This is a genomic window from Levilactobacillus namurensis DSM 19117 (assembly GCF_001434785.1).
GTDB classification, from domain to species: Bacteria; Bacillota; Bacilli; order Lactobacillales; family Lactobacillaceae; genus Levilactobacillus; species Levilactobacillus namurensis.
On record NZ_AZDT01000066.1, the window covers coordinates 1 to 41,708 of the forward strand.

The 41,708-nt window shown below is 51.3% G+C and carries 36 protein-coding genes and 2 tRNA genes; 12 read left to right on the forward strand and 26 right to left on the reverse strand.

Annotation, left to right across the window (positions count from 1 at the left end; translation table 11 throughout):
* Positions 1-175: 175 nt before the first annotated feature.
* A complete protein-coding gene (locus FD30_RS10475; RefSeq protein WP_056944972.1) occupies positions 176-865 on the reverse strand; it encodes an ogr/Delta-like zinc finger family protein in 690 nt (229 codons plus the stop codon).
* A gap of 253 nt (positions 866-1,118) precedes the next feature.
* Here FD30_RS10475 and FD30_RS10480 point away from each other — a divergent pair, with 253 nt between their 5' ends.
* The gene (locus FD30_RS10480; RefSeq protein ID WP_056944973.1) at positions 1,119-1,928 is read left to right on the forward strand and encodes a hypothetical protein; all 810 of its coding nucleotides are present in this window, start codon (positions 1,119-1,121) and stop codon (positions 1,926-1,928) included.
* A gap of 249 nt (positions 1,929-2,177) precedes the next feature.
* On the opposite strand, the gene FD30_RS10485 is transcribed toward FD30_RS10480, so the two are convergent.
* Positions 2,178-3,059, reverse strand: coding sequence for a LysR family transcriptional regulator (locus FD30_RS10485; protein WP_056944974.1), 882 nt, complete (start codon positions 3,057-3,059; stop codon positions 2,178-2,180).
* Between the two features lie 115 nt (positions 3,060-3,174).
* Here FD30_RS10485 and FD30_RS11600 point away from each other — a divergent pair, with 115 nt between their 5' ends.
* Positions 3,175-3,387, forward strand: coding sequence for a hypothetical protein (locus tag FD30_RS11600; protein ID WP_056944975.1), 213 nt, complete (start codon positions 3,175-3,177; stop codon positions 3,385-3,387).
* A 1-nt stretch (position 3,388) separates the two neighbouring features.
* Complete coding sequence (locus FD30_RS10495; RefSeq protein WP_056944976.1) at positions 3,389-4,396, forward strand: alpha/beta hydrolase; 1,008 nt, start codon at positions 3,389-3,391, stop codon at positions 4,394-4,396.
* Between the two features lie 123 nt (positions 4,397-4,519).
* Here FD30_RS10495 and rlmH read toward each other — a convergent pair whose 3' ends face one another.
* The 7 genes from rlmH to yycF all read right to left on the reverse strand — a co-directional run bounded on the left by rlmH (position 4,520) and on the right by yycF (position 13,649).
* Positions 4,520-4,999, reverse strand: coding sequence for a 23S rRNA (pseudouridine(1915)-N(3))-methyltransferase RlmH (rlmH, locus tag FD30_RS10500; RefSeq protein ID WP_056944977.1), 480 nt, complete (start codon positions 4,997-4,999; stop codon positions 4,520-4,522).
* A 530-nt stretch (positions 5,000-5,529) separates the two neighbouring features.
* Positions 5,530-6,906 (reverse strand): S1C family serine protease, encoded by a 1,377-nt coding sequence (locus tag FD30_RS10505; protein ID WP_082604905.1) that lies wholly within the window; start codon positions 6,904-6,906, stop codon positions 5,530-5,532.
* A 133-nt stretch (positions 6,907-7,039) separates the two neighbouring features.
* Positions 7,040-7,855: an MBL fold metallo-hydrolase gene (locus FD30_RS10510; RefSeq protein ID WP_056944978.1), complete on the reverse strand. Its 816-nt coding sequence runs from the start codon at positions 7,853-7,855 to the stop codon at positions 7,040-7,042.
* A gap of 1,023 nt (positions 7,856-8,878) precedes the next feature.
* Complete coding sequence (locus FD30_RS10515) at positions 8,879-9,730, reverse strand: two-component system regulatory protein YycI (protein WP_056944979.1); 852 nt, start codon at positions 9,728-9,730, stop codon at positions 8,879-8,881.
* Between the two features lie 22 nt (positions 9,731-9,752).
* The gene (locus FD30_RS10520) at positions 9,753-11,045 is read right to left on the reverse strand and encodes a YycH family regulatory protein (protein ID WP_056944980.1); all 1,293 of its coding nucleotides are present in this window, start codon (positions 11,043-11,045) and stop codon (positions 9,753-9,755) included.
* On the reverse strand, positions 11,032-12,888 hold the full coding sequence (gene walK, locus FD30_RS10525; RefSeq protein WP_024747822.1) for a cell wall metabolism sensor histidine kinase WalK: 1,857 nt from the start codon (positions 12,886-12,888) through the stop codon (positions 11,032-11,034). Before walK ends, FD30_RS10520 begins: the two co-directional genes overlap by 14 nt.
* 44 nt (positions 12,889-12,932) lie before the next feature.
* Positions 12,933-13,649, reverse strand: coding sequence for a response regulator YycF (yycF, locus tag FD30_RS10530; RefSeq protein ID WP_024747823.1), 717 nt, complete (start codon positions 13,647-13,649; stop codon positions 12,933-12,935).
* Between the two features lie 638 nt (positions 13,650-14,287).
* On the opposite strand from yycF, the gene FD30_RS10535 reads away from it, so the two are divergent.
* The 3 genes from FD30_RS10535 (at position 14,288) to FD30_RS10545 (ending at position 15,392) form a co-directional block, all read left to right on the forward strand.
* A tRNA-Lys gene (locus tag FD30_RS10535) sits at positions 14,288-14,360 on the forward strand.
* Positions 14,361-14,533: 173 nt separating this feature from the next.
* Positions 14,534-14,606 (forward strand) — tRNA-Lys (locus tag FD30_RS10540).
* 117 nt (positions 14,607-14,723) lie between these two features.
* Complete coding sequence (locus tag FD30_RS10545) at positions 14,724-15,392, forward strand: DUF6198 family protein (protein WP_225426494.1); 669 nt, start codon at positions 14,724-14,726, stop codon at positions 15,390-15,392.
* Positions 15,393-15,462: 70 nt separating this feature from the next.
* Here the strand turns inward: FD30_RS10545 and FD30_RS10550 are convergent, their stop codons facing one another.
* From FD30_RS10550 to FD30_RS10560, 3 genes are all read right to left on the reverse strand, one after another.
* Positions 15,463-17,070 carry a peptide ABC transporter substrate-binding protein gene (locus FD30_RS10550; protein ID WP_056944981.1) on the reverse strand — a complete coding sequence of 536 codons (1,608 nt, stop codon included), beginning with the start codon at positions 17,068-17,070 and terminating at the stop codon, positions 15,463-15,465.
* A 487-nt stretch (positions 17,071-17,557) separates the two neighbouring features.
* Positions 17,558-17,830 carry a hypothetical protein gene (locus FD30_RS10555; protein WP_024747826.1) on the reverse strand — a complete coding sequence of 91 codons (273 nt, stop codon included), beginning with the start codon at positions 17,828-17,830 and terminating at the stop codon, positions 17,558-17,560.
* Positions 17,831-17,901: 71 nt separating this feature from the next.
* Positions 17,902-19,077 (reverse strand): MFS transporter, encoded by a 1,176-nt coding sequence (locus FD30_RS10560; protein ID WP_056944982.1) that lies wholly within the window; start codon positions 19,075-19,077, stop codon positions 17,902-17,904.
* A 137-nt stretch (positions 19,078-19,214) separates the two neighbouring features.
* Here FD30_RS10560 and FD30_RS10565 point away from each other — a divergent pair, with 137 nt between their 5' ends.
* A complete protein-coding gene (locus tag FD30_RS10565) occupies positions 19,215-19,775 on the forward strand; it encodes a flavodoxin family protein (RefSeq protein ID WP_056944983.1) in 561 nt (186 codons plus the stop codon).
* 104 nt (positions 19,776-19,879) lie between these two features.
* Here the strand turns inward: FD30_RS10565 and FD30_RS10570 are convergent, their stop codons facing one another.
* The 4 genes from FD30_RS10570 to FD30_RS10585 form a co-directional block, all read right to left on the reverse strand.
* On the reverse strand, positions 19,880-21,007 hold the full coding sequence (locus FD30_RS10570) for an NAD(P)-dependent alcohol dehydrogenase (RefSeq protein WP_056944984.1): 1,128 nt from the start codon (positions 21,005-21,007) through the stop codon (positions 19,880-19,882).
* Between the two features lie 398 nt (positions 21,008-21,405).
* Positions 21,406-22,806 (reverse strand): replicative DNA helicase, encoded by a 1,401-nt coding sequence (dnaB, locus tag FD30_RS10575; RefSeq protein ID WP_056944985.1) that lies wholly within the window; start codon positions 22,804-22,806, stop codon positions 21,406-21,408.
* A 533-nt stretch (positions 22,807-23,339) separates the two neighbouring features.
* A complete protein-coding gene (gene rplI, locus FD30_RS10580) occupies positions 23,340-23,792 on the reverse strand; it encodes a 50S ribosomal protein L9 (protein ID WP_024747830.1) in 453 nt (150 codons plus the stop codon).
* A 69-nt stretch (positions 23,793-23,861) separates the two neighbouring features.
* Positions 23,862-25,874: a DHH family phosphoesterase gene (locus FD30_RS10585; RefSeq protein WP_082604907.1), complete on the reverse strand. Its 2,013-nt coding sequence runs from the start codon at positions 25,872-25,874 to the stop codon at positions 23,862-23,864.
* 254 nt (positions 25,875-26,128) lie between these two features.
* Between FD30_RS10585 and FD30_RS10590 the strand changes: the two genes are divergently transcribed.
* Positions 26,129-26,893, forward strand: a complete 765-nt coding sequence (locus FD30_RS10590; RefSeq protein WP_056944986.1) for a MerR family transcriptional regulator — start codon at positions 26,129-26,131, stop codon at positions 26,891-26,893.
* A gap of 269 nt (positions 26,894-27,162) precedes the next feature.
* Here FD30_RS10590 and FD30_RS10595 read toward each other — a convergent pair whose 3' ends face one another.
* Positions 27,163-27,624, reverse strand: coding sequence for a flavodoxin (locus FD30_RS10595; RefSeq protein WP_056944987.1), 462 nt, complete (start codon positions 27,622-27,624; stop codon positions 27,163-27,165).
* A gap of 180 nt (positions 27,625-27,804) precedes the next feature.
* Between FD30_RS10595 and FD30_RS10600 the strand changes: the two genes are divergently transcribed.
* Positions 27,805-28,452, forward strand: a complete 648-nt coding sequence (locus FD30_RS10600; protein WP_056944988.1) for a nitroreductase — start codon at positions 27,805-27,807, stop codon at positions 28,450-28,452.
* Between the two features lie 48 nt (positions 28,453-28,500).
* On the opposite strand, the gene rpsR is transcribed toward FD30_RS10600, so the two are convergent.
* The 9 genes from rpsR to dnaA all read right to left on the reverse strand — a co-directional run bounded on the left by rpsR (position 28,501) and on the right by dnaA (position 39,540).
* Positions 28,501-28,737, reverse strand: coding sequence for a 30S ribosomal protein S18 (gene rpsR / locus FD30_RS10605; RefSeq protein WP_024747834.1), 237 nt, complete (start codon positions 28,735-28,737; stop codon positions 28,501-28,503).
* Positions 28,738-28,766: 29 nt separating this feature from the next.
* Positions 28,767-29,342, reverse strand: a complete 576-nt coding sequence (ssb, locus tag FD30_RS10610; protein WP_056944989.1) for a single-stranded DNA-binding protein — start codon at positions 29,340-29,342, stop codon at positions 28,767-28,769.
* A 40-nt stretch (positions 29,343-29,382) separates the two neighbouring features.
* Positions 29,383-29,679: a 30S ribosomal protein S6 gene (rpsF, locus tag FD30_RS10615; RefSeq protein ID WP_056944990.1), complete on the reverse strand. Its 297-nt coding sequence runs from the start codon at positions 29,677-29,679 to the stop codon at positions 29,383-29,385.
* A 621-nt stretch (positions 29,680-30,300) separates the two neighbouring features.
* Positions 30,301-32,862, reverse strand: a complete 2,562-nt coding sequence (gene gyrA / locus FD30_RS10620; RefSeq protein ID WP_056944991.1) for a DNA gyrase subunit A — start codon at positions 32,860-32,862, stop codon at positions 30,301-30,303.
* Positions 32,863-32,936: 74 nt separating this feature from the next.
* On the reverse strand, positions 32,937-34,883 hold the full coding sequence (gene gyrB / locus FD30_RS10625; RefSeq protein WP_056944992.1) for a DNA topoisomerase (ATP-hydrolyzing) subunit B: 1,947 nt from the start codon (positions 34,881-34,883) through the stop codon (positions 32,937-32,939).
* Between the two features lie 20 nt (positions 34,884-34,903).
* Positions 34,904-36,046 carry a DNA replication/repair protein RecF gene (recF, locus tag FD30_RS10630; RefSeq protein ID WP_056944993.1) on the reverse strand — a complete coding sequence of 381 codons (1,143 nt, stop codon included), beginning with the start codon at positions 36,044-36,046 and terminating at the stop codon, positions 34,904-34,906.
* Positions 36,046-36,273, reverse strand: coding sequence for a S4 domain-containing protein YaaA (gene yaaA / locus FD30_RS10635; protein WP_024747840.1), 228 nt, complete (start codon positions 36,271-36,273; stop codon positions 36,046-36,048). Before yaaA ends, recF begins: the two co-directional genes overlap by 1 nt.
* A 493-nt stretch (positions 36,274-36,766) precedes the next feature.
* Positions 36,767-37,906 (reverse strand): DNA polymerase III subunit beta, encoded by a 1,140-nt coding sequence (gene dnaN, locus FD30_RS10640; protein WP_024747841.1) that lies wholly within the window; start codon positions 37,904-37,906, stop codon positions 36,767-36,769.
* A gap of 284 nt (positions 37,907-38,190) precedes the next feature.
* On the reverse strand, positions 38,191-39,540 hold the full coding sequence (gene dnaA / locus FD30_RS10645) for a chromosomal replication initiator protein DnaA (protein ID WP_056944994.1): 1,350 nt from the start codon (positions 39,538-39,540) through the stop codon (positions 38,191-38,193).
* A 536-nt stretch (positions 39,541-40,076) separates the two neighbouring features.
* Here dnaA and rpmH point away from each other — a divergent pair.
* The 3 genes from rpmH to yidC all read left to right on the forward strand — a co-directional run bounded on the left by rpmH (position 40,077) and on the right by yidC (position 41,538).
* Positions 40,077-40,211, forward strand: coding sequence for a 50S ribosomal protein L34 (gene rpmH, locus FD30_RS11465; RefSeq protein WP_081624573.1), 135 nt, complete (start codon positions 40,077-40,079; stop codon positions 40,209-40,211).
* Between the two features lie 134 nt (positions 40,212-40,345).
* A complete protein-coding gene (gene rnpA, locus FD30_RS10650; protein ID WP_024747843.1) occupies positions 40,346-40,702 on the forward strand; it encodes a ribonuclease P protein component in 357 nt (118 codons plus the stop codon).
* Between the two features lie 2 nt (positions 40,703-40,704).
* Complete coding sequence (yidC, locus tag FD30_RS10655) at positions 40,705-41,538, forward strand: membrane protein insertase YidC (protein ID WP_024747844.1); 834 nt, start codon at positions 40,705-40,707, stop codon at positions 41,536-41,538.
* The last annotated feature ends 170 nt before the right edge of the window (positions 41,539-41,708 follow it).

Consider the following 41,708-nt stretch of genomic DNA (forward strand, 5'->3'; position numbering starts at 1 on the left):
CACTTGAATCATGTGTTTGATGGGGATTTTGGAGTTTCTGGTGAATAATTCAGGAAGAAGATAAGCTAACACTATATATAATGATACTAAAAATAATCGGGTAAACGGGTAAAATGCCGCCAACTACCATCACGCCAAACACTCCGCCATCCCGCAACTACCCCGCAATCCCGAATCACAATACAAATGCCACCGTTCGTCCATGCAAAAAGGGAACGCTCGACTTAGACGTTCCCTCCGTATACTCGTTCAAACCCGCAATGACATCAGAATCAAACCTCATATGAACCCAAACTAACTTCTTTTGTCGATCAAAGGTCACCGATTCGATGAATAACTGGTAGATGTGCTTCAATGTCTTCGTGTCATGCCCGCTGATGACTCCCGCAACCAATCGTAAAAGTTGATCCACATTGTCAACCAGAAGCCCCTTTGACTTCCCTCTTGACCGTTCCTGCAACTCATGCAAATCTCTTTCAGCATGAACCTGTTCTACTGTCAGTTGGTGAATCCGCGGCTCAAGGTCTGCCTTCACCGATGGCTCCTCATCAATCGTTGTTTGAAGCCGTTGCTTTTTCTTGGCCAATTCTGTAATGCCGCGTTGCTTGTTGGTCATCAGGTCACCAATCATTCGCTGTTGTCCGGCCCATCTTTTCTCCATTTGTTGAACAACCTTTTGTCCCACATTCGGGTCACTCAACACTTGATTCAACTTCTCGGCCACTAAGGATTCCGCTGTATCATCCCGGATACTGTTGGCGTGACAAACGGTCGAACCCTTGCTGCGAAATGCCTGACAAGAGTAGTAACGGGTTCGTTTCCTAGTGCCATCCTTCAAAGTGTTGGTCGTATTGCTGGCAATCATTGCCCCTCCGCATTCAGGACACCGCAGTAGCCCGGTCAATACATTAGTTCCACATATTTAAAATAAACAGCGATTATCTCATATATCGTACACTATGTATAAAAGGTGAAGGTATCTTAACTATAACAGTTTGTCATCAAGTTCAAATTCGTAATTGAAATGAGTTAATTCTGATTTTCCCGCCCACATTATTAACGACAAGGTATAATAGCAACCGTATTTTTCAGATAATCAGGATTAAGGAGATCTGCAGATGAAACTTTTTAAAATGGCTGCTTTAGTAGCTCTAGTCATGACCCTAGGTGGTTTGACATACTCGACTAAGGCACAGGCAAAAAGCTACATGATTAGTGGTCATGAAGTACACGATTACATTTTGAACGATTTTCAATACTATAAAGTTAAACGCGCAACGCCCCTAATGTTCCTTTACTCTAACAACACGACCAAAAAAAGAATTGTACCTAAGGGAACCATTATCATAGGTCGTAAATATAAGGGATCCTCCGTGGAAAAACCGGCAATCTCGATTTACTTAAGCCAACTTGACTACAGCTTTTTAAATAAGGATCGTCCTAAACATCTAGCATTGTTATCAATCAGTGGCACGATTAGTTTATCTCGACCACAAGATTACCAACGAATCTCAAGACCAGCTTATCTACCGGCTCTAAGTCTGGGCGATTTTAAGCAAGCCAAGTTCAGCACTGATTCAACTTCTGAAATGAAGATTTACTCACAACTTAGAATCACTAGTAACGGGTTCGCTGAATTTTCTCGTTTTAAAAATCCTAACGCAATCAACGGCTCGCAACGTCCACAGTTCCGACAAAAAATTCAGAAATCTACGAATAAGGGTAATACTCGACAACTGTATTTTGCTAAGAAGATTCCTGGTTTGGGGATGAAGAAGGTTAAGCAAACTGGCAAACTGAAATACCGACTAACGATTGTCAATCGACATCAACCGTTCCGGTATAATGACCATTCAGAAGATTCTAATCCACTCTTTTATAGTCGTTATACGGTCGGGGGCAAAAAGTTCATTACCCAGATTGGGTAGTCTCCGTTCATTAATTGCAATTAATGTTCATTTTAACAGCCCGTTAAAGAACGAGATACCCGATTACTTATCGTATGGACCTAGCGTTTATTAAATAAAGAAAGCGTCATTATCAGTCATATAAAATTAAGGGCCGTCCAGCAGAAGTTGGGCGGCTCTTAATTTGTAAACTTTCAAAAAAACGCATCATTTATGATACAGAGATCCATAACACCCTACACAGCGGTTCCTAATTGTACACAATGAACTTTAATCAACACCCATAGATTGCTTCACCAGTGTCAATAAAGCTTGAACAGTTTCCGAAAAAATCTGATACTTCTTCCAAATCAAACTAACCGGAATCGCGATTTCTGGAGCAATAGGTCGACAGACTAAGTCTGAGTCCTGATAATCAACTAAATCATCGAAGACTAATGCAATCCCCAGACCACTCTCTACCATTTTCTTAGCGCTCAAGTACATATCAAATGTCCCTGTAATCTTTAAGTCAGCAATATCCCGTTGAAACCATTCAGCTAGCGAACCATCATCCAACGCACCCTGATAAAGAATTAGCGACTCTGGCACTAAATCATCGGGAGTTATCACCCCTTTGGTAGCCAAGGGGTTCTGCTTTGGTAACAATGCACCAAATCGATTCAGACGTGGTAAGGCAAAACTATTAAACACCGTTTGATCTACTTGACCAAAGTACAATCCCAAATCCACAACACCACTATTTACCCTACTCAGAATTGATTCATTATTGCCATTACGCAATTTAAGTGTCACTTTAGGATACTGACTGATTAACCGTGAAGCGGCGCGACCAATTACCTGAATTGCATCCGTCTCGCTAACTCCCAGGAGAATATCGCCATCCAATTCATGATGGTCCGCTCGCATCTCATCATTGGTTTTGGTCACCAAGTTCGTAATCTCCGCTGCACGTTTGCGTAATAGGACCCCGTCCTTGGTTAAGCTGACCTTCTTAGCCTCACGAATCAATAGTGGTTTACCAAATTCCTTTTCTAACGCTTGAATTTGTCGTGAAAGTGCTGGTTGTGAAATGTGAAGGTACTCTGCCGCATGTGTAATGTTTTCTTCTTGCGCAATCACTAAAAAGTTCTGTAACTGCTGTAAATCCACCAATAACACATCCTCTCGAGGCATGTTTTTAAGTTATGTCATATCATTCATAATTAGTATTTAACATTATAATCCCTCTCCCGTATGATAGGCAACATAGAAGGGAGCAAGTCAGATGTTAACTTCCAGTGAAATTCGTGCCGCATTAAAAGAGGCTGGTCTTTCAGAAACTTGGATTACTAAGTTTTTAAAACTACCCCAAAATCAACAATCCCAGCTTCTGAACAAAGAACGGCCGCTGCTTCTTGATCGACTACACGTTGCTAAAAATCAGTTAGACTGTCTCGACTACCTCCGTTATCAATTTATCTCTGAAAGGACTGACTAATATGTCAAAATTAGCTAATGATACTCGTGTCTTTAAAATCAATCCTACAATCGACGTTCAAAACGTCCGTTTCAACAATCGATATGGCTTTACCCTTGCCGGTCACCTCTACTTACCCTACAACTTTGACGACAAACAGGCCTACCAAGCCATCGTAATTTCCGGACCATTTGGGGCCGTCAAAGAACAATCAAGTGGTCTCTACGCCCAAACACTTGCCGAACGTGGCTTTGTAGCTCTAGCCTTCGATCAATCGACCACTGGCGAAAGCTCTGGTAAAGTTCGTAATGTGGCTTCCCCAGATCTCTTCGTAGAAGACTTTTCAGCAGCTGTCGATTTCATTGGTATTCAGTCATTCGTTGACCGAGATAAAATTGGCGCGATTGGGATTTGCGGACTTGGCTCCCACGTTCTGACCGCTGCCTCTATCGATAAGCGCATCAAAGCGGTTGCCACCTCCGTTATGTACGACATGTCGGACTCAATGTGGAAGGGTGTGGGGAATACTAAGACCGCTGAGCAACGTGACTTAGAACGTGACTACTTAGCCAATCAGCGCTGGCAGGACGCCGAAAATGGCACCACTGGTTACGGTCCTCATGAATTGATGTTTGATGAATCAAATCAACCAATGCTTTTCCCTAGCATCTTACCCGACCAACTCCCCGAACAAGCAGATCCCGTCACAACGGCCTTCTACAAATACTATAAGCAACGAGCATTCCATCCCCGGTCCATCAATTCAACGAGTAGTTGGACTGCTACAACACCTTGGAGTTACTATAATTTCCACTTACAAGCTCACATCGACGAAATTTCTCCCCGACCAGTCCTCATTGTTACTGGAGAAAATGCCCACTCCCGTTACATGGCGGAAGAATCCTATAACCGACTAAAGGATCACAAGGAATTAGTAATCGTCCCGGACGCAGACCACGTGGACCTTTATGATCAGATGGATAAAATTCCGTTTGATAAGTTTACCAGTTTCTTTAAAGAGAACCTGTAATTCAATAACGTCAAAAACCACAATAAAATAGTTTTTGCTACCAGTAAAAGTGGTAAGTATGCTACCACATACTACAGACGCTAATAAAAAGATATCAGCCTTTTGACTGATATCTTTTTTGCATCACTTATGATACGGTGACCCCTCATTAATCATAAACGCCCGGTACACCTGCTCCGTCAACACTAGCCGCATCAACTGGTGAGGCAAGGTGAAGCGGCCGAAGGAAATCTGGGTGTTCGCGCGCTTCAGAACCTCTGGCGCTAGCCCTAGGGAGCCCCCAATGACGAACGTGATGTCTGAATGGCCGTAGGTGGTCAAGTCCTTCAGCTCCTCGGCAAACTCCTCTGACGAGCGTTCCTTCCCCAAAATCGCTAACGCAAAGACGTACTCCCGGTCCTTGATCTTATCCAGGATTCGGTCACCTTCCGCCTGCATCACCTGATCCATCTGCGCCTGAGATAAACTCTCCGGCGCTTTTTCGTCAGGAACTTCCACGATACTGAACTTACAGAACCGCGACAGCCGCTTAGCGTATTCCGCGATTCCTTGTTTGAAGTACTTTTCCTTTAACTTCCCTACCACCACAAATTTGATGTTCATAACTAGACTCCTATCCACAAGTTGTCCACAAAGTTATCCACAGGTGCACAATCTTTTTTCCTAGATATTGGGGGTCGGTAACTCCGCCCTACCACATCTATTTTTTCGTAAAATGTCAATGCCTTTTTAGTTATCCACAATTATACCCCGAAACACCCGTTCGTGACAAGTCAGCCCAATCCCTGATATGACGCCTTTTCACGGTACCCTCTGGGGTATCAAATTATTTTATCCACCGGTACCACCTCAGCCTGTGGATAACTTTTGCACCCGCTTTAGTTGCCGGTACCACCCCGTTTATCAAATTCCCTTGCGGACAACTCATCGGTTATCCCCAAGTTATCCACAGCCCATTTTGCCAATTACTTTTGGGCCTGAATCACCACCCGTCCCCGCCAACATTTCGTTCGGCTGGCCGACCACTGGCGCCGTTTTCATCCCCCGCACCACCGCGCAATTCTTCGGCTTTTCATCACACCACGCGAAAAAAGCGCCGGGACCGCCGTCCCGACGCTTTTTCGCTACCCAGCCTAACTGGCCGAGTTTTCATTCGTTGTAGTCTTCAATTGTGAAGAGCTCTCCGTCAACTTCACGTTAGTAGTCTTCTTCTTACCGTTATGGTAGTAAGTCATGGAGACCGTATCGTTTAACTTGTACTTGTACAGAATGTCTCGCAGCGTGGACTGGTCGCTGATCTTATGACCGCCCATCTCGGTGATGACATCGTACTTACTCAAGCCGGCCTTCTTCGCCGGAGAGCCCGAGTTAGCACTCATCACCACGACCCCGTTGGTCACACTAGTTGGCAACTTCAGGATTGACTTCCGCTGGTCTGACGATACGTTGGCTAAGTCAACGTAGGTAATCCCCAACGCTGGCCGAACCACTTTCCCGTTCTTAACCAGCTGGTTAATGATGTTGACCACTTCGTTCGACGGAATAGCAAAGCCCATCCCTTCAACACTGGTTCCTGAAGTATCACTGGCGATCTTCGAGGACGTAATCCCGATGACCTGGCCACCGACGTTGATCAGCGCCCCACCAGAGTTCCCGGGGTTGATCGCCGCATCCGTTTGGATAACCGTGGCGTTCCCAGTCTGGGTCCCCGCGGAGTTCGTGGTTTCAATGGTCCGCTTCTTCGCGGAAATAATCCCTTCCGTCAAGGACGTTGCGTACTGGCTACCCAGTGGTGACCCGATTGCCAAGGCGGTCTCGCCGACCTTGATCTTATCGGAGTTCCCGAAGGACGCCACCGTCTTCAGCGACGTGCCGTTGACCTTCAACACGGCCAAGTCGGTGACGGCATCCTTCCCCACTAACTTAGCTTGGAGTTGCTTCCCACTACTGGTCACGACCCGCAATGCGGAGGACCCGGAAACCACGTGATTGTTGGTCACGATGTAGGCCGTATTGCCGTCCTTCTTGTACACGACCCCGGAACCTTCCGACGCCTCTTCCAATTCTGACTTAGAACTGGACGACGAGGACGAGGAACTCTGGCCGAACAGTTCACCTAAGGTCCCACTACTACTACTTTGGTTCTGCAAGTTGATCACGGAGACCATGGCCCCCTTGACCGAATTGAACGCCTTAGTGGACTGGCTATTCACGTTGACCGTCACGTTCGAGGTCTTAGTGTTGCCAGTCTTGTTCGTCCCGGCCGGAACCGCCGTATCGTTGATGCCGCTATTACTTAAATAGTTGATGCCGCCGTACGCGACACCCCCACCTAAGAGCCCGGCAACCGCCGCTGTGACGGCCACCTTGGTCAGGGTCAACCCCCGTTTCTTCTTGGGTTGTGGGTCACTTGGTTGCTGCGGCGCCTGTTGGTCGTTAAACCCTTGGGTCGTCTGCTGGTTAGACTCGTTTTGTTGGTTATTGAAATCGTTGTTATTATTATCAGCCATTTTCTCGCGCGCTCGCGCTAACCCTCCTCATTTACGACCGGTGGTTTGACCAGTCGTCATTTTATACCCCTTATTTTAGCGGGTGAGTGTGAATTTTTCTTGATGAATGTTTGTGGAAGTCCTAAAGATTCCCTTACAGTGTCACCAGGGGCGTGGCTTGCTCCGGCTGGGTATCCAGCAACTCGAAGTCGTGACCGACCCCGAAGTCCTGGTTCTCCATCATCGACGCCACGGTCAGATGACACAGCGATTGCATATTATTATGCAGACTCCGGTGGCCCAGATAGATCCGCTTGGTCCGGTTCCCCAGCACGTCCATCAAAACGTCCGCGCCTTCCTCGTTGGACAGATGACCCTTGTCGCCCAAGATTCGCTGCTTCAGCGGCCAGGAGTAGTCACCCATTCGCAACATCTCGACGTCATGATTACATTCCAACAGATAGGCGTCCGCGTTCTTGATCACACCTTCCACGTGCTCCGACACGTAGCCGGTATCCGTCAGAATCACGAAGGTCTTCCCCTCATAGTGAATCGCGTAGAACTGGGGCTCGGCCGCATCGTGGGACACGGAGAAACTTTCCACGTCGATGTCGCCAAAGGTCTGGACGGTATCCGGCGCAAAGAGGTGCTTTTGGGCCAGATCGACCTTGCCAATCCGGGGCGCCATGGCATCCCAGGTCCCTTGATTGGCGTAAACGTCTAACTGTTCGTACCGCCGAGCGAGAATCCCCACCGCCTTGCGATGGTCGGTATGCTCGTGGGTGACCAGCAGGGCGTTGACGTCGGTCAAACTCCGGTCAATGTCGCCCATCAATTTTTCAATTCGTTTCCCACTCAATCCCGCGTCAATCAGCAGGCGTTCGTGCGGACTTTCAATGTACGTCACGTTGCCAGTACTGCCGCTGGATAGGACACTGATGCGTAAACCATCTTTTACTTCCGTACTCAACTAATATCGAACCCTCTCTTAACCTAATACCGCTATGATACCGCATCTGGGGCCACTTGTAACCAAATTCATGTCGGCGGTCAAATCTGACAACGGTTGCAAGTGTTGCGCGCCGCTCCGTTGATTCCCTTTCTTCGAGGTGAGCACAACTTTGAAGCCTTGCCAGGCCCGCAAGTCTCCAAAGCTTGGCCTGCTGGTAATCCGGGAAGATACCCCGACTAACCAGTATTGCACCACGGAAAAAAACATCAATTCCGCTCTGCTTAGATTGCATTAATCGCCAACTACAAACGATGATTTCCAAAGCTTCGCCCGTAGACCTCGCTATTCAACAGATTATTCAAAATCATCACAATTGTCTTAATGTCCACTATGAAGAAATTCTTAATCAACACCATGATAAATCAAGTCGACTGTACTAACTCAACGTGACACTGACGCACCCAGCTTAATTTAGTCCCATCTCAAGTTATCAACGACTATTCTTCAACATGTGTACCCACTATTAAAGCGGTCATTACCATAAAAACTGGTAATGACCGCTTTAATTGACTATTTTCCAAAAAAATGTGTTTTAACAAAAATCCCAACCAGTATGGCAAGAGTCAACAATAGTGTCGCTTTAAAATCCGTTACAAATCTAAATACTAAAAATAGAAGTAAACCAACTACAACAAGTAAACATAAAACCTCGATAATGTTTTTCATAAACCTAATTCTACACTAAAATAGAAACCGCTGTAGAAATAACTGTTGCTGCTGTGTTCGCAATTCCTTAATTTGAGGTTAAATTGATGACCGATTATATATAAGAAACGCTTCATTTACATGTAGAAATGCTTAGTTTACATGCGAAAAATACTAAATGTCACTTCTCAATCAAAAACGTCTTCTCATAAAAGGTATTTAAAACCCTTTTATGAAAAGACGTTTTCGATTATCGTCACTTAAACCAATGAATACCAAGCCTCCACACGTAAAAAAGCGGCCCTCCTGCGAGGACCGCTTCATCATACACCTAGGCTAGTTGGCCGTAGCCGTCCCACTGACCGTCTTCACGTTGCTATCCGACGTTAAGATGGTCCCGGTAAAGGCGTTGACGTGCTTCAGTTGCATGGTCCCCGCATCGTTTCCGCTGGTGGGTTTTACCGCGATGACCCAGGTTGGGATGTAGACACTGCTGTTCTTCAAAGTGAAGTAGCGGGTGTACGCCAACTTGGTCCAGACGACCTTAGTGTTGTTTTGAATCTGATTATACTGGTACAGCCAGATCAGCGCTTTACGCTCCGAAATCATGGCCGTCCGTTCTCGCAACGTCGAGACGTCGTTCAGGTAGCCCTGCGTGTAGCCGGTGATACTCCCGTCGTTGGTCAGGCTGAAACGCAATTGACCGTAACGTGAGTAGATCTGACCATCTGCCACCCGTTGCGTGTAGACCACCGTGTTTTGACTCGACAAGCGGGCACTGTACTTGTACTCGCCCCCGTTTAGGATCAACGACGCGTTGGCCACCACCGTATCCAACGTGTGGTTGGGGTGCTGGGTATCGACGCCCGTGATCGGGGTCTTGAAGGTCGACGTAATCAGATCATCATTGTACTTGACGGTCTGGTCGGACAGACTGGTCAATTGACCCTTGATGGCGTCATCGTTGGTGGTCGCCACGTAGTACCCCTCGGTACTCTTCTTCGACGGCGACTTGAACGAGATGTTATCAGCCCGCATCTCCTTGACGATCGTGGTATCACTATTCGACGCCCGACTCGAGGCCGTATCCGACTGACTGTTGGTGTCCCGTTGAAAGGCCGCGAACAGAAAAATATCAATGACAATGAACGCAACTAAAAATAGCCATTCGATCCGTCGAAAATCCATGCCAGACCGTCCTCCTTACGCCTTATTTCAAGAGTTGTGTGTAGTTCTTCCAAGTGCCGTCGTAGTTGATGTACCAGGTCGGCGTCAAATCAACCACCTTATCGGAAGCTGACGACGCTGCCCACTGGTAGCCCAACTGGATACTCTCGATTTTCTTCTGACGATACCCGGCAGCCGTCAATTGGTCAATCACCGCTTGGGTGCCCGGTAACGTTATGGACTTTTTATCGTTGGGCACTGGGACCTGCAGGCTATACAGCGAGAAATTATACCGCCGGACGCCCTGCGACAGGATCTGAATCCGCGCCGCACCGTAATCGCTTTGGTTAAAGATTGGGAACCCTTCAACGAAGCTCCGGTAGGTCACCGTATTGTTGTCCCCACTATACCCGTAGTAGCGCAGGTTTTCCATCGGAATCCCCATCGACTTGACCGCGTCGTAACTGGCGGTCAGTTGCTGGTTAAAGCTCAACGTGGTCTGCATGGCGCTGTAATCTTCGTACAGGGCGATGCCCGGCTTGTTATAGACCGTCAACTGTTTCGACGTCCCATCACTATAGACCGTATTGTCCTTGTTCTTCTTGGCCGTCACGTTGGTGGCTTCCCCGTTGTTTAGCAAGCGCGAGGTAAAGTAATCGGTCGACTGGTGGTTGACCAGATAACTATACGACTGAACCGTCACGGAATTCGGCATGTAGGCCATGGCACTGCCGTTCAGCCACTGCATGTTGATGGTCATCCGGAACAGGTTCTCCCGTAAGATGGCCTTGAGGCGCTTAGTCGACGCATCCTTGACGGTCACCCGGTAGACGTCCTGATTGCGGTCGTCTAACAAGTACACGTGACGGGCGTTGTTGAGTGGCACCATGATTCGGCTGAACTGACTACTGCTCCGGGTGATTTTCGCCCCGAAGACGGTATTGAAGATCTTCACGTTGACCGGACTAGCGTACGACAACAGAAGACTATTCTTCTGACTGACGTAGTCCATGTAGTCTTGGTGCGAGACATCGCGTACGTGAGTGATGTGGCCGAACTGCCAGGCAGACATTGCCGTTCGAATCTCGGAGGTCAGGTTGATTTTCCGGTTATTCAGCAGTTGTTGCTTACCCGTCGCATCGGTATGGATCACCTGAGTCGGCAGATACACGTCCCGCTGCGGCCGCGTGTTCAGCTCCGTAGTTGGATTATTCGAACTGCGCTGCCGGTTTCGCTCATACTGCGCTGGGTTGGTCCAGATCAGTGCCGACAACGTGACACTGATGACCACGGCAATGGTCAAACCGACGGGCAACAGGGCTTTAGTTATCTTCATCCCAGAGATCCTCCTCCTCGTACGGCTTGTATGGTAGAGAAATGTAGAACGTTGACCCGCGCCCTTCGCGACTGTCGACCCAGATTCGACCGCCCAGCATCTGGACGACTTCCTTGGAAATCGCGAGACCCAGTCCCGTTCCGCCTTGGGCCCGTGACCGCGCTTTATCGACCCGGTAGAACCGGTCGAAGATCCGCGGAATATCGGCCCGTGGAATCCCGAGGCCTTGGTCCGCCACGCTTAAGATGATGTTGTTATGGGTCTCCAGCAGGCGACACGTGATGACCCCACCATCTGGTGAGTACTTGATGGCGTTGTTCATCAGGTTATCCAGAACTTGGGTGAAACGGTCCGTATCGATTTCGACCCATAGGTCCCGCTTCGTAAATTCACGTTTGATACTGTAAGTCTTCTTGGGTTGGTCGTCCTGTTCAATGATCATATCGAACCGGTCCAACACGTAGTTGAAGAGTTCGTTGAGGTTGACCATTTCCAAGTTCAACTTTTGCGTCCCAGAATCCATCCGCGACAAAGTCAACAGGTCGTTGATCATCCGGATCATCCGGTCGGTTTCTTCCTGGGTCACTTTCAAGAATCCAGGTGCCACCTTGGGGTCCTTCCAGGCCCCTTCGGATAAAGCTTCAATGTAAGACCGAACACTGGTCAGCGGCGTCCGCAGCTCGTGCGACACGTTGGAGACGAATTGCTTCCGGTCTTGATCGATCTTTTGTTGTTCCGTAACGTCGTGTAAGACACAGACCAGACCGGAAATGAAGCCAGACTCCCGTTGAATCAACGAGAAGTAGGCCTGCAAGATCAGGTCGTGTTCCTTGGTCGAAAAGTCCAAGACCAAGTCATCGGGGTCCTCTAAGAGTTCCCGTAAGGTGTAATCCTGGCGAATCGCCAACAGGTCCAGAATCGACTTACCCACGGCATCGTCCGAATCGGTATCCAGGAAGCTGGCGGCCGTTTCGTTAATGATGGTGACGTTCCCACGCCGGTCGGTGGCAATGACGCCATCGGTCATGTGGGACATCACGGAATCCAACCGTCGCCGTTCCGACTCGGTGGACTCTTGGGCTTCTTCGACCCGCACGGACAGGTTATTGACCGCACTGGCCAGTTGGCCCAGCTCATCGTTACCGTAGACGTGTACGTGACCGGAGTAGTCCCCCCGGGCGATGCGCAGGGTCTGTTTCTTCATTTCGTCAATTGGCCGGGTAATTGCCCGGGAAATAATCACGGCCATCACCAGTCCCAGAATAATCGCCACAAAGGTCGCGGAGACGTAGATCAGCGTGATCTGGTTGATGTTCTGGTAGACCGAGTCGAGGCTGGAGCGCATGTAAATAACCCCTACCAATTCACTGTTATTGCCCTGCGTTCGGATCAGCCGGGTAATGGTGGTGTAGTAACGGCTATTATTCTGCGAGTTGTACGTGGTACGCACCACGTCCCGGTTGTTGTAGATGGCATTCTTAATGTCGTTATCGGTGGTCTTCTGACCCACGATGCCTTGGTTATCGGCTTCGTTGGTCCCCCGAATCGTCCCCTTGTTATCGATTACCCGAATCTGGGCGTTGTTGGTGTTGTTGATTTCGGACAACGTCCCCTTGATCTGCCGGTCAGACTTAGTGGTATTGGTCGCGGTGAGTTGGGTCGATAACCGGTTCATGATATAGGTCTGAACCACCTGTTGTTGTTTAAACGTCGTTAGGTTCTGGTGCTCCAGCTGCCGTACGAAAACGGCCCCCACGATTTCCAGGGTCAGCAACAACAGCAAAGCAAAGACTAAGGCGATTTTAAAATGAATCGACTGAAAAAACTTAATTTTGCTATTCACGAAGTTCCATACTCCTCCGCCACAGATTTAGCGTTTCCGCTAGCTTAGGCCTGATCGGATTCAGGGTTACGCAAATAGTAACCCACTCCCCGCCGGGTCACTAACCAAGTTGGGTGGCTGGGGTTATCTTCAATCTTTTCCCGTAGCCGCCGAACTGTGACGTCAACGGTCCGCACGTCCCCAAAGTAGTCGTAGCCCCAAACCGTCTGGAGCAAGTGTTCCCGGGTCATCACTTGGCCAATGTGTTGGGCCAGGTAATGCAACAGTTCGAATTCCCGGTGCGTTAATTCAATATTCGCGCCCCGCTTTGATACGGAATAGGCTTCGGGGTGAATCGTCAGATCCCCGATTTCAATGTCTTGGTTTTCGGGTTCTTCGGGTTGAGCGTGGGCCGCCGTGTTCTGCCGCCGCAAGTTCGCCTTAACCCGGGCCACCAGTTCTCGGTTAGAGAACGGCTTGGTGACGTAATCATCGGCCCCGAGTTCCAGGCCTAAGACCTTATCTAACTCGGAATCCTTAGCCGTGACCATGATGATGGGCATGTCATGCTTCTTCCGGATTTCCCGGGCAACTTCCAGCCCGTCGATCTTCGGCAACATCAGGTCTAAGATCACCAGATCCGGCGTATTTTCCTCAACGTGTTGCAGGGCCGCTTCACCATCGTAAGCAACATCGACCTCGTAACCTTCCTTTTCCAGGCTAAACTTCATGATATCTGAAATCGGCTTCTCGTCATCGACAACTAGAACTTTTTTAGGCATATTAAAAATTTCCTCCTTAAGGGAAGTACAAATCGATCCGGTAATTGCAGGATTACCGGCAGACCAGCCGCTGGGTGTCAGGGTACCACCGTCAGCGGGGTCACTCATTTAGAATTAGTGGTGCAGATTCTCATCGTTTAAAGTCATATCATAGTGGCGTGAGCAATCGCTCGAACGCCGGTGACACACAGGTCGCACTGACCGTCCTGATAAACTTCCAGTGACGGCAAAATAGTGCTACCTGAATTATAACACATCCCGAACCGGGTTTCAGGTCAGTTCCCCCAACGCTTTAAGCTGGTCTTAACTTAAACATTTCCCGGGAAATACCGTCCACGGGTTATGCCATCTTGCCCGGGCCAAAAACGTTAGGTCCCCGCCCCCGTCACTCTAGGATTCCACCCTAGAATAACCCCGTGGCCTGGCACCGGTCCATCAGAAGCTTGCGCCAGATAAGTCAGTGACTCAAGTCAGGTGCTGGGGCGAATGGTTTCCAATTTCCGTCAGGGTCGTCCGCGAAAAGTCCCGTAGCTGACCCCCTAAAAGACCCATAGGCAAAATTTTTGGTAACTTTTTTGGCAAAAGGGGTTGCGTTATCCCGGGGTTACATGATACGATAGTTCTCGTCGAAAAGATATGGGCAGTTAGCTCAGCTGGCAGAGCAACGGACTCTTAATCCGTGGGTCCAGGGTTCGATCCCCTGACTGCCCATCATATCTTCACACTAATCAGCTTTCACGATTTTATGATCGTGGTTGCTGATTTTTTTATGGCTAAAATTTCAGTAACGCCCCAACCCAAATTGCATAAAAATAAAATAATTTCAAAAAAAGCTTGCGCCCTACCAAGGTTACATGATATGATAGTTCTCGTTGATAAGACATGGGCAGTTAGCTCAGCTGGCAGAGCAACGGACTCTTAATCCGTGGGTCCAGGGTTCGATCCCCTGACTGCCCATCATGTTAAAATCAGCTATTCCGCGGGAGCTTCTCCGGAGTAGCTGATTTTTTATTTACCAGATGATTATTTATCCATTACAATGAGCAAATATCCATAAAAGGACGGCGAGGCTCCTTGGCTACGCAACAACAGAATGGATACCCCTATCGCTTCTTGGCGCTGGTGATTGGGCTCGTGTTAAACGCCTTTGGCAACGCACTCTCGGTTTCTGCCAACTTCGGCAGTGGCATCTGGACCGCCGCGTGCGTCAATATCGCGAACTGGCTCCACGGCGACGTGGGCCTGATTCTCTTTATCGTGGGGGTGGGAAGCGCCACACTGAATCAATTCCTGATTCACCACTGGGACGCCTGGCGCTGGATCGGTGAAGTCTGCTTTATCGCAAGCTTCAGTTACTTCATCGACCTCTTCGTGGCCCTCTTCCAGTCTTGGGGGCTTCCCAGTCTGGCGGCACCCTGGCGCCTGCTCCTCAGCATCCTAGGGGTCACCATCTTCGCCATTTCCATCTCCATCTATCAACGGGCCAACCTGGTGATGCACCCGAACGACGACACCTCCAATATTTTACGGTTTCTCTACCTCGATGGTCGGGCAACCCTCTCGCAATTCGTCGATTTTATCCCGCCAATCCTGATGTTAGTGATTTGCGTCCTCGGTACCCATCAGCTCTACTCCGTTAACGTGGCGACCATCTACTCCATGCTCTTCAACGGCGTGATCATCGCGGCGACCGACCGCTGGGTGTTGCCCAGCCTGCACCACAACTTCCGCGCTCACGTCTAACAACACCGACTGCACACAAAAGCCCTCCGTTCATCCGAACGGAGGGCTTTTTAACGTCTAACCAGTTGAATTACTTCCAATAAGCATACTTATATTGGGCGTCGCTGGTAATGCTGTAGGTCAAGCCGCCGACTTCCTTGGAAACTAAGTGGGCTTTAGCCTGTTGATACAGCGGTACTAAGCCCGCTTGTTGGGTCACGTACTTGTCCGCTTCCTTCATTAAATCCCACCGTTGCTGCGTGGTGTGGGTGGTGGTGTCGTCGATCTGCTTCATCAAGTTCGTGAAGTGGGCGTTATCCCATTTGGTGAAGTTCACGGAACTGGTCCCATCCGCCATCTGGAGGAAGTCCGCTGGGTCCCGCCAATCCGTCTGCCAGCCATCTAGGTCAATATCGTAGTCCCCTTCGGACCCCCGGTTGATCTGTTGTGCGAGTGGCAGGGACTTGATGGTGATGGTCAAGCCCGGCATGTACTTCTGGGCCTGTTGTTGTAGGTACTGGGCGACGTGCTTCTGTTCATCGGTATCGGCCGTGATCATTTCCAGGTCCGCCTTTTGGATGCCCAGTTCCTGCTTGGCACTCTTCCATAGGGCCGTGGCCTTCTTAGGGTTGTAACTCAAGAGGTTGCCGACGTCTTGGGAGAAATCCTTTCCCGTGGTTGGGTCATTGCCGTCCCCGTAAGGAATCAGGCTCTTCGCCGGTTGGGACCCGTCCTGTAAGACGTTCTGGGTGACCTGCTTCCGGTTCACGATGTAGGAGAAGGCTTGCCGTACCTTGGTGTTGTGGGTGATCTTCCGCTTGTCGTTGAATTCCAAGAACCGCATGGAACTGTTCAACGTGGTGGTCAATTCGGGGTTCTTAGCGTTTTGCTTGATGTATTGTCCCGACAAGAAGGTCTCTTGGACCTTACCGGACTTGAAGAGGTTCGACGCGGTCCCGGGGTCTTTGACGACCTGCACGTTGACCTGCTTGATCTTCACGTTCTTAGCGTTCCAGTAATGCGGGTTCTTCACGTAATGCCAGCTGTCCGAGTTTCCACTCCAGCCGACCAGCTTATAGGCCCCTTCCGCCATCATCTTATCCGACGAGGTCCCGTAGTGGTTGCCGTACTTCTTGAAGAGGTCGGTCTTGATCGGGTACCCGAACGTGGCCAGGATATCTGACAGCCAAGGCTGCGGCTTAGTCAGCGTCAGCTGTAAGGTCCGTTGATCCAAGGCCTTAGCCCCTAAGGTGTTCGGCGACTTCTTCCCAGCCTGAATGGCATCGTAGTTGGTCAGGTACTTCATCTTGTTGGCCACCTGGGACTTGGACTTAGGGTTGACCTGCCACCGGAACGAGGTAACGAAGTCTTGCGCCGTCACGGGGTCGCCGTTTTGCCACTTAGCGTTCTTCTTGATCTTAAACGTGTAGACCGTGCCGTTGTGGGTCGGCTTGACCACCTTTTCCGCGACCCCCGCAACGACCTTGCCCTTCTTGTTCAGGGTATACAGCCCTTCTTCGACTTGGGAGACCAGGCTAGAACTGTTCACATCGCCCATGATGGCCGGGTTCGCCGTGGCGGGATTTCCCACCAACGTCACGTTTAAGTCCGCATCCTTGCTCTTAGCCTGCGACGTGCCACACCCCGCTAACGTTAAAATCGCCAGTATCCCGAAACTAAATCCCATTAATTTTTTCATATCCAAATCTCCTCAATTGCTTATTCAGTTTTACCGTTGACGTAAAAAAGCATTCGTCCCCGTCGACTGTCTCTGCAGTCAACAAGGGCGAATGCTTCGCGGTACCACCTTGGTTTATCTCTCACTGTGTCCAGAATCGAACACGCCGTGCTGTAATGGGCACGCCCCAGGAACGGCTACTATCTTCACCGTTCCGACGTCAAGAGCCGTTCCCACCAGTTCCGGGGGTTCGGCTTACAGCTACCCGAACTTGCTGGACACCTTCTCTAGCGGTACTCTTCTTGGCTTAGTCTTTCCTTGCAATTGCTCTATAATTTATCATCATTCATTTTAGTTGTCAATCGTTTTATAAATATTCATTTTTATGCATGCTACGCACTTTAATACCATCAAAAAACGGGTAACCCTAGACCTGACTAGGGTTACCCGTTCATCCGCAACCACCGCTAAATGGGGCGTTGCGCGCTAAAATATTTTGCTTTATACATTAATGATTACGTGCTGGCTGTTGCTGCTGGAACGTGCTGGTCTCGCGACTGACGGTCTTGCCCGCCTGACTGGTGGTAGTCTGGGTCTTCATCTCGACGTGCCCCTTTTTGCCCGTCTGACTATCCAACTGCACCGCTGTCTGACCAGAGGCCGGCTGCACCACGGAGTCCGTCACGGTCGACCGTGTCTGGGTCGGTTGCATCCCAAACAACAGAAATCCCGCCACGAATCCCACCAGCAAGCCCCCGACTTCCCGGATTAATTTTTTCATTTTGTGCGTCCCCTATCCCTAAATTGTTCCTCCGATGGTTTCCTTAGAAAACTCTTTATAGGGCTATTATATCATTTATAAAGGGTGACGGAATGATGATTTCGCGCCACAACTACCAGATTGACGCCTAAAATCGCTACGATGGCGATCGCCGCAATCACGAACAGGGCCGTGTACGATGCGAAGTCGATCACCAGACCGCCAAACAGGGGGCCAAACGCCCGGCCGACCGAGGCCCAAGCGTTGGCCATGCCCTGATACTTCCCCTTGACCACGGCGGGGGTCAACTGATTGACGATCGCCGGAATCGCCGGAAAGGCCGTCGCCTCACCCATGGTCAAGATGACCATGGCCAGGACGAAGTGTAGGTAATCCTTGGCGAAGATCAACGTGACGAACGACAACGCCACGAAGAGAATCCCCGCGTAGACCTGTACGTACAAACTGTGGAAGTAGTGGGCTAACCGGTTCAAGATGATCTGGAACGTCACAATCAGGCCGGCATTGATGGTCCACAATAGACTGTAGTCGCGTAAGGGAATCCCCATCCCCGTCATGTAAACGGACAGGTTCGAGTTCCACTGTTCATACATGATCCAGACCACCACCAGGCTCGCGAAGAAGGTCCCCATGATTCGCAAGTTGGGGTGGGCAATCGTCGCAGTCTGGTCGTGTTTAGCTGTAGGCCGGCGCTGCATGACCGCGGGCGCCCGGTAATGGAACGTGACCACCAACAGGAGTAAAACGAAGAGGGCCGTGGCGATGCTGAACAGGAGCGTGACGCTGATGTTGTAGATGAAACCGACCATCGCGGTCCCAATCACGATTCCCAGGTTCTGCGCGAAGTACAGCATGTTATAGATGTAGCGCCCGTCCCGACTGTGGATCGTGGTCCCCAATGAGTTGACCATGGTCAACGTCCACCCGGACCCGAAGCCCAGGAAGATCAAGGCGATCGGGAAAGCCGGCCAACCATGCTGGAAGACCAACGTCAAGAGGGTCACTAGCGAGAGACTGACCCCACCAAGTGACAGGTAGTAGGGATTCAGCCGGTCGAATAAGCGCCCCCCTAAGAGACTTCCCGCCACATTGGCGAGGGAATAAAACAATAAGATGACCCCAACGACGGTCAATGAAACGCCTAAACGATCATGGAGATAAATTGTCGTCAGTGGCCAGATAAAACTCATACCGATACTGCTGCAGAGTGCTCCCAGCAGTAACCAGCGTAACCGAATCTCACGCATGGTCTGACCCCTTTTCTTAGAAAATTCTAATTTTTATTCTAACACGACTCTTAGGTTTATCACCAGCTTAGGAAACGCTTTAATTGCATTTCTCGTGGGCTTTTCCTAAACTTAAGAGCAAAAGGAGGGTTCACACCATGACCACGCTCTTCATCAACGGCAGTTCCCGGACCAATGGCAATACCGTTGCCTTCGGCGAACGCCTATTGGCCGGGATTCCCCACACCACCCTGCACCTGATCGACCAGCACCTCAACTTCGACTTGGATCAGCGGGGTACTGGCCAACCACAACGAGACACGCGCGACGACTACGAAGCCCTGATGGCCCAGTTTGCGGCGGCGGACGACATCGTCATTGGCACTCCGGTCTACTGGTACAACATGTCCGGGCAGCTCAAGACCTTCATGGACCGCTGGTTCGACAGCTTCACCACTGGGTTCGATTTCGCTGGCAAGCGGGTCTACCTCTTAGTGGTCGGGGTCGATGATCCCGCCAACAAAGCCACTGACATCATCAGCAAGGCCTTTGCAGAATCTTGCGACTGGTTAAAAATGACCTACATGGGTGCCGCTACAGCGATTGCTGACGGCCCCACCGACCTTCAGCAGCAGGCCACGTTACCCGCTGAGGCACTCAAGGTGCGTCAAACTTTGGTAACCATGACCCAGTCTGTTTCACGTGAAACAAAATCTTAACCATTATTGACCACAAAAGGTCCCGTCCACCCCACGTTTACCGTGAGCGGACGGGACCTTTCGTGATTTTAAAGCATTGAATTCTTTATCACTTGATACAGCCCTTAAACGCTGTAATCTTCATCCATAATCAAGACTGGTTTGATGACCGCACCACTGGTTGACGCCTGGTCCGCTTGATTGATTTCACTAAACTTAAACGTCTTTTCCAATTTATCAAACGGGTAAAGGCCCTTTTGCCAGAAATTAATCAGACGTTTGATTTCAATTTGTGGGACCGCGTTCCCCATGAGGACACCGACTACGGACTTTTGTTCAGCCACCAAGTCCCCGAACGGTACCAAAGATAATTCCTTAGGGGATACAGCTAGGGGTGCCATAACCCCGTTAATTCCTAAAGCGTCAACGGATTGTTTCATGACACTAGAGATTCCCGTAGTATCAACTGCGTAATCTACCCCGTGGCCCCCAGTCAGGTCCTTAATGGCTTTGACTGGATCCACCTCTGCAGAGTTAACGGTGTCGGTCGCGCCAATTTCCTTAGCTGTCGCTAACCGATTCGGTTTGATGTCGACCGAGATGATTTGAGAACACCCTGCAATCTTGGCGGCCATTAACGCGCCAGCCCCCACAGCTCCAGTCCCAAAAATGGCCATAGTGGAACCTGGTTCCGGCTTCAATGTGTTGAAGACCGTCCCGGACCCCGTGACGAACCCACAGCCTAACGGTCCGACCTTTCGTAAGTCTACGTCCTTACCCACGACCGTGACATTCCGATCCTGAACTAAGGTCGTGGTACTAAAGGAAGATTGGTTGAAAAAGTTACCAACTGCTTGACCTTTCTTAGTGGTAAACGTGGCATCCCCGTTAGGCCGCCTACCGCCCATGTTCAACACAGTCCAGTTCTCACAGGAGGCTGGCATTCCGGCTAAACAATTGTCGCAAGTCCCATCATAGTCGTACGAAAGAACCACGTGATCTCCCACATTGATTCCCGTGACTGACCCGCCGACCTTTTCCACGATACCGGCACCTTCGTGTCCTAAAACAATTGGTAGCGGAATTGCGCCGGCATCGCCGACCCGTACCGCTTCATCACTGTGGCAGATGCCACTCGCGACGATATGTACAAGTACTTCATTGGGACCTGGTTGGTCATCGACTAGGACGTTTTTAATTTCAAACGCCCCATTCGTTGCTTCCACGACGGCTGCCTGAACTTCTTTTGCCATGCTGTATCACTCCCATTAGTTATTTGGTAACGCTTTCATTTTAAAATAACTTGCCCCATGCCGTCAAACTTTCTTTTAGGAAGTAATAACCTCAAATTTTAAACAAAAGAAAAACCACCGCTCGGGGAAAGCGATGGTCATCGGAGTAGGGGTAACGTCATTAAGAATGACGTTAACTAATTTTTTCATTATTCCAGGGGAGGAGGAGTACATGAAAAAAAGATTGTTAATCTTTGGTAGAGGTCAACCGATTGGTTAACTTCTATGCTCTATATACTAAGCGCTAAATATGATGAAATTGTGAACTTTCTGGCACATCCGTATGAATTTTGACCAGTCACACTCATTTTTAGGCTTATTCCCCTAATGCTTAATTAATTATCCGGATAAATCAGTATTTATCCCTCTGGAACGTGGGCTACGGATGAGAATTTGTTAAATGATTTAACAAACAGCAGCTTCACGGTTCCCCGCGGGCCCGACCGGTTCTTTTCAATAATGACTTCGACTTCACCGACGTCTTGGTCCCCTTCGTCCCGTGGATCACTGTCGTTTCCGCCACCGTCTGCGTCGTCGCCTTCCCGTTCGTAGTAGTCATCCCGGTACAGGAAGGACACGATATCGGCATCTTGTTCGATCGAACCAGATTCCCGAATATCGGACAACACCGGCCGCTTATCCTGTCGCTGTTCCACTCCCCGTGAGAGTTGGGACAGGGCGATCACAGGCACGTGGAGTTCCTTAGCCAGCTTCTTGAGTTGGCGGGAAATATCCGACACTTCTTGTTGCCGACTTTCGTGGTTGGTCCCTTCGATCAGTTGCAGGTAATCAATAACGATTAACCCTAAGTTCTGCTTTTCCTTAGCCAGTCGTCGACACTTAGCCCGAATCTCGGTAATCTTATTCCCGGCCGTATCATCGATGTAGATGCTGGCCTTGGCAAGGCTACCCATGGCCACGATCAGGTTCTGCCACTCGTCTTCGGACAGTTGTCCCGTCCGCAAGTGGTTGGCGTCGATCGACCCTTCCGCACACAGCATCCGGTTGACCAGCGATTCGGCACTCATTTCCAGACTGAAGATGGCGACGGTCTTGTCGGTCTTGGTTCCTACGTTCTGCGCAATGTTTAAGGCAAACGCGGTCTTCCCCACGGCCGGCCGGGCGGCGAGAATCATCAGTTCATCGTCGTGCAGTCCCGTGGTCATCTTGTCGAGCTCCGCGTATCCGGTAGAGAGCCCAGTAATGGCGTCGCCCTTTTCGGCCAGTTCGTTAATATCTTCAAACGTGGTATTCAAGACGTCCCGAATGGGTTTGAACCCGGACTGGCTCCGCATCTCCGCCACGTTCATGATGTCGCGTTCCGCGTTGTCTAGGAGTTCATTCACATCGGTCCCGTCTTCAGCGTACCCCTGGGTCACAATGTTGGTCGCCGTCTGAATCAACCGTCGTAAGACGGCCTTATTCTGGACGATTTTTGCATAATAGGTGGCGTTGGCCGCCGTTGGAACGGCGCCCGCCAGTTCGGCGATGTAGGTGACCCCGCCCACATCATCGAGTTCATTCTTAGCCGTTAATCGGTCGGTGATGGTCACCACGTCAATGGCTTCATCCCGGTCGTTGAGGTCGATCATGGCTTGAAAAATGATCTGATGCTCCCGGCGATAGAAATCCTCCGGGGTCAAATATTCCAGCGCATCCACCAACGCGTCGGTACTCAAAAAGATCGCCCCTAAGACGGCCTTTTCGGCAGCGAGGTTTTGTGGTGGTGTGTTGTCCGTTAATGGTGCCTGATTATCCATACTTACCCCTTCATAACTAGTGACTAACGTAATGGTTCTAAACCTACAAACCAAACCGCGTATTCTAAAATCCTAATCGCAATCAAAATTCCATTAGGGTCTGTTTAACTTCAACATCGACGACGTCATGCGCCTTACCGGGCGACCAGACAGGGCTAAATGGGAGCACGGCGATTGCTTTCCTTTTTGGCAACACACGAGCCCCTAGTAACCAATAAGCAGCCCTCAAAAAATTGACGACCTGAGTGAAGCTATTTAACCAGATATTCAGACTCGAATGGCCACCTTAAACCAGAACCATCCGCATAGCCCATCCAATTAAATCCCAATCCACGACAGATTCCCAATCAGTCAAGTATCGGCCGTTTTCAGCGCATGACCAGCGAACTTTAATATATATTATATAATACCAGATTTCAATCTTAACACGTGATCTGCGCCGCTGTGAACTTTACGCTCTGCTTATTTTTGAGTTTGGCCCAAAACAAAAGAGCCATCCACTAGGGACGACCCTTTCGTCTAAGAACTTATCGTTATTTTTCAGCGACGTGAACCCGAATCTTGGCGGTCACATCGGGGTGCAGCTTAACCGGCACGTTGGTGAAGCCTAAGGACCGGATGGGTTCTGGTAAATCCACCTTGTGCTTGTCGAGCTTCAAATCAAATTGCTTAGCTAATGCTTGGACAATTTGCTTGCTAGGAATCGACCCGAATAACCGGCCGTCGGTTCCCGCTTTGGCACTCAATTCCACGACCGTCTTTTTATCTTCCAGACGGTCCTTCAATTGCTTTGCTTCGGCTAACTCTTCGGCGTCACGCTTAGCCTCAGCTTTACGTTCGGCGTTGAGTTGACTCATCGCAGCTTGGTTAGCCGCCTTGGCTAACCCGCGTTTGATCAAAAAGTTTTGCGCGTACCCGTCAGGGACGTTCTTCACTTCGCCGCGCTTACCTTTGCCGCGGACATCTTTCATAAAGATAACTTTCACGTCGTTCACTCCTCAATTGTTCCTTAAATTAATCCTACGTCAAAACGCCGGTTGACGCAATTAACTTTCCTAAGCCTCACCCACCGGCTCATCCTTCTTGTTTAGGATGTCCAGCAGCTGTTGCTTGACCTCGGTCACGGACTTGTCGCTGATCTGGGTGGCCGCGTTGGATAAGTGACCGCCTCCGCCCATGTCTTCCATGACCAGTTGTACGTTGATCTGGCCCAACGACCGTGCGGAAATACCGACCCGACCGTCGACTCGTCGTGTAATCACAAACGACGCGTCGACACCCGACATATTCAACAGGTCGTCGGCCGCCTGAGCCGCCGTCACCGGATCGTAGGTCTGGTCATCTTCACCGGTGACCACGGCCATATCCTCGTTGACGAACTCGACTAACTCAATCAAGTGGTTCCGCTGCAGGTAACTGTCGACGTTTTCTTTCATGTACTGTTGCACCTCAAGGGCATCCGCCCCCGCGGACCGAAGATAACTGGCCGCATCGAAGGTCCGGGTCCCGGTCCGTAAGGAGAAGTGCTTGGTATCGATGAAGATCCCGGTCAACATCGCTGTCGCTTCCACCTTATTGATGGGTTCGCTCTCCTGTGACTGGTACTCGAACATTTCGGTAATCAACTCACAAGTCGAGCTGGCGTAAGGTTCGATGTAGACCAGCAAGGGGTTCTCGGGGAACTCTTCGCCCCGCCGGTGGTGGTCAATGATCATCACGCGGTTTTCCAGACGCTGGTAGAGGTCTGGGGCAATCGTGATCGACGGCTTGGAGTGGTCGACCATCAGCAACATGCTTTGGTCGGTCGCCTTTTCGATGGCCGTTTCCGGTGAAATAATGGACTCGGCAATGTCCGGGTAGTCCTTCAAGTCATCCAACAACCGCTGCACATCGGAGTGCACGGTCTCTTGGTCTAAGACGATCCAACAGGTCTTGTGATTCATCTTGGCGATCCGGCGAATCCCTAAGCAGGCCCCTAACGAATCCATGTCCGGCTGGGTGTGTCCCTGGACAAAGATCTGGTCGGACTCGTTCATTAACTCTTGTAAGGCTTGGGAGATCATCCGCGCCCGGACCCGGGTCCGCTTCTCCATTGGGTTGGTCTTCCCGCCATAGTACCGGGCTTCCTGGTCGGCAGCCTTGACCACGACCTGGTCACCTCCCCGGCCTAACGCCAGGTCCAGGTTACTCTGGGCTTGGTCGGCCAGCTTGTTTAAGTTCGGGTCCCCATAGGCGATCCCGATACTTAACGTCAACGGGAAGTTCTGCTTCGACGTGGATTCCCGAATGGTGTCGAGAATCTTGAACTTATCCGTCTCAATGGCGGCCAGCGACTTGGCGTAGGCCAAGACAAAGTAGTGGTCATCATCAAGTTGTTTGAGGTACATGTCGAACTTCTGGACCCAAGCAGACAATTCATTGGTCACGTAATTACGGAGGTTGGAAATGTCTTGGTCGGTCATCGACTGGGTAATCTCATCGTAGTTATCCAAGAAGATCTGGCCGATGGCGATTTTTTCGTTATCGTACTGTTCCTGAATCAACTGGTAGTGGGTCACGTCATACAGGTAGACCGCATGGAAATCTGGTTGCACGTACAAGGTGAAGCGGTAATCACGCCACTTGACCGTGCTCAGCGTCTCCGGCGGCGTGTCCGTTACCAGTTGCGCCAACTCCGCGTCGACGTCCTTTAGGGGCCGTCCTAAGGCGTTTTGATCCTCAAAGTACCGTTGCAGATACGGGTTAAGCCACTCCACCTGGTCGTTGTCGCCCAAGATCAAGACACCAGGTGGCATCCGAATCAGGGCTTCTTGGCCGCCCTGTTGAATCTGAAACGATAGGTCAGAAATGTACTGGGTGGTGTCTGCGCCGATTTCGGCCATGGTGTTAAAAACGCCCCAAGTTGCGAGGCCGACTAAGACTAAAACGACGAGACCAAAGATCCAATTAAGCAGAAATGACAGGACTATCCCTAGAATGGCTAGACCCGCCGTCATGATAGCGATCCCGCGGAGCCGCCGGTTCTGTAAGAACTCGGGCACCGCCAGTCGCGCAAATAGTTTATCCATACTTACTCCTCATTTTGATTCGTGTAACTAGTCCCGGAGCGTGGCCCTCACCGGTTCTCGACCGGTGGGCGCAAAGCGCTTCAAATAATACTCCTATTTTATCACAACCCGGGGTAATCACAAAATCTCTTTATCACCCAAACCCCGGTGTGGCGGGGTTGAAAACGGTTATTGAGGGAAAGCTAACTTTTCTTGACCTTGACGCGACGGCAACCTGTAGAGTAGGTTACAAGCAAGCCAAGGAGGTGGTCCCGATGACCTACTCAATTACGCAACTCGCGGCGCTCGCCGGGCTAAGCACCCGGACCCTCCGCTACTATGATCAGATTGGTCTCTTACGTGCTCAGCGCAACCCCACTAACGACTACCGGACCTACACGGCCGCTCAAGTCGACCAGCTCCAGCAGATTCGTTACTGGCAGGCCTTCGGATTCACCCTCGCAGAGATTCGGCACCTATTGGCCCAACCGCCAGCGCAACAGGACGCCTTACTCCGCCAACAACGGGAGCATCTGGTCGCCGAGCGAACCCGCCTCACACGTTTGCTGAACAGTCTCGACCGCACCTTAGCGGCCCACCAAGGAGGAATTCCCATGACCGATTCAGAAAAGTTCGCCGCTTTCAAGCAGCAACAGGTTACCGCCAATCAGCAGGCTTACGGTGACGAGGCCCGTCAGCGTTACGGCCAAGCCGCCGTCACTGCGAGTCAGCACCGTTTTACCAACCTCTCCGCCGAGGCCTACCAGGACATGCAGGCTACCGAACAGGCGCTAATTGACCAATTACGTCAGGTCAGCCAGACCCAGGATCTGGCGTCCCCGGAAGCGCACCGCGTGTATCAACTTCACCGTCAATGGTTATGTTTCACGTGGAACAATTACACGGCCGCGCAACACCGCGGACTCGCCGAACTTTACCGTACCGACGCCCGGTTCCAAGCGTACTACGCCCAAAAGGTGGGCGACCCCGCGGCCGGCCGGCTCCTGGCAGCCATCATTCTTCGCTACGCCCAGGACTAACAGGGCCTACTTGATGAGTTTCACATGTTGGTCAACCGTCAGGAAACACTGTCTTGGGTACGCTCAATTTAGCCGTGAAGTTGGGCCTGAAGAGGCTCAGTGGTGTCGTTTGGGCTGGCTTACCCAAAGGCCGAACTTGAAGCCCTGGGACTTTCAGAGCGCCAAGTCGTGCCCACCACGCTTCAGGGCCAACCGGTAAGACGGGTAATTACCACAGTCTGCCCCTGGCTAAACGTCGAAAAATAGGGTCTGGGAATTTATCCCAGGCCCTATTGGTATTGTCGAATAAAGTTCTGCGTGTCTTCCCGGGAATTCGCCGTTAAGCCGGGAGTAAGCGTCGCGCCTGCCTTTTTCGCCAGGCTACGTAACGTCCCCATACTTTCGTCGATCAGACTGCTGACGCTGGTGGTAAAGGGCACGATGGTTTTCCCCCGCAGATCCGTGGTGGCAAAGAATTGGTTGATGATCAGCGGTGGTTGGCTCCACCAAGTCGGAAAGCCCAAGAAGATGGTCGTCACGTCACTAAGTGTGGTGGTGAGGGGCATCAACGTTGGGAGTAAGTGGGCTGCGCGTTCCTTATCCGCAATCTGAACTAACTCCGAATAATTCTCCGGGTAGGCCGGTTGGCGGTGCAACTCGACTAATGGGCCGCCGAGCACGCGCTGAATCTCGGTAGCGGCGTTCGCCGTGACGCCAGTCTGTGAAAAATAAACGACAGCTACTGGTTGCATAAACATCCCTCCCAAAAGTCTCTTTACCTTTAAGGATAACGCTTAATGTCAGATTCGGAAATAGTTTGTCCCATTTTCATTTTGGCACCCCCCGTTACCCTGACCCACGAACTGTCGTTTCCTATCGAAAGGCGGTAAACTAGGGGTAACCCTAAGCAGTATAGAAAGGAAGTTTCGCCCATGTCATCACAAGACTTATTGGCCCAGCGCCACTCCGCACGTAGCTTTAGCAATCGTCCGGTCACTCGCGACACCTTGACGGCCATCATCACCCAAGCGCAACTAGCGCCATCCTGGGAGAACACCCAGCCCTGGAAAGTCTACATCGCCACGGGAGACGCCGCGACCCGTTTACGCCAAAGCCACTTCCAGCGCCACAACCAGGGCCAGAAGAGTTGGACCGAAGTCATGCCGCCTAAGAAGTCCGAGTGGGCGGCCTTTCCCCAGGCAAACTTGGACGCTTGGCGTTCGAACATGCTGGGCTTCTTCGGTAGCGATGCCGGCCAGTTTGCCGACGTTCAAAAGGACCTCTTCAACGCCCCCGCGCTGGTCTACCTGACCATGCCTCAGAAATCATCGGCCTATTCCGCCTACGACTTAGGCGCCTTCGGGTACGGGATTCTCCTCGCCGCCCAGGAGCACGGCGTCAGTGGCGTCCCCGCCTACGAACTGGTGCGCTACCCTGAAGAGATTCACCAGGAATTCGACATTCCAGCAGATCAAGCCATCTTTATGGGTATTGCCTTAGGCTATCCCAGCGACAGTAAGGTCAACGCGTTACGCACCAAGCGCCGACCCGTCACCGATATCCTGACCTTAAAACATTAGCAACGTATCAAAAAACGACCATCCCGCAGGATGGTCGTTTTTTAAGAACTATTCTTCGTTAACGAATGGCATTAAGCCCATGATCCGTGAACGCTTGATAGCAATAGTTAACTTGCGTTGGTTCTTGGCACTAGTACCAGTGACCCGGCGAGGTAAAATCTTGCCCCGTTCGGAGATGAACCGACGTAACAAGTCAGTGTCTTTGTAATCAATGTATTCGATGTGGTTGGCTGCGATGAAGTCAACCTTACGACGGCGACGGCCGCCACGACGTTGTCCTGCCATGGATAATTCCCTCCTCGTTTAGTGAGTTTTTAGAACGGTAAATCATCGTCAGAAATGTCAATTGAATCGCCGGTGTTCGCGAACGGATCGTTGGTGTTGCCACTGTTGTTTCCGTTGTTGGCACTGGGATTCCCTGCCGGCGTGTTGTTCGCACTAGGCGTCGGGTTCCCTTGAGGGGCATGGTTGCCGCTAGTAAAGGGATTGGCATTTTGATTCTGAGGTGCGTTATTCACAGGAGCGCCGTAGTTATTGCCACCTTGGTTCTGGTTCCCCGCATTATTGCGAGACCGTGGTTCCAAGAAGGAAAAGTTTTCGACGACCACTTCGGTCACGTAGACCCGTTGGCCCTGCTGATTTTCATAGTTCCGGGTCTGGACACGGCCTTCAATGCCGACCAGAGACCCTTTGTGGAAGAAGTTAGCGAAATTCTCCGCGGACTTTCGCCAAATCACACAACTGATGAAATCAGCTTCCCGCTCACCTTGCTGGTTGGTGAACCGCCGATCAACGGCCAACGTAAAGGTGGCAACAGCAGCACCGCCTTGGGTGTATCGTAAGTCAACATCCCGTGTCAGTCGGCCAGTAAGTACTACTCGGTTGATCATTGCTGAATAACTCCTCTCAAATTAAAAGTTAAAGTTAGAATTAATCTTCGCGCTTAACGATCATATGACGTAAGATGTCATTGTTGATCTTGGATAAACGGTCGAATTCGTTCAAAGCTGTGTCATCGTTTGCGTTTAAGGTAATCACGTGGTAGATACCTTCGTTGTAACCACCAATTTCGTAAGCGAAACGACGCTTTGACCAGTCTTTAGAACTGATGATTTCTGCACCGTTATCCGTAACGATCTTGTCAAACCGTTCTACTAAAGCAGTCTTAGCAGCGTCGTCAAGATCTGGACGAATGATGTAGGTAATTTCGTATTTCGTAGTTTCCATGAATCGTACACCTCCTTATGGACTTCAGGCCCCCGTCAGATACGGGAGCAAGGAGAGTTGCTAGCGTTAGCCAGATACTCACAAGCTAGAAGTATAGCATAAAAATGGGGCTGAGGCAAATCGGGGCCGACCGACGGGAATGCCTGACGTTACAAGAGTAATTCCGCTTTCCCGTTAAAATTTATCGAAAAACTTTTTATGATGGTGGGGCCATCCGCCTTACCGGGCGGCCAGACAGGGCTGGAACGCCGTGGGCACCACTTCGAGCCAAAGGACGGTCTCGAAGCTGGGCCTTATTCTAAGTCGGCTGAGGGACGCCAACTAAGAATAATTTCACGGCTGAGCCCTGTCTGGCCGCCCTCACGGCTTACGAAACACAAGACTGATGACCAACGATCGTCTCAATCCGAGCGCCAGATCCTAACAACCACGAGGAATCAGCTGTCGATTTTAACATTGGTCAAGTAGCTTTCCTCCAACTTCAGTTAAGCATTACGATTTAAGCACCACTTAGAATCGACTCCAAAAGCCTCATCACTTTAATGGTCGCCCGGTAAGGCGGACACCCCACACAACCCAAAAAGCGCCGTTCCCAGAATTAGGAACGGCGCTTCGTGTCTTTTAATGATTGTCTGGTGCGTCTGGTGCGTCTGGTGTATCGGTCGTCGATGCTGGTGAATCGGCTGGTGCCGTGGCTTCATCTGTTGAAGTCTCCGCGTCACTGGCGTCATCTCCCGAATCGTCTTCCTTAGCCACCTTCGCCATGGTCGCGACTACAGCGTCGTCGTTCAACCGAATCAAGTGGACCCCTAGAGTGGCCCGACCGGTCTCGGATACGTCCGCAATGCTGAAGCGAATCATGACCCCTTTGTTGGTGATCAACATGATGTCTTCATCACCATCAACGGTGGTCAGCCCCGCTAACGGTCCGTTCTTGGCGGACACGTTCACGGTCTTGATGCCTTTACCGCCCCGACCCTTGATTGGGTATTCAGCGGCGGCCGTTTGTTTCCCATACCCCTTTTCGGAGATGACAAACACCCGACTGTCCGGCTTCAAGACACTGGCACCGATAACGTAGTCGTTCTCCCGTAACCGGATCCCACGGACCCCAGTCGCCGAACGACCCATGGACCGTACGTCTTGCGCCGCAAAGCTGACGGCGTACCCCAAGTGGGTCCCGATGATCATATTGGCGTCATCCTTGATGATCGCCACGTTCATCAGTTCGTCGCCGTCCTTTAAGTTCAGCGCCTTCAGCCCGTTGCTCCGGATGTTGGCGAACTCGTCTACTGGCGTCCGCTTGACGGTTCCGTGAACCGTGGTGAAGAACAGGTCCATATCGGCGTTTTGACCCGGATTGGCCACGTTGATCACCGCTTGAACGTGTTCGTCAGTGTTGATCCCCAGCAAGTTGATCACGGGAATCCCCTTGGCTGACCGTCCGTATTCCGGAATCTCGTAACCCTTCATCCGGTAGACCTTCCCAGTGTTGGTAAAGAACAGGAGCATGTCGTGCGTGGAGGTGGCGACTAAGTGTTCGATAAAGTCGTCATCGTGCACGCCCATCCCCTGAATCCCTTTACCGCCCCGGTTTTGGGCCTTAAATTCGGTGGTTGGCAACCGCTTGATGTAGCCGTTATGCGTCAAGGAGACCACCACGTCTTCTTCGGCGATCAAGTCTTCGTCTTCAAGACTCAAGACTTCGCCGACCATCAATTCCGTCCGCCGCTTGTCGCCGAACTTGTTCTGGATGTCGAGCAATTCTTCGTAAATGATGCCCTTTTGCCGGTCCTTCGACGCCAAGATTTCCTTGTAGTCTTCGATCGACGCTAACAGGTCTTTGTATTCCTTTTCGACCTTTTCCCGTTCCAGACCGGTCAACCGAACCAACCGCATGTCCAAAATGGCCTGTGATTGTTTGTCGGATAACGCGAAGCGGGTAATCAGTTCATTCTTAGCCACGTCGGCCGTCTGGGATTCACGAATGATCGTAATGATCTCGTCGATGTGGTCCAGGGCGATCCGCAACCCTTCCAGGATGTGGGCCCGGGCCTCCGCCTTCTTCAATTCGAAGGCCGTCCGCCGCCGGATGACTTCCATCTGGAATTCCAGGTAGTACTGCAAGATGGCCTTTAAGCCCAGCACTTTCGGCGCACCATCAACGATGGCTAACATGTTGATCCCAAAGGAGGTCTGCATCAAGGTCATCTTGTACAAGTTGTTCAAGATGACTTCGGCACTGGCATCCCGGCGAACATCGATCACGATTCGCATCCCGGTCCGGTCGGATTCATCGTTGACATCGGTAATGCCTTCGATACGTTTATCCCGGGCCAATTCGGCGATGCGTTCGATCAGCTTGGCCTTGTTGACCATGTACGGAATTTCCGTGGCCACGATGCGTTGCTTCCCGTTCTTTTCTTCTTCAATATCGACCTTCGCCCGTAAGGTGATGGTGCCCTTCCCGGTCTCGTAAGCCCGGCGAATGGCGGCCTTACCCATGACGATTCCCCCGGTTGGGAAATCTGGTCCCGGTAAGGCTTCCATCAGGTCCGCCAACGTCGCGTCAGGGTTGTTCATCAAGATGTGCAACGCACTGATGACTTCCGTCAAGTTGTGCGGCGGGATGTTGGTCGCCATCCCCACGGCGATCCCCGAAGCCCCGTTGACTAACAGGTTGGGGAACCGAGAGGGTAAGACCACGGGTTCGCGCTCACTGCCATCGTAGTTATCTTGATAATCAATCGTATCCTTGTTGATGTCCCGCAGCATTTCCAGCGCGATCTTACTCAACCGTGCTTCGGTATACCGCATGGCCGCGGCCCCGTCACCATCGACGGACCCGAAGTTCCCGTGACCATCTACTAGCATGTAGCGGTACGAGAAGTCCTGGGCCATCCGAACCATGGATTCGTAGACCGCCGTGTCACCATGGGGATGGTACTTCCCTAAGACATCCCCAACCACCCGGGCTGATTTCCGGAATGGCTTGTCGGGCGTAATGCCCAGTTCATGCATATCGTATAAGATCCGCCGGTGAACGGGCTTCAACCCATCCCGCACGTCTGGCAACGCCCGTTGGACGATGACGCTCATCGCGTAGTCCAGAAAGGACGTCCGCATGGTCTTGGTCAGGTCCACGTCGGTGATCCGTTTGTTTTCAAAATCTTGATCAGCCAAAATTTATCCTCCGTTCCTACCTACTGCCAGGGTTCCCTCAGAGTTGCCTGATGAACCCGTTACCGCACCCCAGACTAGACGTCCAGGTCCGCGAAGGTGGCATTATCCTCGATAAATTCACGCCGGGGAGCGACCTTATCGCCCATCAGCATGCTAAAGACTTGGTCCGCGTTGATGGCATCGCTGGCATCAACCCGTAAGAGCCGCCGGTTATCTGGGTTCATGGTGGTGTCCCAGAGTTGTTCCGCGTCCATTTCACCAAGCCCCTTGTACCGTTGAATCTGCGGCTTCGGCGAAGGTGATAATTGACCCAAGACTTCTTTCAATTCGTCATCGGAATCGATGTAGCGTTGATACTTCCCTTGACGCACCCGGTACAGGGGTGGGCACGCGATGTAGACAAAGCCGGCGTCCAATAAGGGGCGCATGTACCGGTAGATCAGTGTCAGTAACAGGGTCCGAATGTGGGCCCCGTCGACATCGGCATCGGTCATGATGATCAGCTTGTGGTAGTTGGCCTTGGCGACGTCAAAGTCGTCCCCAAAGCCCGTGCCCATCGCCGTAAACAACGACCGAATTTCTTCGTTCGCCAGGATCCGGTCCATCGAGGCCTTCTCCACGTTCAAAATCTTCCCCCGAATTGGTAGGATGGCCTGCGTCAGCCGCGAACGACCTTGCTTAGCCGACCCACCGGCGGAGTCCCCTTCGACGATGAACAATTCAGAGATCTTCGGGTCCTTGGAAGTGTTATCCGCCAATTTCCCGGGCAGGTTACTGATTTCCAGCCCGCTCTTCTTCCGCGTAACTTCCCGGGCCCGCCGAGCAGCGACCCGCGCTTTAGAAGCCACACTCCCCTTGTCCACGATCTTGTGGGCAATGTCGGGGTGTTCCATCAAGAAGCGCATGAAGTGGTCCGCGAACGTGTGGTCCACGGCCGTCCGGGCATCAGAGTTCCCCAGCTTAGTCTTGGTTTGACCTTCAAATTGAGGATCCGGGTGCTTGACGGAGACCACGGCCGTTAAGCCTTCCCGGACGTCATCCCCGGTCAGGTTGGGCTCGTTATCCTTCATCAGCTTATTTTGCCGCGCGTAGTCGTTGATGACCCGCGTCAGCGCTCGTTTGAACCCTTCTTCGTGGGTCCCACCTTCGTAGGTGTGAATGTTGTTGGTAAAGGTCAACAGGTTGTTGTGGTAGTCGTCCGTATATTGCAGGGCCACTTCCACGGTAATCCCGTTTTCCATCCCTTCCACGTAGATTGGCGGTTCAAACAGCGTGGTTTTATTCTCGTTCAAATAGTCGACGTAGTGGCGAATCCCACCTTCATAGTGAAAATCATCTTCGGTGGGTTCGTCAGACCGGTTGTCCCGAATCGTGATCCGCAGCCCCTTGTTCAAGAAGGCCAGCTCCCGAATCCGGGTGGTCAGCGTCTTAATGTCGTACGTCGTGGTTTCCCGGAAGATGTCCGGATCCGGCAAGAAGTGGACCTTGGTGCCGTGCTCTTCTTCGGGCAAGCCCTCCGCAATCACGTGCATCGGGGTCTTCACGTGGCCCCGGGTGAAGTCCATGGCATAGCGCTTTCCGTCCCGGGTGACCTCAACGTCCAATTCGACAGACAGGGCGTTCACCACGGAAGCCCCCACCCCGTGGAGTCCACCGGAGACTTTATACCCGCCACCGCCGAACTTCCCGCCGGCGTGCAGGATCGTGAAGACCGTTTCCAAGGCGGGTTTCCCCGTCTTCTTTTGAGTATCGACGGGGATGCCCCGGCCGTTATCCGTCACGGTGATACTGTTATCCTTTTCGACCGTCACGTGAATCACGTCGGCGAATCCAGCTAAGGCTTCATCGATCCCGTTATCCACGATTTCCCAGACCAGGTGGTGCAGGCCTTGCGAACTGGTGGTCCCGATATACATCCCGGGACGCTTCCGGACCGCTTCCAGGCCTTCTAGGACCTGAATCTGGCTGGCGTCATATTCGCGGGCTTCTTCTTCTTTGGTTTCTTTTTCGTTTTCAGCCACTGTCTAATCCTCCTTACAGACTACTCGTCTGACGCCTGGTCAGACGACTCATCGGCCACCACAGTTCCGGCACTGACGTGAAAGATCGTCGGGTCTTTGATCAGTTGGCGGGTGATCCCGCTCAGACTGGTGGTGGTAATAAACGTTTGCACTTTATCCTGAATCGCGGTCAGTAAATGGGTCTGCCGCGCATCGTCCAATTCGGACAGGACATCGTCTAGCAAGAGGACCGGGTACTCGCCGGTCTCTGCTTTCATCAGGTCAATCTCGGCCAGCTTCACGCTTAAGGCCGTGGTCCGCTGTTGCCCCTGCGACCCAAACGTCTGCACGTTCTTGTCGTTGACTTGAAAGTGCAGGTCGTCGCGGTGCGGGCCAATCAGCGTGGTCCCCTGATAAAGTTCCTTGGCTTGTTGCTTCTGGTAGAGCGCCGTGAGCGCCGCACAGATGGTCTTGGGATCATCCAGATCCTTATCGGCGACCTGTGTAGCGTAGCGAAAGGCTAGGGTCTCACGGTGCTGGGAGATCTCAGCGTGAATCGTCTGGGCCCAGTGCTCCAACTTGCGGAGCATCGTCAGCCGCTGGTAGATGATCTCCGCCCCATAGGCCGCGAGCTGATCAGACAGCACCCCCAAGAACAAAAGGTCGTGCTGCTGATGGTGCTGCAGATCCTTTAGGTACCGGTTACGCTGCTTCAACAGCGTGCGGTACTGACTCAGATTGTACAAATAGCGCGGGTTCATCTGACCAAACTCCATATCCATGAAGCGCCGGCGAACCGTGGGCGCTCCCTTGACGATGGCTAAGTCTTCCGGCGCAAATAAAATCACGTTGAGCTGACCCACATACTGTGACAACCGAGCCTGTTCAAGGTGATTGATCTTTGCGCGCTTCCCTTGACGTGAAAAAGTCAGCTCCAACGGTGTCGTCCCACTGGCTTTGACCACTCGCCCGGCCAACTTGGCGGTCTTAGCCTCCCAGTTGATCAGGTCGTGGTCGTTCGCCGTCCGGTGGCTGCGGGTCAACGCCAAGGCGTAGATGGCCTCTAAGAGGTTGGTCTTGCCCTGGGCGTTCTCCCCCAAGAGGACGTTGATTCCCTTGCCAAGCTTCAGATCAGCCGCCGCGTAGTTTCGAAAATTTTGGAGCTGCAACTCTTGCAAATACATTATTCACCCTGCTTTGAGCGTATAAAAAATGATCCAGCATCGGGAACCAGGACTTCGTCGCCAGGGTACAGCTTACGACCACGCCGGTCATCCGGTTCGTCGTTGACTTTGACGGTGTTTTCCCGCAAGAACCACTTGGCTTGACCGCCGGTTCCAATAATGGATTCTTCTTTGAGCATCTGGCCTAATGTGATGTAGGGCGTCTCAATGAAAACCTCTTTTTTCACAATTTCACCCCTTCGTTTTCTTTACTTATATTATACCCCTTTCAGGCTAAAAGTACAGCTGGACTCCTTGATTTTTGGCCTCTGAGGCCCCTTATGGCGTTTTTGATATTTTTGCCAAAAACTGGGTAAATCTGCTCAGAAATCAAAATAGCGTGATTAACGCCGATTTAGGGTGTTTTTAGGCGTTTTACCAGTCAATCATCCCCCAAATGGTCGGTGCGTGCGCAATTAGTGTTCGGATTTCACATGCTGCGGCTAGCGTTACTCCCCCGCTTTCATCAGTTTTCACCGACGGAATTGGGTGAAAGTTAAATGGCGGGTGACGCCCGGTCGCGTCCCTGCTTCCGTAAATCGAATCACAGCCCCGAATCGTCTTTCAGGGTTGTCCTCACAAATTGCCCGCAAAAAAGCGTGGCCCCTACGACGGGACCACGCTTTGTGGTTTAACAGATTTAGGACTTTGTGAAATTTCACAAAGTCCGGACATGGCATTCTAGAACGTCCGAACAGGCGTAATCAGCTGAATAAAGTTGCTGGTATCTTCCGTTGGGACCAACGTGAACGGCCGCAACGCTGAGGTGAAGGCCACCCGAATCACAGATTGGCCGAACGACCGTAGCGCGTCCTTCATGTAGTCGGGGTTGAACGAAATCTCTAAGTCTTCCCCGTCCAACGTCTTAGGCGTCAGGGCTTCTTCGACGTTCCCGACATCGGGAGAGTTACTGAAGATGGTGACCTGGTGATCGCTAGGCTTCAGGGTCAACTTAACCACGTTGTTCCGCGATTCGTGGGACAACAGGGAGGCCCGTTCAACGGCGGCTAGCAGTTCTGGCGCTTCGAATTCTACCGTAGTGGACGCATCCTTAGGAATCAAACGTGAGGTGTCGGGGTAGTTTCCTTCCAACAAGCGGGAGTAGAACGAGGTGTCACCTAATAAGAACAGGACTTGGTTTTCGGAGAATTGCATCTTCACGTCACTGTCGTCATCACCGATCATCCGGGATAATTCGGTCAGACTCTTACCGGGGATGATGACGTCGAACGCCGCGTTGCTTGGTGTTGGCAGTTCAATCTGCCGTTGACTTAACCGGTGACTATCCGTGGCGACCGCTAAGAATTGGTTGTCAGCCAAAACAAAGTGGACCCCGGTCAGGATCGGCCGGCTTTCTTGGTTGGAAACCGCGATGACGGTTTGGCTGATCAGTTCTTTGAAGACCGCGCCGGACAAGGTCACGGCATCGCCGGCATCCACTTCTGGCAGATGGGGATAGTTGTTGGCGTCTTGGCCGTTAATGTTGAAGGCCGCTGACCCGGACGTGATTTCTGTCTGGAAGCCGTCTTTAACGGAGACCGTCATGGTCTTTTCGGGCAGGCGCTTCACAATTTCGCTAAAGAAGCGCGCGGTTAATACGATCGAACCCGGTTCATCGACCGTTAAGCCGATGTCGGGATCGTCCGACCGAATCAAGGTTTCAATGGAAATGTCGGCGTTGGACCCGGTCAAGAGTAAGCCGGTGTCACTGGCCACAATCTTAAGGCCGGTTAGGATGGGAATCGTGGTCTTGGATGAGATCGCCCGCGAGACGTTGTTCAGTTCTTTGACGAACGCGGCACGGTTAATGGTAAATTGCATGAGCTTCAACACTCTCCTTTAGATTTCTGGTGACGGTGGTTTAACTTAATTAAAAGAAAAAACAGTAGCCGTAGTAGCGCAGTGTATAGTGTGGATAACTTTGAGAAACAGCCGGTAGCCTGGTTTATCCACCTGTGGATAACTTGTGGATAACTGGACCCGTTTGCCGGTGCTTATCCACACGCGCCGTGGTGTCCCCCGTCTATCATACACGACCTGGGCACAAAAAGACCGCCGAACGGTCGTTCAGGGGTAGATGGTGGCACTGAATTGTCACGAACGGATTAGCGACGGAGTTCTTCTTTGAGGTCCGCGATGTTTTTCTGAAGTTCCGTATCCGTTTTGAGTGATGCGGCAATTTTATCGTACGCGTGAATCACGGTGGTGTGGTCCTTGCCGCCGAATTCGTTGCCGATACGGGGTAAGGAGGCGTCCGTGAGTTCCCGGGACAGGTACATGGCGATCTGCCGCGGAATCACGATGGTTTTCTTGCGTTTCTTCCCCTTGAGATCCTTGAGTGAGACGTGGAAGTAGTCGGCCACGCGGTCTTGAATCACGGGAATCGTGATAACGTCGCTGGTGTCGGCGAGGTTCAATCCCTTAAGGGCCTCCGCTGCCAGGTCAGTGGTGATCGGTTGACGCATCAGTTGGTGGTAGGCTTGGACTCGGGCCAAAGCCCCCTCTAATTCACGGACGTTGGAATCAATTTGCCCGGCAATGTAGCTGAGCGTATCGTCGGGAATCTCGATGCCATCAGCGTCCGCCTTGTTCCGTAGAATGGCGATTCGCGTTTCGAGGTCGGGCGGCGTGATATCGACCGAAAGTCCCCAGGCAAACCGCGAAACTAAGCGGTCTTGTAGCTTGGGAATCTCGTTCGGCAGCCGGTCGGACGTCAGGACGATTTGCTTACCGTCGTCGTACAGTGTGTTAAAGGTATGGAAGAACTCTTCTTGCGTTCCTTCCTTATTAGCAAAGAATTGAATATCGTCAACCAGGAGTAAATCGACGTTGCGGTATTCCTGTCGGAACTGCTCCTGCGTGCGGGTCCGAATGGCATTGATAAAGTCATTGGTGAAGGCTTCACTGGTCACGTATTTGATCTTAGTCTCGGGATGATCTTCCAGCATTTTGTTGCCGATGGCGTGCATCAAGTGGGTCTTCCCCAGCCCGACGCCCCCATAGAAAAACAACGGGTTATACATGACGCCCGGCTCCTCGGAGACCACTAATGCCGCGGCGTGGGCCATCTGATTGCCCTTGCCGATGACAAAGGTGTCAAATGTGTAGCGTGGATTCAACGTGGTTTCCTTCATAAAAGTCGGGGTGGGTTCTGCGGCGTCGGTCGCGTTGGTGTGCCCACCGCGGGTCGCGGTCTGTTGTCGCTCGTCTTCTAGAATCAGATCCGGTTGAATGTCTTCATGGGTCGCTTCATATGCGTATTCGACGAGTTGCTGGTCTAGGTGTTGGTTAGTCCAGTAATCCCGGTGCAGGGGTGATGGAAGTTCCAACGTCAACTTGTTGCCGTCCAAGGAAATGGGCTTGGCGGTTTCGATCCAGGTCTTATAGGTGGTCGGTGAACTGTTTTGTTTGAACAACTCTTCAATACTCGACCATAAAGTTGACATTTCTGGCACTAGTGTATCCCCCTATTCGTTGTGATGAACTTACGCGTCAGAAAAAAATGACGTTCTGACGGAAAACGTAGTTTCAGTGTAGCATGAAGAAAAAAAGTTTTCCACAGGGTGTTGAGGAGTCAATTCAATTGTTTCACAACCAGTTAATTAAGTTATCCACAGGATGTTCGGAAGGTGTGGATAAAAATATTTAAATACAGTTATCAACAGGATTCTGTGGAGTATAAAAGGCTTAACACCAAGTGTTTCACAAGTTATCCACAATTTGAACAGGAAATAAAAAGGCCTGATTAACACCCTGTGGAACAGTGGATAACTCGGCGGAAAAGTCCGGGATAACTTTTTCTGAGATTCTCAGTTATCCACAGGCTCTGGGTATGAAACAAATTTTATTGGGGAGAAGTTTTTGGCGTAAATTCGAAGTTCTGGTTTTCATTGGCGGGATTTTATGCTAATATGTTCTAGAAATGCATTTAGTCTGTCCGAGTTTTTCGGACAACCAAGTCAAATACCAATTTTAAGGAGGTGTTTCTGACATGAAACGCACTTTCCAACCAAAGAAACGTCACCGTTCACGCGTCCACGGCTTCCGTAAGCGCATGAGCACGAGCAATGGCCGTCAAGTATTGGCACGTCGTCGCCAAAAGGGACGTAAAGTATTGTCTGCATAGGCCGCTGATGGTTCAGTGGTCTTTTTATTTTATCTGAGTCGGTACTGGGACCCCAATGCCCCTCGGACTGTCGCACCAGTCAGCCGACTGGTAGCATGTTGATCATAGCGATCGTTAAATTTTGGAGATGCTCCATGCGAAAATCTTACCGCATTAAGAAAGAAGCGGAATTTCAGCAAGTCTTTGAAACCAGAAATTCAGTGGCTAACCGCCAATTTGTGGTGTATTCAATGGCTAAGCCGGGGCAACCGCATTTTCGGGTCGGGATTTCTGTCGGCAAGAAGATCGGTAACGCGGTTCACCGGAATTGGGTGAAACGGCGGATCCGGCAAAGTTTACTCGAATTAAAGCCTTACCTGAAGCAGGACGTGGACTTCCTAGTCATCGCACGGCCCCGTGCCGATCAAATCTCGATGGCCGATGCTAAAAGCAGTCTGATCCACGTCTTAAAACTGGCAAAGTTGTTAGATTCCAACTATAGCGAGGAATAACCGTGAAAAAGTACAAACGTACCCTAATGATGTTGGGCATTGTGAGTCTGGTGTTTATCCTTTCCGCTTGTAGTAATAAACCAATCACCAATCAAAGTACGGGGATTTGGGACGGCCTGATCGTCTTGAACTTCTCGCGGGCGATTATCTGGTTGGCGCATTTCTTCGGCAATAGTTATGGTGCCGGGATTATCATGTTTACGATTATTATCCGGATTATCCTGATGCCATTGATGATCTTCCAAACGCGCAGCATGCGGAAGACTCAAGAGGTTCAACCCCAACTCAAAGCCTTACAAAAGAAATACTCGTCCCGTGACCGCGAGACGATGCAGAAGTTGCAAGCCGAACAGCAAAAGCTGTATTCGGAAGCTGGCATTAACCCAATGATGGGGTGCCTGCCAGCCATCGTTCAATTACCAATTATCTGGGCGCTCTATCAAGCCATCTGGCGGACGGAGATCCTACGTTCTGGTTCGTTCCTGTGGCTCCAATTGGGTCACAAGGACCCATACTTCATCCTGCCAATCTTGGCGGCTGTTGCGACCATGGCCAGTTCGTGGTTGACCACCAAGTCAGCCCCAGAAACCAGTTCGATGAACACGATGATGGTCTTCGGGATGCCGTTAGTGGTCTTCTTTACGGCCCTGAACGTGCCATCGTCACTGTCGTTGTACTGGACGATCTCCTATGTGTTCCAAGTGGGCCAGACCCTCTTGATTCAAAACCCATGGAAGATCAACGCTGAACGGGCAGCTAAGGAACAGGAAAAGGCCAACCATGACCGTTCCATCCGTAACGCGATCCGCAAAGCCAAGAAGAGTCGTCGGAAGTAATTCCAGTTATAAATGCATTTTGAGAAAAAGCCGCTGGGTGCAAGTCACCTCAGCGGCTTTTTTAATGGTCACTGCGGGTCATTCGCCTTACTGGACGGCCAGACAAGGCCGGAGCGCCGTCTATCCACGTCGTGTTAGTTAGGCGTAAACTGGTCGCCCTCCGGCGCTCA

Excerpts from the sequence above, each read along its gene's own strand:
- FD30_RS10480 (WP_056944973.1), top strand. The coding sequence starts at position 1,119 with ATGAAACTTTTTAAAATGGCTGCTTTAGTAGCTCTAGTCATGACCCTA.
- rpmH (WP_081624573.1), top strand. The coding sequence starts at position 40,077 with ATGAAACGCACTTTCCAACCAAAGAAACGTCACCGTTCACGCGTCCAC.
- FD30_RS10515 (WP_056944979.1), bottom strand. The coding sequence starts at position 9,730 with ATGGATTTTCGACGGATCGAATGGCTATTTTTAGTTGCGTTCATTGTC.
- rlmH (WP_056944977.1), bottom strand. The coding sequence starts at position 4,999 with ATGAACATCAAATTTGTGGTGGTAGGGAAGTTAAAGGAAAAGTACTTC.
- FD30_RS10505 (WP_082604905.1), bottom strand. The coding sequence starts at position 6,906 with ATGGCTGATAATAATAACAACGATTTCAATAACCAACAAAACGAGTCT.
- FD30_RS10565 (WP_056944983.1), top strand. The coding sequence starts at position 19,215 with ATGACCACGCTCTTCATCAACGGCAGTTCCCGGACCAATGGCAATACC.
- FD30_RS10600 (WP_056944988.1), top strand. The coding sequence starts at position 27,805 with ATGTCATCACAAGACTTATTGGCCCAGCGCCACTCCGCACGTAGCTTT.
- rpsR (WP_024747834.1), bottom strand. The coding sequence starts at position 28,737 with ATGGCAGGACAACGTCGTGGCGGCCGTCGCCGTCGTAAGGTTGACTTC.
- FD30_RS10570 (WP_056944984.1), bottom strand. The coding sequence starts at position 21,007 with ATGGCAAAAGAAGTTCAGGCAGCCGTCGTGGAAGCAACGAATGGGGCG.
- FD30_RS10550 (WP_056944981.1), bottom strand. The coding sequence starts at position 17,070 with ATGAAAAAATTAATGGGATTTAGTTTCGGGATACTGGCGATTTTAACG.
- recF (WP_056944993.1), bottom strand. The coding sequence starts at position 36,046 with ATGTATTTGCAAGAGTTGCAGCTCCAAAATTTTCGAAACTACGCGGCG.
- yycF (WP_024747823.1), bottom strand. The coding sequence starts at position 13,649 with ATGCCTAAAAAAGTTCTAGTTGTCGATGACGAGAAGCCGATTTCAGAT.
- FD30_RS10475 (WP_056944972.1), bottom strand. The coding sequence starts at position 865 with ATGATTGCCAGCAATACGACCAACACTTTGAAGGATGGCACTAGGAAA.
- FD30_RS10495 (WP_056944976.1), top strand. The coding sequence starts at position 3,389 with ATGTCAAAATTAGCTAATGATACTCGTGTCTTTAAAATCAATCCTACA.
- rpsF (WP_056944990.1), bottom strand. The coding sequence starts at position 29,679 with ATGGAAACTACGAAATACGAAATTACCTACATCATTCGTCCAGATCTT.
- FD30_RS10560 (WP_056944982.1), bottom strand. The coding sequence starts at position 19,077 with ATGCGTGAGATTCGGTTACGCTGGTTACTGCTGGGAGCACTCTGCAGC.
- FD30_RS10595 (WP_056944987.1), bottom strand. The coding sequence starts at position 27,624 with ATGCAACCAGTAGCTGTCGTTTATTTTTCACAGACTGGCGTCACGGCG.
- ssb (WP_056944989.1), bottom strand. The coding sequence starts at position 29,342 with ATGATCAACCGAGTAGTACTTACTGGCCGACTGACACGGGATGTTGAC.
- rnpA (WP_024747843.1), top strand. The coding sequence starts at position 40,346 with ATGCGAAAATCTTACCGCATTAAGAAAGAAGCGGAATTTCAGCAAGTC.
- FD30_RS10585 (WP_082604907.1), bottom strand. The coding sequence starts at position 25,874 with ATGGATAAACTATTTGCGCGACTGGCGGTGCCCGAGTTCTTACAGAAC.
- FD30_RS10520 (WP_056944980.1), bottom strand. The coding sequence starts at position 11,045 with ATGAAGATAACTAAAGCCCTGTTGCCCGTCGGTTTGACCATTGCCGTG.
- dnaB (WP_056944985.1), bottom strand. The coding sequence starts at position 22,806 with ATGGATAATCAGGCACCATTAACGGACAACACACCACCACAAAACCTC.
- FD30_RS10590 (WP_056944986.1), top strand. The coding sequence starts at position 26,129 with ATGACCTACTCAATTACGCAACTCGCGGCGCTCGCCGGGCTAAGCACC.
- FD30_RS10555 (WP_024747826.1), bottom strand. The coding sequence starts at position 17,830 with ATGAAAAAATTAATCCGGGAAGTCGGGGGCTTGCTGGTGGGATTCGTG.
- dnaN (WP_024747841.1), bottom strand. The coding sequence starts at position 37,906 with ATGCAATTTACCATTAACCGTGCCGCGTTCGTCAAAGAACTGAACAAC.
- FD30_RS11600 (WP_056944975.1), top strand. The coding sequence starts at position 3,175 with ATGTTAACTTCCAGTGAAATTCGTGCCGCATTAAAAGAGGCTGGTCTT.